The organism is Flagellimonas profundi (assembly GCF_017313275.1).
In the GTDB taxonomy this organism is placed as follows: Bacteria; Bacteroidota; Bacteroidia; order Flavobacteriales; family Flavobacteriaceae; genus Flagellimonas; species Flagellimonas profundi.
Genome location: NZ_JAFLNM010000001.1, coordinates 57,672 through 115,342, shown reverse-complemented (window position 1 = coordinate 115,342; position 57,671 = coordinate 57,672). Strand labels below are relative to the sequence as shown.

Annotated in this window: 49 protein-coding genes, 1 other RNA gene and 2 pseudogenes (2 of these 52 cut by a window edge); 29 read left to right on the top strand and 23 right to left on the bottom strand. The window is 41.7% G+C overall.

The window, feature by feature from the left end; translation table 11 throughout:
- From J0654_RS00550 to J0654_RS00505, 10 genes are all read left to right on the top strand, one after another.
- Positions 1-502 carry the final stretch of an efflux RND transporter periplasmic adaptor subunit gene (locus J0654_RS00550; protein ID WP_207025705.1) on the top strand. 569 nt of this gene lie to the left of the window's left edge, so only the last 502 of its 1,071 coding nucleotides appear in the window; the start codon falls outside the window, past its left edge; its stop codon occupies positions 500-502.
- Positions 503-505: 3 nt separating this feature from the next.
- Entirely contained in the window at positions 506-3,631 is a 3,126-nt protein-coding gene (locus J0654_RS00545) for an efflux RND transporter permease subunit (RefSeq protein WP_207025704.1), read from the top strand.
- Between the two features lie 9 nt (positions 3,632-3,640).
- Positions 3,641-4,936, top strand: a complete 1,296-nt coding sequence (locus J0654_RS00540; RefSeq protein WP_207025703.1) for a TolC family protein — start codon at positions 3,641-3,643, stop codon at positions 4,934-4,936.
- Positions 4,937-5,016: 80 nt separating this feature from the next.
- Positions 5,017-5,580 carry a DUF2652 domain-containing protein gene (locus J0654_RS00535; RefSeq protein WP_207025702.1) on the top strand — a complete coding sequence of 188 codons (564 nt, stop codon included), beginning with the start codon at positions 5,017-5,019 and terminating at the stop codon, positions 5,578-5,580.
- Positions 5,581-5,694: 114 nt separating this feature from the next.
- Complete coding sequence (locus tag J0654_RS00530) at positions 5,695-6,120, top strand: Fur family transcriptional regulator (RefSeq protein ID WP_207025701.1); 426 nt, start codon at positions 5,695-5,697, stop codon at positions 6,118-6,120.
- Between the two features lie 120 nt (positions 6,121-6,240).
- Positions 6,241-6,648, top strand: a complete 408-nt coding sequence (locus tag J0654_RS00525; protein WP_207025700.1) for a hypothetical protein — start codon at positions 6,241-6,243, stop codon at positions 6,646-6,648.
- Between the two features lie 40 nt (positions 6,649-6,688).
- Positions 6,689-11,005 (top strand): CusA/CzcA family heavy metal efflux RND transporter, encoded by a 4,317-nt coding sequence (locus tag J0654_RS00520; RefSeq protein ID WP_207025699.1) that lies wholly within the window; start codon positions 6,689-6,691, stop codon positions 11,003-11,005.
- 1 nt (position 11,006) lies between these two features.
- Positions 11,007-12,323, top strand: coding sequence for an efflux RND transporter periplasmic adaptor subunit (locus tag J0654_RS00515; RefSeq protein ID WP_207025697.1), 1,317 nt, complete (start codon positions 11,007-11,009; stop codon positions 12,321-12,323).
- Between the two features lie 145 nt (positions 12,324-12,468).
- The gene (locus J0654_RS00510) at positions 12,469-14,643 is read left to right on the top strand and encodes a heavy metal translocating P-type ATPase (protein ID WP_207025695.1); all 2,175 of its coding nucleotides are present in this window, start codon (positions 12,469-12,471) and stop codon (positions 14,641-14,643) included.
- 63 nt (positions 14,644-14,706) lie between these two features.
- A complete protein-coding gene (locus J0654_RS00505; protein WP_207025694.1) occupies positions 14,707-16,584 on the top strand; it encodes an Nramp family divalent metal transporter in 1,878 nt (625 codons plus the stop codon).
- A 60-nt stretch (positions 16,585-16,644) separates the two neighbouring features.
- On the opposite strand, the pseudogene J0654_RS00500 reads toward J0654_RS00505, so the two are convergent.
- Positions 16,645-17,022: pseudogene (locus tag J0654_RS00500) on the bottom strand (OsmC family peroxiredoxin); the annotation flags it as partial.
- Between the two features lie 363 nt (positions 17,023-17,385).
- Here J0654_RS00500 and J0654_RS00495 point away from each other — a divergent pair.
- The 7 genes and pseudogenes from J0654_RS00495 (at position 17,386) to J0654_RS00465 (ending at position 24,652) form a co-directional block, all read left to right on the top strand.
- A complete protein-coding gene (locus tag J0654_RS00495; RefSeq protein WP_207025685.1) occupies positions 17,386-17,607 on the top strand; it encodes a heavy-metal-associated domain-containing protein in 222 nt (73 codons plus the stop codon).
- Between the two features lie 38 nt (positions 17,608-17,645).
- Positions 17,646-18,089, top strand: coding sequence for a DUF3347 domain-containing protein (locus J0654_RS00490; protein ID WP_207025683.1), 444 nt, complete (start codon positions 17,646-17,648; stop codon positions 18,087-18,089).
- A 66-nt stretch (positions 18,090-18,155) separates the two neighbouring features.
- Entirely contained in the window at positions 18,156-20,456 is a 2,301-nt protein-coding gene (locus J0654_RS00485; protein WP_095073080.1) for a multicopper oxidase family protein, read from the top strand.
- 162 nt (positions 20,457-20,618) lie between these two features.
- Positions 20,619-21,815 carry an MFS transporter gene (locus J0654_RS00480; RefSeq protein WP_207025681.1) on the top strand — a complete coding sequence of 399 codons (1,197 nt, stop codon included), beginning with the start codon at positions 20,619-20,621 and terminating at the stop codon, positions 21,813-21,815.
- 183 nt (positions 21,816-21,998) lie between these two features.
- Positions 21,999-22,853, top strand: a complete 855-nt coding sequence (locus tag J0654_RS00475; RefSeq protein ID WP_237685846.1) for a heavy metal-binding domain-containing protein — start codon at positions 21,999-22,001, stop codon at positions 22,851-22,853.
- A 120-nt stretch (positions 22,854-22,973) separates the two neighbouring features.
- Positions 22,974-23,195 (top strand): heavy-metal-associated domain-containing protein, encoded by a 222-nt coding sequence (locus tag J0654_RS00470; RefSeq protein WP_207025679.1) that lies wholly within the window; start codon positions 22,974-22,976, stop codon positions 23,193-23,195.
- Between the two features lie 316 nt (positions 23,196-23,511).
- Positions 23,512-24,652 (top strand): annotated as a pseudogene (locus J0654_RS00465) (IS3 family transposase).
- Between the two features lie 413 nt (positions 24,653-25,065).
- On the opposite strand, the gene J0654_RS00460 reads toward J0654_RS00465, so the two are convergent.
- Genes J0654_RS00460 through J0654_RS00435 form a run of 6 tightly spaced genes read right to left on the bottom strand, consistent with a single transcriptional unit; the run spans position 25,066 to position 30,249 of the window.
- Positions 25,066-25,608, bottom strand: coding sequence for a 1-acyl-sn-glycerol-3-phosphate acyltransferase (locus tag J0654_RS00460; protein ID WP_207025677.1), 543 nt, complete (start codon positions 25,606-25,608; stop codon positions 25,066-25,068).
- A 36-nt stretch (positions 25,609-25,644) separates the two neighbouring features.
- Positions 25,645-26,772 carry an iron-containing alcohol dehydrogenase family protein gene (locus J0654_RS00455; RefSeq protein WP_207025676.1) on the bottom strand — a complete coding sequence of 376 codons (1,128 nt, stop codon included), beginning with the start codon at positions 26,770-26,772 and terminating at the stop codon, positions 25,645-25,647.
- Positions 26,772-27,476 (bottom strand): HAD family hydrolase, encoded by a 705-nt coding sequence (locus J0654_RS00450; protein WP_207025674.1) that lies wholly within the window; start codon positions 27,474-27,476, stop codon positions 26,772-26,774. The genes J0654_RS00455 and J0654_RS00450 overlap by 1 nt, the downstream gene beginning before the upstream one ends.
- A complete protein-coding gene (gene kdsB / locus J0654_RS00445) occupies positions 27,467-28,180 on the bottom strand; it encodes a 3-deoxy-manno-octulosonate cytidylyltransferase (RefSeq protein ID WP_207027861.1) in 714 nt (237 codons plus the stop codon). The genes J0654_RS00450 and kdsB overlap by 10 nt, the downstream gene beginning before the upstream one ends.
- Positions 28,181-28,218: 38 nt before the next feature.
- Positions 28,219-28,791, bottom strand: a complete 573-nt coding sequence (locus J0654_RS00440) for a DUF4126 domain-containing protein (RefSeq protein WP_237685845.1) — start codon at positions 28,789-28,791, stop codon at positions 28,219-28,221.
- A gap of 24 nt (positions 28,792-28,815) precedes the next feature.
- Positions 28,816-30,249, bottom strand: a complete 1,434-nt coding sequence (locus J0654_RS00435) for an ATP-dependent DNA helicase (protein ID WP_207025672.1) — start codon at positions 30,247-30,249, stop codon at positions 28,816-28,818.
- 107 nt (positions 30,250-30,356) lie between these two features.
- Here J0654_RS00435 and J0654_RS00430 point away from each other — a divergent pair, with 107 nt between their 5' ends.
- Genes J0654_RS00430 through rsmD form a run of 3 tightly spaced genes read left to right on the top strand, consistent with a single transcriptional unit; the run spans position 30,357 to position 32,449 of the window.
- The gene (locus J0654_RS00430) at positions 30,357-31,094 is read left to right on the top strand and encodes a hypothetical protein (protein ID WP_207025671.1); all 738 of its coding nucleotides are present in this window, start codon (positions 30,357-30,359) and stop codon (positions 31,092-31,094) included.
- A 56-nt stretch (positions 31,095-31,150) separates the two neighbouring features.
- Positions 31,151-31,909 carry a DUF3822 family protein gene (locus tag J0654_RS00425; protein ID WP_237685844.1) on the top strand — a complete coding sequence of 253 codons (759 nt, stop codon included), beginning with the start codon at positions 31,151-31,153 and terminating at the stop codon, positions 31,907-31,909.
- Positions 31,910-32,449 (top strand): 16S rRNA (guanine(966)-N(2))-methyltransferase RsmD, encoded by a 540-nt coding sequence (gene rsmD / locus J0654_RS00420; protein ID WP_207025669.1) that lies wholly within the window; start codon positions 31,910-31,912, stop codon positions 32,447-32,449. It abuts the gene before it with no gap.
- Here rsmD and rnpB read toward each other — a convergent pair.
- Positions 32,445-32,746: RNase P RNA component class A (rnpB, locus tag J0654_RS00415), an RNA gene on the bottom strand. The two genes, rsmD and rnpB, sit on opposite strands and share 5 nt — an antisense overlap.
- Positions 32,747-32,854: 108 nt before the next feature.
- Here rnpB and J0654_RS00410 point away from each other — a divergent pair.
- On the top strand, positions 32,855-34,612 hold the full coding sequence (locus tag J0654_RS00410; protein ID WP_207025666.1) for a DNA polymerase III subunit gamma/tau: 1,758 nt from the start codon (positions 32,855-32,857) through the stop codon (positions 34,610-34,612).
- A 54-nt stretch (positions 34,613-34,666) separates the two neighbouring features.
- A complete protein-coding gene (locus J0654_RS00405; protein WP_207025664.1) occupies positions 34,667-35,248 on the top strand; it encodes a MiaE family protein in 582 nt (193 codons plus the stop codon).
- Here J0654_RS00405 and ppk1 read toward each other — a convergent pair.
- The 9 genes from ppk1 to rpsA all read right to left on the bottom strand — a co-directional run bounded on the left by ppk1 (position 35,245) and on the right by rpsA (position 43,671).
- Positions 35,245-37,320 carry a polyphosphate kinase 1 gene (ppk1, locus tag J0654_RS00400; RefSeq protein WP_207025661.1) on the bottom strand — a complete coding sequence of 692 codons (2,076 nt, stop codon included), beginning with the start codon at positions 37,318-37,320 and terminating at the stop codon, positions 35,245-35,247. The two genes, J0654_RS00405 and ppk1, sit on opposite strands and share 4 nt — an antisense overlap.
- The gene (locus tag J0654_RS00395) at positions 37,321-37,809 is read right to left on the bottom strand and encodes a SixA phosphatase family protein (RefSeq protein WP_207025659.1); all 489 of its coding nucleotides are present in this window, start codon (positions 37,807-37,809) and stop codon (positions 37,321-37,323) included. It lies immediately after the preceding gene.
- A gap of 10 nt (positions 37,810-37,819) precedes the next feature.
- Complete coding sequence (gene pdxH / locus J0654_RS00390; protein ID WP_207025657.1) at positions 37,820-38,467, bottom strand: pyridoxamine 5'-phosphate oxidase; 648 nt, start codon at positions 38,465-38,467, stop codon at positions 37,820-37,822.
- An 80-nt stretch (positions 38,468-38,547) separates the two neighbouring features.
- Positions 38,548-38,955, bottom strand: coding sequence for a hypothetical protein (locus J0654_RS00385; protein ID WP_207025655.1), 408 nt, complete (start codon positions 38,953-38,955; stop codon positions 38,548-38,550).
- A gap of 60 nt (positions 38,956-39,015) precedes the next feature.
- The gene (locus J0654_RS00380) at positions 39,016-39,921 is read right to left on the bottom strand and encodes a ribonuclease Z (RefSeq protein WP_207025654.1); all 906 of its coding nucleotides are present in this window, start codon (positions 39,919-39,921) and stop codon (positions 39,016-39,018) included.
- Entirely contained in the window at positions 39,918-40,250 is a 333-nt protein-coding gene (locus J0654_RS00375; protein WP_207025653.1) for a ribonuclease Z, read from the bottom strand. Before J0654_RS00375 ends, J0654_RS00380 begins: the two co-directional genes overlap by 4 nt.
- A 3-nt stretch (positions 40,251-40,253) precedes the next feature.
- Positions 40,254-41,180 carry an aspartate carbamoyltransferase catalytic subunit gene (locus J0654_RS00370; protein WP_207025652.1) on the bottom strand — a complete coding sequence of 309 codons (927 nt, stop codon included), beginning with the start codon at positions 41,178-41,180 and terminating at the stop codon, positions 40,254-40,256.
- 6 nt (positions 41,181-41,186) lie between these two features.
- Positions 41,187-41,723 carry a bifunctional pyr operon transcriptional regulator/uracil phosphoribosyltransferase PyrR gene (pyrR, locus tag J0654_RS00365; RefSeq protein WP_207025651.1) on the bottom strand — a complete coding sequence of 179 codons (537 nt, stop codon included), beginning with the start codon at positions 41,721-41,723 and terminating at the stop codon, positions 41,187-41,189.
- 115 nt (positions 41,724-41,838) lie between these two features.
- Entirely contained in the window at positions 41,839-43,671 is a 1,833-nt protein-coding gene (rpsA, locus tag J0654_RS00360; RefSeq protein WP_207025650.1) for a 30S ribosomal protein S1, read from the bottom strand.
- Between the two features lie 259 nt (positions 43,672-43,930).
- On the opposite strand from rpsA, the gene J0654_RS00355 reads away from it, so the two are divergent.
- From J0654_RS00355 to J0654_RS00345, 3 genes are all read left to right on the top strand, one after another.
- On the top strand, positions 43,931-44,314 hold the full coding sequence (locus J0654_RS00355; RefSeq protein WP_207025649.1) for a LysM peptidoglycan-binding domain-containing protein: 384 nt from the start codon (positions 43,931-43,933) through the stop codon (positions 44,312-44,314).
- Between the two features lie 188 nt (positions 44,315-44,502).
- Positions 44,503-45,291, top strand: coding sequence for a DUF6090 family protein (locus tag J0654_RS00350; RefSeq protein WP_207025648.1), 789 nt, complete (start codon positions 44,503-44,505; stop codon positions 45,289-45,291).
- 99 nt (positions 45,292-45,390) lie between these two features.
- Complete coding sequence (locus J0654_RS00345; protein WP_207025647.1) at positions 45,391-45,681, top strand: hypothetical protein; 291 nt, start codon at positions 45,391-45,393, stop codon at positions 45,679-45,681.
- Between the two features lie 9 nt (positions 45,682-45,690).
- Here J0654_RS00345 and cmk read toward each other — a convergent pair whose 3' ends face one another.
- Together cmk and lon are read right to left on the bottom strand one after the other, a co-directional pair.
- Positions 45,691-46,383 carry a (d)CMP kinase gene (cmk, locus tag J0654_RS00340; protein ID WP_207025645.1) on the bottom strand — a complete coding sequence of 231 codons (693 nt, stop codon included), beginning with the start codon at positions 46,381-46,383 and terminating at the stop codon, positions 45,691-45,693.
- A gap of 49 nt (positions 46,384-46,432) precedes the next feature.
- Complete coding sequence (lon, locus tag J0654_RS00335) at positions 46,433-48,883, bottom strand: endopeptidase La (protein WP_207025644.1); 2,451 nt, start codon at positions 48,881-48,883, stop codon at positions 46,433-46,435.
- A 217-nt stretch (positions 48,884-49,100) separates the two neighbouring features.
- Between lon and J0654_RS00330 the strand changes: the two genes are divergently transcribed.
- The 4 genes from J0654_RS00330 to J0654_RS00315 are packed head-to-tail and all read left to right on the top strand — an operon-like array spanning position 49,101 to position 52,057.
- Positions 49,101-49,658: an RNA polymerase sigma factor gene (locus J0654_RS00330; RefSeq protein ID WP_207025643.1), complete on the top strand. Its 558-nt coding sequence runs from the start codon at positions 49,101-49,103 to the stop codon at positions 49,656-49,658.
- Between the two features lie 2 nt (positions 49,659-49,660).
- Entirely contained in the window at positions 49,661-50,221 is a 561-nt protein-coding gene (locus J0654_RS00325; RefSeq protein WP_207025642.1) for a hypothetical protein, read from the top strand.
- Positions 50,202-51,299: a DUF4097 family beta strand repeat-containing protein gene (locus tag J0654_RS00320; protein ID WP_207027854.1), complete on the top strand. Its 1,098-nt coding sequence runs from the start codon at positions 50,202-50,204 to the stop codon at positions 51,297-51,299. The genes J0654_RS00325 and J0654_RS00320 overlap by 20 nt, the downstream gene beginning before the upstream one ends.
- 32 nt (positions 51,300-51,331) lie before the next feature.
- Positions 51,332-52,057, top strand: coding sequence for a head GIN domain-containing protein (locus J0654_RS00315; RefSeq protein ID WP_207025637.1), 726 nt, complete (start codon positions 51,332-51,334; stop codon positions 52,055-52,057).
- Positions 52,058-52,120: 63 nt separating this feature from the next.
- Here the strand turns inward: J0654_RS00315 and J0654_RS00310 are convergent, their stop codons facing one another.
- The 4 genes from J0654_RS00310 to glgB all read right to left on the bottom strand — a co-directional run.
- Positions 52,121-53,452: an MFS transporter gene (locus J0654_RS00310; RefSeq protein WP_207025635.1), complete on the bottom strand. Its 1,332-nt coding sequence runs from the start codon at positions 53,450-53,452 to the stop codon at positions 52,121-52,123.
- 110 nt (positions 53,453-53,562) lie between these two features.
- Complete coding sequence (locus tag J0654_RS00305) at positions 53,563-54,372, bottom strand: M48 family metallopeptidase (protein ID WP_207025633.1); 810 nt, start codon at positions 54,370-54,372, stop codon at positions 53,563-53,565.
- Between the two features lie 40 nt (positions 54,373-54,412).
- Positions 54,413-56,812, bottom strand: a complete 2,400-nt coding sequence (locus J0654_RS00300) for a glycoside hydrolase family 31 protein (protein WP_207025632.1) — start codon at positions 56,810-56,812, stop codon at positions 54,413-54,415.
- Between the two features lie 96 nt (positions 56,813-56,908).
- Positions 56,909-57,671, bottom strand: partial view of a 1,4-alpha-glucan branching protein GlgB gene (gene glgB / locus J0654_RS00295; RefSeq protein WP_207025630.1) — the 3' portion only. It continues 1,133 nt past the right edge of the window; only the last 763 of its 1,896 coding nucleotides appear in the window; the start codon falls outside the window, past its right edge — the gene reads right to left on this strand; its stop codon occupies positions 56,909-56,911.

The window sequence follows — 57,671 nt, the reverse complement described above, 5'->3', positions numbered from 1 at the left end:
AGATATGGTATATGCACAGTTTGCCGTACCCGAAAGCGAAATCGGGAGCTTCAAACAAGGAATGCAGGTAGCCGTAAACATTCCTACACTGCAACGCAATTTCACTGGCAAAATCACTATAATCAATCCCGTAGCTGATGAAATTTCAAAAGCCTACACGCTGAAAGTTCGCTTGGACAATCCGGGTGGTGTGCTAATGCCGGGAATGATTACAGAAGTACTTGCAGGAGTTCCGGTAAAGGTTAGGCAGGTGCGTGTACCGCTTACTGCTATCATCAATAATGTAGATAAAATCCCACACGTGTATGTGGTGGATAAAAACAACACCGCTAAACTGACAAGGGTTACAGTGGGCAAAATCATGGGCGATGAGGTTATTATTACCGATGGTCTTAACGAGAGCCAGAAAATTATCCTTGCCGGACAAAACAACGTGAACGACGGGCAGAAAGTAAAAACGCAAACAGCATCCGTAACCGCATCAGCCCCAAAATCTGAATAATTTATGAAAAGAAAGATAAACCTCATTGAAGCGGCAATGAAATTTCCGCAAGTACCAATAGCGATTACTATTATTATGGTACTTGCCGGATTAATTTCACTAATGAAGATGCCAAGAAGTGAAGACCCCCGTGTAACAGTTAGACAGGGCCTTGTCGTGGCTTTCTATCCCGGAGCCGACGAAGAACAGATAGAAAAAGAAGTAACCGACAAACTGGAACAATACCTATTTGGTTTCGAGGAAATCAAAAAAGAAAAAACACATTCAGAGAGTAAGCCCGGGCAGGTGGTGGTAACGGTCGAATTGCAGGATTATGTAAAAGACACTAAAAAATTCTGGAATACTTTACAGCACGGTTTGGATACAAATATGCCTTTGGCTTTGCCACGGGGCGTACAGGGACCGTATGTGAACAGCGACTTCGGCGATGTGGTCGTTCAGATGATTGCCGTATCTGCTCCTGGTCGTTCTTACGCCCAGTTGGAAAACTATCTGGACGAACTGGAAGACGGTATTAAGACCATTCCGCAGGTTTCCAAAATCAAGCGATACGGAGGTCAGAAGCAGCAAATATTCATTACCCTGCGTGAAGACGTATTAAAACAGTATGGTTTCGGTATCAACAAAATCGCAAACACATTAAGTCAACAGAATGTTACCATACCGAGTGGCGATATTGAGATTGGCAAAAACCGTTTCCTCATTTTCACAGATTCACAGTATCAGAATGAAAATGAAATCGGGAACCTGATTGTCTATAGTTCTCCACAGGGCGGCAATATCCGCTTGCGTGATATAGCCAACATTGATAGAAAATACGAAGATCTCAAAAGTAAAATTACAGTTTCGGGAAACGATGTAATGATGCTGACGGTAGAAATGCAGCCCGGACAGAACATTGTCGATTTGGGTAATGCCTTAGCACAAAAGGTTGCTGAAGTAAAAGAAATCCTGCCATCAGATGTACAGGTCAACACTATTGTTGACCAACCCGAAGTGGTCAAAATGAACTTAGGGCATTTCTTTATTGAGTTCGGTATTGCAATTGCCGCCGTTATCTTGGTTGTGATGCTTTTGCTGCCGTTCAGGGTTGCCACCATTTCAGCCATTGCAGCACCCGTTACTATTGCCGTAACATTCGCTATCCTCAATTTGCTTGGTATTGAAATGCACCAGGTTAGTTTGGCGGCAATGATTATTGTACTGGGGATGGTAGTAGATGATGCCATTATCGTAGTGGATAACTACATTGAGAAAGTGGACGAAAAAATACCATCTTGGACTGCCGCTTGGCAGAGTGCCACACAGTTAATGGTTCCCATTTTTACGGCTACGCTAACCATTGTCCTATCGTTCCTGCCGTTGGCATTTACACTTACTGGGCTAACAAGGGAGTTTGTGCAATGGATACCGATTACCGTTAGCATCGCTTTGGCAGTTTCGTTCTTGGTAGCCTTATTCCTTACGCCGTATATGTGTTACCACTTCCTGAAAAAAGGATTGAAAAAGCACGATGATAAACCGAAAAAACGCAATTTCTTAGACAGGATGCAGGACGGTTTCGACCGGGCAATCGAGTTCTGTATGAAATGGCAGAAAACTACTTTGGTAGCAGGTTTGGTTATCTTCTTATTGTCTTTCGTAGTAGGCAGTCAGGTTAAAACCGAGTTTTTCCCTATCGTGGAAAGAAACCAGTTCAACCTTGAATTGTGGATGGACAACGGTACGAATATCCACGAAACCGAAGCAGCCGTTAGGAAGATAGAAAAAGAAATTGCAGGCGATAAACGCATTGTAAACACCGCAAGTTTTATAGGTACAAGCTCGCCACGTTTCTACTCCACCTACGCACCGGAGCATCCTCGGGAAAACTTTGCACAGATATTCATCAATACCACAAGCAAAGATGCTACGGCAGAAATGATAGACGAATTTGTGCAGAAGTTCAACAACTACCTGCCGAACGGTTATGTAAGGGTAAGGCAGCTAAGCAAGAAGCAACAGCCCGCACCGATTGAAATCCGAGTGATTGGCAAAGATATGACCGAGCAGAAAAAAGTAGCTAAACAGGTTGCTGCAATATTGGAAAATACCAAAGGCTCTAACTGGGTGCGCACCGATTATCAGAATGATTATGTAGGGCTGAAAGCCGTTGTTAAAGAAGATGTAGCCTTGCGTTTGGGAGTTACCAAAGCGCAGATAGCACAGGCATTGGGAGCTAAGATAAAAGGCTATCCAGTATCGCAGATGTGGGAGGGCAATAAAGCCATCGACATTGTATTGCGTACAGACGAAAGCGACAGGGAAAATTTGGATGCTTTAGGCAATATGTATATCAACTCAACATTCGGTGCTAAAGTGCCTTTAAAGCAGGTGGTAGATTTACAACCGTCTTGGCATACTGGGGCTATTGTACACCGTAACGGGCTACGAACCTTAACCGTTTCTTCCGAAGCGCAGTTGGGCAGAAAACCCGCAGAAGTATTTGCAGAGGTACAGCCGAAAATCGACAGCCTGAAGTTACCAAAAGGCGTTAAGATTGCATACGGCGGCGAATATGAAGACGGACTGGAAAGCGGTCCTAAAATGGGAAAGGCTTTTATGATAAGTTTCGTGCTCATCTTCCTTGTCCTTTTATTCCAGTTCAAGCGTGTGGGTAAAGTATTCATTGTCCTGGCTTCATTCCCGTTGAGCTTGCTTGGTGCAATGTTAGGCTTGTTCCTTACAGGTTACGAGTTCGGGTTTATGGCAATCATTGGTATTACCGCCTTACTGGGTATCGTAGTCCGCAATGGGATTATCCTCGTGGACTATGCAGATGAACTGGTAAGAGAACACGGTCACAGCATCAGAGAAGCGGCTTTATTTGCAGCTAAACGTAGAATGCGCCCCATCTTCCTTACCTCTATGGCGGCGGCTATCGGTTTGATACCGTTAATGGCGAGTGGCTCTCCTGAATGGGGACCGATTTCGAGCACCATTTCAATCGGTATTCTGGTATCAATGATTACTACTTTGTTTATCGTTCCGGTATTGTATTACAGGTTCGTAAAACCCTCAAAAAACAAACAGCTGGATGAGCAGCAAGAATTGAATGCTGATGCTCACAACCAAAAATACTTATCATAAAAAGGGATTATGTTACAGAAAAGATATAAAACAGTCATAAAGGTTTTTGTATGCGGTTTCGCTCTTTTGCAGGGGACAAACAACCTCTTTGCACAACAGCAGTTAACCCTTGCGGAAAGTAAAGAACTGGCATTAAAAAACAACAACAGGATAGGCAAAGCCAAAGAAGACGTAATTGCCACCCAATCCGACAAACTGATTACAGATGTGGCAGGCAGACCAAAACTGGATGCATCGGCAACAGCCTTTTACTTTGGAGAGCCATTGAATACGATGCTGCCCGAATATGGGTTTGCACCAATGTTCAGCGTTACACAGCCGATTTATACTGGCGGTAAGATTAAGTACGGTAAGCAGATGGCAGAAACCAATATACAGATGAGCAACGCTCAACAACGATTGGTAGAGGATGAAGTATTACTGGCTACCGAAACCGCTTACTGGCTTGTGGTTCAGGCTAAGGAAGAAATCAAAATGGAACAGCAGGTTAAAAAGCAACTGGCTTCGCATTATACATTCCTGAATAACCAGTTTGAGGCAGGATTGATTTACAAAAACGATGTGTTACGGGCAAAGGTGCTCCAGAACGAAAACGAAGCCCGTTTGCAGGCTGCGGATAATAAGCTCATCTTGGCAAAAAGAAGATTGACCCAGTTAATCGGGATGGAAGACCCCACAGGTATAGACGTAGCCGATACATTGAGTACGAGGGAATTTTTAAAGCAGGGTATTTTGGAGGCTGCCGATGCGAACCGTCCGGAAATTGAGTTGGCAACCAATGGCATTAAAATGAGCGAGCTTACAAAAAGTATGCTCAAAGCCAACCTGAAACCATCGGTAGGTTTATCACTTAACGGAATGGCAGCTTTTGGAAAAGACGGCATCAACTTTGGCGACCCGACCAAAAACCATATGCTGACCTACTTCGGTATGTTAAGCGTTAAAATTGCGGTTTTCGACTGGGGCAGCAGAAAAGAAAAAGCAAAGCAGCAGGAAGCCAACATTCGTTCGGCTGAATATGGTCTGAAAGAACTGAAAAGCCAAATCACTGTGGAGATTGAGCAAGCTACGCTTAACCTGCAATTGCAGGCGAACAACATTGATTTAATGCAGGCATCGTTAATTGAAGCAGACGAGAACCTGAAACTAAGTAATGACCGCTTTAAAGCCGGAACCATTACCGGGGAAGATGTATTGATAGCAGAAACGCTTTGGCAAAGAGCATATAGCAATATGTTGGATGCAAAAGTACGGTACAAGATTGCCGAGGCTGTGTACCACAAAGCTACCGGACAGATAAAATAGTTTTATCAGAGTTTAGATATACTCAATTTGCGGGGGCGGTAACAAGTCCCTGCATTTTAATTGAAAATACAATAAGATAAATGCAAAACGATACAGCCAATAGAAATGGTATGTTAATGATACCCGATATTTCAGGCTTTACGGATTTCGTTATCAAATCAAATATGTTTGTTGGCAAATACATAACAGAAAGCCTGCTCAAATCAGTAATGGATAGCAATATCCTCTGCCTTGAAATTTCCGAGATTGAGGGCGATGCGATACTTTTTTACAAGTACCATAATCTTCCCACGTTTGAAGAAACATTAATACAAATTGAACAGATGTACAATGATTTTAAAAATGAACTCAATCGCTTAGTAAAACAACTTGGAATCGAAATTCCTTTATCCTTGAAGATAATTGTACACTACGGCGAGTTTACTAGATACAAAATAGGGAAATTCGAGAAACTCTACGGCGCACCAGTGGTAGAAGCTCACAAAATGTTGAAAAACCATATTGCAGAATACCCGCCATATGCCTTGTTTTCAGATGCTTTTTTAAAAGCCAACTTCGACTATCCCGAAAAATCTACTTTAGAATACGATAAGTGCGAAGATTGTAAGTATCTGCCCGCAATAGGTTATATACATTACCTGTAAAACCCAATCAGTAAAAATCACAAATCTAACAAAGAAAATTATAATACTTGTGCGCAGCAGCTTCTATAATTTTACATAGATTTTAAATACGGCTCTAAAACCGACAATGACAAAATGAAAGATTTAGAAGAAAAACTATTGCGCAGGAATATAAAACCAACTTCGGTTAGGCTGTTAATCTTTAGAACAATGTCTGACTTTAAAAAGGCTTTCAGCCTGACTGATTTGGAAACCAAACTTGAAACAGTCAATAAATCGACCATATTCAGAACGTTGAGCCTCTTCCAAGAAAACCTGCTTATCCATAGCATTGACGACGGTTCAGGTTCTATCAAATATGCTATTTGCAACGATGGTTGTATGTGTGTCATTGATGAGCTGCACGTACATTTCAATTGCATCAGGTGTAAGAATACATTTTGCATGGAAAGCATTTCGATACCCTCGATACAGCTACCCGATAAGTTCCTTTTGGAAAGCGTGAACTTCGTAATGAAAGGAATGTGCGGGCAATGCGCAAGGTTCCACAAGTCAAAATAATTCCTTTAAAACCCAATCCTTTTTTTAAGCCGCCATACCAAAATATGTCGGCTTTGCATTTGCAACCATGTTCCCAAAACCGACTGATAATTTTGCCTTGTAAATTAAAATAATATGACAATGGCAATAAAAAATCATTATTCAGCAGATACAGATACAGCCTACAAAAGCAACCGCCTGTTTGATATAATTTCCTTTGAATGTGCAGTGCCCGAAAAAGAAACCGTGATTGCTTACACGGCGGCACTGCAATCCCATTCCACGCACCCGATAGCAAGCAGTGTGCTCAAATTTCTTCCGGCTATCAGGCTACCCGATTACAAGGTCGAAAAGTTTGAAGAAATACCCGGTTACGGTATCAAAGGATTTGTGAACGGGCACGAAGTCATCATTGGCAATTTAGCCCTGATGAAATCTTACGACTTCTACTACGATGAAAGCCTCGACGAACTGCGGGAGCCTGTAATCCTCATTATGATTGACGACCGATATTCTGGATGCTTTATAATGATGGAATATCCACAATAAACACCAATCACAAAACATTTCAGGCTTAATACAAATTCAAATGTTAGATAGTATAATAAAGTTCAGCATTAAGAACAAAATCGTCATTGGTATAATGACATTGGTTCTTATCATTTGGGGCGTATGGAGTGCTACCAAATTGCCGATAGATGCCGTACCGGATATTACCAATAATCAGGTACAGATTATTACTGCCTGTCCTACACTGGCGGGGCAGGAAGTTGAACAGTTGGTTACGTTCCCCATTGAGCAGAGCATCGCTAACATTCCCGATTTAGAAGAAACAAGAAGTATATCCCGGTTCGGGCTTTCCGTAGTTACGGTAGTGTTCAAAGAAAATGCGGACATCTACTTTGCAAGGCAGTTGGTCAATGAAAAACTGAAAGAAGCTGAAGAAAAAATCCCGAAAGGTATCGGTACACCCGAACTGGCTCCGGTAAGTACAGGGCTTGGAGAAGTCTATCAGTACATCATCCACCCCAAAAAAGGCAGCGAGCATAAATACAATGGCAAAGACCTGCGTACAATGCAGGATTGGATTGTTGCCCGCCAGTTGTACGGTACGCCGGGCATTGCCGAAGTAAACAGCTTTGGCGGGGAATTGAAGCAATACGAGGTTGCGGTAAACCCCGACCGATTAAGAGCAATGAGCGTAAGCATTCCCGATATTTTCAACGCACTGGAACAAAACAATCAGAATACGGGCGGTGCGTATATCGACAAGAAACCCAACGCTTATTTTATCCGTGGTGTGGGCTTGGCTACATCGTTGGAAGACATTAAAAACATTCCCGTAAAAATCACAGGGCATACCCCCGTTTTTATTAAAGACGTGGCAGATGTACGCTATGGTAGTGCAGTACGTTACGGAGCACTGACATACAATGGCGAAGTGGATGCTGTAGGCGGCGTGGTAATGATGCTCAAAGGCGAGAACAGTAACGAGGTCGTAAAAAGGATTAAAGAAAAAATACCCACCATTCAGAAATCATTACCGGAAGATGTAACCATCGAACCGTATTTAGACCGTACCGAATTAGTAGGCAGGGCCATGAGCACAGTGGAAAAGAATTTGATTGAGGGGGCTTTGATTGTGATTTTTGTCCTTGTGCTGTTCCTGGGCAACCTAAGAGCCGGGCTAATCGTAGCATCTGCCATTCCGTTAGCGATGCTGTTTGCATTGGGAATGATGAACGTGTTTGGCGTGAGTGCCAACCTGATGAGCTTGGGAGCGATTGACTTCGGTTTGATTGTGGACGGAGCAGTTATTGTGGTGGAAGCCACCCTGCACCATTTGGGATTGCGGAAATCCACCAATAAACTGACACAGAGCGAAATGGACGAAGAAGTATTTTTGTCCGCTTCCAAAATCAGGACAAGTGCCGCATTCGGCGAAATCATTATCCTTATCGTATATATACCCATCCTAACGTTGGTAGGTGTTGAGGGTAAAATGTTCACGCCCATGGCGCAAACCGTAGGCTTTGCCATTTTCGGCGCATTGATTTTATCCCTGACCTATATCCCGATGATGTGTGCGTTGTTCCTGCCGAAAAAAGGGCACGACAAGCCGAATTTCAGCGATAAGTTTATGGATAAACTGCAAGGCTTCTACCAACCTTTATTGCAGAAAGCTATTAGGGTTAAATATTGGTTGGTGGGCGTTACCACTGCCGTGTTTATAGTTAGTGTTGTTTTGTTCAGCAGAATGGGCGGCGAGTTCATCCCGCAGTTGCAGGAGGGAGATTTTGCCTTTCACTGTATTTTACCACAAGGTAGCTCACTCAACCAGAGTATAGAAACGTCGATGCAGGCGTCCCGCATCCTGAAAGAATTTGATGAGGTTAAAATGGTGGTCGGCAAGACCGGAGCCGCCGAAGTACCCACCGACCCGATGCCGCCTGAAGCTACGGATATGATGATTATCCTGAAACCGCAGGACGAATGGAAAACCCAAAAAAGCTACAGCGAGTTAGGCGATGAAATGATGGAAAAGCTGTCTGTTATTCCAGGTGTCTTCTTTGAAAAGAACCAACCGATACAGATGCGTTTCAACGAGCTGATGACAGGTATTCGTCAGGACGTTGCTGTTAAGATATTCGGGGAAAATATGGACACGTTAAGCCTGTATGCCAATAAGGTTAGCGAAGTAGTACAGCAGGTAAAAGGAGCCACACCGCCACAGGTAGAAAAGGTAGGCGGTCTGCCACAGATTAACATCGACTACGACCGTACCCGAATGGCGAATTACGGGCTGACGATACAGCAGGTAAACGATATTGTGAGTACCGCCTTTGCAGGCAAAGCCGCAGGAGTTATTTACGAGAATGAAAGGCAGTTTGAGCTTGTGGTAAGGTTGGACAGCATACACCGCAGCAGCATCGAGGACGTCCGAAACCTAATGATGCCGACAAACACAGGATATCAGATACCTTTATCGCAGGTTGCCGATGTCGATTACAAGTTAGATGCGGCGCAAATCACCCGCGAAGCGGGAAAACGTCGTATTGTGATTGGCTTTAACGTAGCAGGGCGTGATGTGCAAAGCGTTGTTACCGATATTCAGCAGCAGCTTTCGGAAAAAGTGAAATTACCCACGGGCTATTACTTTACTTACGGTGGTCAGTTTGAAAACCTGAAAGAAGCCAGTAACCGCCTGATGATTGCCGTACCTGTATCGCTGTTATTGATTTTCGCATTGCTTTATTTCACATTCCGTTCATTCAAGCAGGCAGGTTTGATATTTACCGCCATCCCGATGAGTGCCATCGGTGGGGTGTTTGCTTTGATGCTTCGGGGAATGCCTTTCAGTATCAGCGCAGGTATCGGCTTTATTGCCCTCTTTGGTGTAGCCGTATTGAACGGCATCGTATTGATAGGCACATTTAACCAACTGAAAAAAGACGGTTGGGATGATGTGATAAAACGGACAATCGAGGGTACAAAAATCCGTTTGCGCCCTGTATTAATGACAGCAACGGTAGCATCACTGGGCTTCCTGCCGATGGCAATCAGCACAAGTGCCGGGGCAGAAGTACAAAAGCCATTAGCTACGGTAGTGATTGGCGGATTGATAACCGCTACATTCCTTACCCTGTTTGTACTGCCATTGCTCTACATCATATTCAATTCAAAATTTAATTTCAAAAGCAGTAAAGGTGTGAAGACAACCGTAATCGCTCTTTTACTGGGTATCGGTGGTGTGACCACTGCCACTGCCCAGGAAAGGGTAAGCATAGATAATGTTATCAATACCGCATTGCAAAGCAATGGGCAGGTCAACGTCAATAAATCGGAGATTGATGCGGCTAAATACAATGTAAAGACCGCTAACGATATACCAATGACACAGGTATTTGTAGAAAATGAGGATTTAAGACCATCGGACAAAACGGGTATATGGAAAATTGGGCTTACACAAAGTATTGCGTGGCCGGGCTTATATGCTGCCCGCAGGGACTATTTAAAAGCACAGCTAAAATATTCCAAATTGAATACAGAGGTTATGAATGCCAATATCCGAAAAGACGTTAGAACCGCTTATTACCAGTTGTGGTTTTTACAGGATAAAAACCTGTTACTGAAAAGCCTTGACAGCATTTATACCAACCTCTTGAATACAACGCAGGTTCGGGTTAGAACGGGCGACGTTGCAAAGCTCGACCAGATTGCGGCTGATGCACAACTCAAACAGTTAAAAGCCTACGTGGAGCAGAATAATAAGGAAATCGTAATACAGCAACAGCAATTAATGGTATTGCTCAATCGTAACGAATGGATGCTCCCGGTAGATGAGCCATTGCAGAAATTGGAAACGGGCTTGTATGATGAAAACAATCTGCACCCGCTATTGCAGTTGCAGCAGCAAAATGTAAGCGTTGCGGTAGCCAATATCAAGGTACAGAAGAACAGCAATTTGCCCGAATTTGCGGCAAGGGTATTCAGCCAGAGATTGTATGGCATTTCAGACCCATTTACAGGCTTTTCGGTTTCGGTAGGCTTCCCCTTGTTTGGCGCAGCTTCGTATAAGAACAAGGTGAATGTAGCAAAAAAGGAAAAAGAAGTACAGGATAACCTATTGTCTTACCAAACGCAGGTAATGGCAACGGACAAGAAATCTGCCATTGTCGAAATGGAAAAGAATATGGCTTTGTTGAATTTTTACGAAACATCAGGACTGCAACAGGCAAAGGATATTACCGAAGCTGCATCACAAAGCTACCGTTCGGGAGAAATCAGCTTTGCGGAACTAAGCCAGTTCATAACACAAGCAATTAATATCCGCCAAAATTACCTGGAAGTTCTGAACAGTTACAATCAATCAGCAATTCAATACAATTACCTTAATAACAAATAAGATGAACAATATATCGAAAATGCTTTTGGCAGCACTCTTCGCAGTTTCACTGACCGCCTGCGGAGATAGTCAGAAAAAGGAAAACGAAGACGGTCATAACCACGAGCACAAAACGAAAGTAAAAGCCGATGCAGGACACGGGGACAAGCACGGAGCCGAAGAGGGTTCCGCCACGGTTGTGGCACTTACGCCCCAACAGATTGAAGCTGTAGGCATCAAATACGGTGTGGTTGAAATGAAAGAACTTACCGCCACCATTAAAGCGAACGGTATTTTGAGCTTACCCAACAGCAGCAAGGCAAACGCTACCTCTTTATACGGTGGCGTGATAAAATCCATTAATGTGCAGATTGGGGATTATGTGAGCAAAGGACAGGTTATTGCCACCATTGCCAACCCGCAGTTTATCCAGTTGCAGGAAGAATACCTGACCATCAACAGCAAAATAGCTTTTGCCGAACAGGAAATGCAAAGACAAAAGCAACTGAACACAGGCAATGCCGGAGCATTGAAAAACCTGCAAAACGCCACTGCTGAACTCAATGCGTTGACAACCCGAAAAGCCTCTTTGCATCAGCAGATACAGCTAATGGGCATCAATCCCAATTCAGTCAGCAACAATTCCCTGAAATCTTCTTTGCTGGTAACAAGCCCCATAAGCGGAGCCATCAGCAATATGTACGGCAAAATCGGCAGCTATGTAGATGTTTCTTCGCCTGTGGCTGAAATTGTAGATAACAGTTCCCTGCATTTGCATTTGAACGTATTTGAAAAAGATTTGCCCTTACTTAAAGCCGGGCAGACCATACATTTTACCCTGACCAATAACCCAGTAAATGAGTACGATGCGGTTATTTACGGTATTGGTTCCGCATTTGAAAACGAGAGTAAGACCATTCCGGTACACGCCCGTGTAAAAGGCAATGTTAAGGGGCTGATTGACGGGATGAACATTACTGCGATTGTGAGCCTCAACAATTTGCTTTCCCCATCAGTTCCCAATGATGCGTTGGTAGATGCGGACGGCAAGAAATACATCTTTGTCATTACCAAAAAAGAGCCGCAGGCAGCCGAAGAAGAAGACGGGCACGGTCACGGCGGTCACGACCACGGCGATGAAAAGACAGCACATAAACAGGAGACGGCAGGCACAGTAAATTTTCAAAAAATCGAAGTGATTACAGGTGTTACCGAACTGGGATATACAACCATTACTCCAGTGACGGAAATTCCTAAAGAGGCAAGAATAGTTATCAAAGGGGCATTTTTTATCAATGCGAAATTATCAGGCGGCGGCGGGCACGCTCATGCACATTAAAGCTAAAATAGAGCACCTCCCAGTAGTTGCTTAAATAAACAGTACAAAAGAATTTCGCCAAAAAGTTTATCGGAATGTTTTTGCAACCTAGTTCCCAAAACTGCTCGGTAATTTTGTTAAAGAAAATAAAAAAAAGTTTTTAAATATGTCAAAAATATGTTGTAGCACAGACAATGGTCTGACCCTAGTAAAGAAAAAAGAACATAAGCATAATGATGATAATCATCAAAAACAACTTTGCTGTTCAGAAAAAAATAACCTCAGTAGTAATACAAATTCAGTGCATTTCTCGAAGAATGCTAATCATTATAATGATGGACATGGGCATTCAGATGGAACTAGCTGCAATGAAAAAGATACAGGAAATTGTGAAGATGACGTAGACCATAGTCATCATAATCATAGTCATGGTCACCACCACGACCATGACCACGACCACAGTCACGAAATAGAGGGCAAATCAGCATTTCAATTGTTTACACCAGCGGCAATATCATTGATTTTATTGCTTATCGCAATCGGTTTTGACAACTACTTTCCACAGAATTGGTTTTCAGGTTGGGTAAGAATTGCCTGGTACATCATAGCATACATTCCTGTTGGGTTGCCAGTTATCAAAGAAGCCATAGAAAGTATCCGTTACAAAGATTTCTATTCAGAGTTTTTTCTAATGGGCATTGCTACGATTGGGGCTTTTGCTATTGGTGAATATCCTGAAGCCGTGGCTGTTATGTTATTCTATTCAGTAGGTGAAGTATTCCAGACCCTTGCCGTATCAAGGGCAAAAGGAAGTATCAAAGCTTTATTAGACCAGCGTCCCGATGAGGTTACGGTTGTTAAAGACGGTAAATCTGTTATCATTAAAGCTGAAGATGCAAACATTGGCGATATTATTCAGCTAAAACCAGGAGAAAAATTAGGTCTAGATGGAGAACTTCTTTCAGAAAGTGCTGCATTCAATACGGCAGCTCTTACTGGAGAAAGTAAACCTGACACTAAAAGCAAAGGCGAAATCGTACTGGCAGGGATGATTAATCTCAACACTGTAAGTCAAATAAAAGTAACAACTGACTATTCTAATAGTAAGTTAAGTAAGATACTAGAACTGGTACAGGATGCTACATCGCAAAAAGCGCCTACGGAATTGTTTATTCGTAAATTTTCTAAGGTCTATACCCCAATAGTTGTGTATTTATCAATTGCCATTACATTGTTGCCGATACTTTTTGTAGAAAACTATGTATTTAGCGAATGGCTTTATAGAGCATTGGTATTCCTGGTTATCTCTTGTCCCTGTGCATTGGTAATTTCTATTCCACTGGGATACTTCGGAGGTATTGGGGCAGCAAGCCGTAACGGTATATTGTTCAAGGGTTCTAATTTTTTAGATATTCTTGCCAAAGTACAAAACGTTGTAATGGATAAAACTGGGACACTGACAAAGGGAGTGTTTAAAGTACAGGAAGTTTTCATAAAACCAAACTTCAATAAAGATAAAATTCTAAATCTTGTAAACTCGTTGGAAAGTCAAAGTACACACCCTGTAGCAACGGCAATCCATAACTATTGTGGAGAGGTAGATAACAATGTTCATTTTGAAAATATCGAAGAAATTGCTGGGTATGGATTAAAAGGTACTTTAAGCGGCAAACAGCTTTTGGCAGGTAATTTCAAGTTACTTGATAAATTTAATATCAGCCACGACGCAGATACGGCAAACATTGTTTACACAGTTATTGCCATAGCTTATGATGGTCAGTTTGTAGGTTACTTAACTATTTCCGATAGCATTAAAGTGGATGCAAAAATAGCAGTTGATAAGCTGCACAAAATGGGGGTCAGAGCTACTATGCTAAGTGGAGATAAAAGTGCCGTCGTACAATACGTTGCAGGACAATTGGGGATTGATAGTGCGTATGGGGATTTGTTACCGGAAGATAAAGTAAATAAAGTAAAAGAAATCAAAGCTCATAACGGAAGTGTAGCTTTTGTTGGCGACGGTGTAAACGATGCCCCTGTAATTGCTCTAAGCGATGCTGGCATTGCAATGGGTGGTTTAGGAAGCGATGCGGCTATTGAAACAGCAGATGTTGTTATACAGGATGATATGCCATCAAAAATACCTATGGCAATCAACATTGGTAAACAGACAAAGAAAATTGTTTATCAGAATATTTTACTTGCTTTCGGAGTAAAAGCTGTCGTATTAATTCTTGGTGCAGGCGGATTAGCAACAATGTGGGAAGCCGTATTTGCAGATGTAGGTGTTGCTTTATTAGCTATTCTTAATGCTGTACGCATACAGAGAATGAAATTTTAAATGCCATTTTAACTGCCGAAGGATTTATTTTTCGGCAGTTTTTGTAATAAAAAGATTTTTTCAATGGTGAAACAACAATCCCAAGCTTCGCTTAGCGACGTGCATAATTCCGTGGACACAAACATGCCTGGTAAGTCCCGTTGGCGGCGGGTACTGGCTTTTTTCGGCCCCGCCTACCTTGTAAGTGTTGGCTATATGGACCCCGGCAACTGGGCAACAGGCTTAGCTGGTGGTAGCCAATTTGGATATTCTTTATTGTGGGTTTTAGTGACGAGCAGCATTATGGGGCTGTTACTCCAGAGCCTGTCGGCAAGGTTAGGCATTGTCCGCAACAGAGATTTGGCTCAGGCAAACCGGGAAACCTATCCGAAGAAAGTAAATTTTGTATTATATATTCTCGCGGAAGTTTCCATTGTAGCAACTGACCTTGCCGAAATATTAGGTATGGCAATCGGTTTACAACTACTTACTGGAATGCCTTTGATATGGGGCGTTGCCATTACAGCATTAGATACATTCCTGCTCATGACCCTGCAAAAATGGGGAATGCGCAAACTCGAAGCCTTTATTATCGGGTTAATATTCGTTATTGGTATGTCGTTTCTGGTGCAGATATTGGTTGCCGACCCCTACGCCGGGGAAATTGCATCGGGGCTAATACCGCATATTCAGAACGATAAGGCATTGTACATTGCTATCGGTATCATCGGGGCAACGGTAATGCCTCACAATTTGTACCTGCATTCCGCATTGGTACAGACAAGGAAATTTAACAGAGATGATGCGAGCACCAAAAAAGCCATTAAGCTGAATTTTTGGGATAGTGCCATTGCCCTGAATATCGCATTGCTTGTAAATGCTGCAATATTAATCCTTGCGGCTACGGTTTTCTACAAAACGGGACGTTCAGATGTAGCGGAGCTAAAGCAGGCTTACGAATTATTGCCGCAGCATTTGGGTAGCGATTTTACCGCCAAACTCTTTGCCGTGGCTTTGATAGCCTCCGGGCAAAGCAGCACCATTACTGGAACGCTTGCCGGACAGATTGTAATGGAGGGTTATTTGCGGTTCCGAATGAACCCATTATTGCGTAGGCTCATCACAAGGTTGCTTGCCATCGTTCCGGCAGCGTTGGTAATATTCATCAAGGGCGAGGGCAATGTAGATAGCCTGCTTATATTTAGTCAGGTCGTGTTGAGTATGCAGTTAGGCTTTGCGGTTATCCCGCTTATTCATTTTGTGAGCGATAAAAAGACAATGGGCAAGTTTGCCATTAAGCCCCAGATAAAAATTGCAGCTTGGGTTATTACAATCGTACTGGTTTGCCTCAATTCTAAATTATTGATGGAGGAAGCTTTAAATTTCTTCGGCACTCCGGGCAATATCATTTGGAAAGGGCTGATTATTTTAGGTGGAATTGGCTTTGTAATCTTGATGGTTTATACCATGTTTTACCCTTTGTTCAGCAGAAAGGCATTTTGCGAAATTACACCGCACGACAAGCCGGAACCTTTGCAGCTACAACCATTCGTACCGTACCGAAATATTGCGCTTACGGTGGATTTTAAAACCCTTGACCACAAGGTTATCAACCACGCTATTACGCAGGGGGGTAAAGACAGCAGGTACACACTCATTCATATCGTGGAGAGTGTTGCATCTGCTTCTCACTTTCACGACAGTACAGACGAGGAAACGGTAAAGGACAGGGAGTTCTTGGACGAATACGCAAAGCAGTTACAGAACAACGGATATTTAGCTGAAGCAAAACTGGGTTTTGGAAAAACCGCCGATGCCATTGCCGAAATCGTCAATCAGTCTGGTGCTGAACTAGTGATAATGGGTGCGCACGGACATAATGGATTGAAAGATTTGTTGTACGGCACCACCATAAATCAGGTAAGGCATTTAGTAAAATGCCCTGTTTTAGTAATCCCATAAAAATAAAAGGCTATTTCATTCTTGAAACAGCCTTTTGTGATAAAAGTGATTTATCTTACATTACTTAATTTGATTGTCGCTTAAGTGGGCATACAAAGAAATTTCCAAATTATAAGCTTTTCCAACTGGGCACATTTCTTTTGCCTGTTCCACGTAATTTTTGAAATCCTCCTCACTAATATCAGGAATTATTGCTGTTAATTCTAAATTGGAATTGGTAATCTCAAAACTCGTAGCCGTAATTGTACATGAAGTTTCCAATTGGATTACTTCGACACCCTTACTCGTGAGAATATAGTTAAGTGTCATAGTGTAGCACGCAGCGTGGGCTGCTGCCATGAGTTCTTCAGGATTTGTAGCTGTATTTTCTCCTTCTACTTTATTGTGCTTAAATATGTTGGTTCCAATTGTCGAATGCGGAGCGTAAAAATTTCCATTTCCGTTTTTAAAATTATATCAGTGTGATTTTGCAATAAAGATTGTTGCACAAATGGGATTAGTGCAACCGTGTATGGGTTGGGGAACCAGAGCTACAACATAGCCCGATGCAAAACCGAGAGAAAGGTTTTGATAGCCATTTTATAAACAGTTAGCGTTATTCGGTAGTAAATGTATTCCGCTTATTCTGAATGGGCACTATAATCAGTAAAAGTCACAAAACAAAACCGAAATATTACAAGTTGAAGCTGTTTTGAAGTACAATCAGTAAATATCATAAATCAAACAAGGAATTTCACAAACAGTATAGCGCATTCTGTCCCGAAATTTGTACTAACAAAAACAATATAAAAGTTCAAGACAATGGAAAGCAAAAATCTTCAATTCAAGACAAACCTTAATTGCAGTAACTGTGTATCAAAAGTGCAGGCAGATTTAGATAACGCAGGCGGTATCTGCGAATGGAACGTTGATACTACGAACGCCGAAAAAATACTTACTGTAAAAGCAGAGGGTATTACCGAAGACGAGATTGTCGCCATCATCAAGAAAAAAGGGTTTAAAGCTGAACCCATTTCACAATAATATAATCAGCCATTCACTAATCATTAAAAAGGATAAAAATGAAAAATCTAATAGTAGTAATGACCGTAATGTTGTTTGGAGTTTCTGCTTATGCACAGAATACAGGCAACCTGTTGAAAAACTACATCAGCGTAAAAAATGCTTTAGTAAGCAGCGATAGCAAAGCGGCAAGCACCGCCATTACCGCACTGAATGAAGCCGTAAAAAGTGAGGGCAATTTTGCACAGAAAGCAGAATTGCAGAAAGCCACAGACAAGTTAAGCAAAGCAGGTAATAACCTTGAAAAGCAAAGAGCCGCTTTCAACGATGTATCTACCGTACTGTGGAAATTGGTAAAAGGCTCTGACAAAGTCACCCAACCTGTTTACCACCAATATTGCCCGATGAAAAAAGCATATTGGTTGAGCAAAGAAAAGGAAATTAAAAATCCTTACTACGGTTCCTCTATGCTTACCTGTGGCAAAGTTGCCGAAACTAAATAATAACCCAGTAAGGCATTGCTCATTGGGCAATGCCTTTTAACTTTTATAACCAATGCGATTTTTAAAATGGATAATCAAAAAAATTTTTACAAAAAGCTGTTGCCGCTAACCCTGTTGGCACTCTTTATATCACAAGTCAGCATTGCCCAAAAGGTAGTTCATTACGACCTGTATGTAAAAGATACGGTGGTAAACTTTGCAGGCAAGGAGAAGAGGGCCATCGCTATAAACGGGCAAATCCCGATGCCCACACTTGAATTTACAGAGGGCGACACGGCGGAAATCGTAGTGCATAACCAGTTAAAAGAAAGTACATCCCTGCACTGGCACGGCTTGTTCCTGCCCAACAAAGAAGACGGCGTACCCTTCTTAACACAAATGCCGATTGAGCCGGGCACAACCTATACTTACCGTTTCCCGATTATCCAGACAGGAACGCATTGGTATCATTCCCATTCAGGTTTACAGGAGCAAATTGGTATGTACGGCAGCTTTATAATGCACAAAAGGGCTAATGATAAAACATTCAGAAAAGGAATTGACGATTTGCCGGAAATCCCCATTATGCTAAGCGAATGGACGAACCTCAATCCCAACAATGTACACCGTATGTTGCACGCTGCAAGTGATTGGTTTGCGATAAGGAAAGGCGCAACACAAAGCTACGCCGAAGCCATTAGAAGCGGTAAATTCAAAACCAAGCTGACCAACGAATGGAAGCGTATGTTGGCAATGGACGTGAGCGATGTGTATTACGACCGTGTAATGATGAATGGTAATCATCATACCGATTTAAAAAGCATTGACGGCAAGCCCTTAAAAGCAGGTGATAAAGTACGCTTGCGCATTTCCAATGGCGGTGCATCGTCTTACTTTTGGCTACGCTACGCAGGCGGTAAAATTACCGTAGTGGCAAGTGATGGTAACGATGTGGAGCCTGTTGAGGTGGACAGACTGATAATTGCTGTATCTGAAACTTACGATGTGGTCGTTACCATTCCCGAAGACGGTAAAGCGTTTGAGTTTATGGCAACCACTGAAGACCGCACCCAATCCACAAGTTATTTTATTGGAAACGGTAAAAAACAGTTAGTAGGGGAAATGCCACGCCTGAAATATTTTGAGGGTATGCAGATGATGAACGATATGATGAAGATGAACGGCGACCTTGACGATATGGGAATGAATATGAGCCTGAACCAAATGGATATGAACGTAGTAATGTACCCGGAGATTACAGGCGAAGAAAAAAGTAAGAAAAGTAAGGATAAAGAGCCAGCTATGGAGCATCACGGCGACCATAATATGAGCAAGGACGAAGACCCCAACCGCTATAATGCCAATGCGTTGAGCGATATTAAAACACTGAATTACTCAATGTTGAAATCGCCGCATAATACCACGCTTCCGGCAGATGCCCCGGTCAAGGAACTGAAATTTACTTTAACGGGAAATATGAACCGTTACGTTTGGAGTATGGATAATAAGGTTTTGACAGAAACGGATAAGATACCTGTTAAAAAAGGCGAAGTATTAAGGATTACGATTTACAATAACTCAATGATGCGCCACCCGATACACCTGCACGGTTTTGATTTCAGGGTACTTAATGAGCACGGCGAAAATGCACCGATGAAAAACATCATTGATATTATGCCGATGGAAACCGATACCATAGAGTTCCTTGCCAATACCGAGGGCGATTGGTTTTTTCATTGTCATATCCTGTATCATATGATGGCGGGAATGAACAGGGTGTTTGCAGTGGACGATTATAAAAATCCCGAATTGCCCAACAAGGCTAAAGCCTACAAGATGTTACAGCGTGAAAGCAATATGCCGCACCTGATGGCGCAGAGCGATTTTGCTACCAACGGTATAGACGGGGAAGCAATGCTGATGAATGCCCGTTACAGCTTAGGCACAGAGTGGCGTTTGGGTTACAACGATATGCACGGTTACGAAGTGGAAACCCATTTAGGGCGTTACATCGGTAAAATGCAATGGCTGATGCCTTTTGTCGGCTTCGACTGGCGATACCGCAGAATGGGAATGGACGAGCACGAGAAAAACCTCTTCGGACAGGTTAATAAAAAGGACAACAGGGCTGCTGTGAGCTTAGGAGTAATGTACACCTTACCGATGTTGGTTAATGTACAGGCAGAAGTTTACCACGATGGTATTTTCAGGGTTTCATTGATGCGGGAGGATATACCTATCTCCAGACGGTTAAGAGCCGGGTTTATGGTCAATACCGATTTGGAGTATATGGCAGACCTGCGGTACATCCTGACAAGGCATATCGGTATCAGGGCGCACTATGATAGTGATATGGGCTTTGGTGCAGGGCTTTCGCTCAATTACTAAAAGAACTATTCAAAGAACAAGTAAAGGTTGTAGCGATTATGCTATGACCTTTTTGCATTTACAATACCGGGCTAAATCAGTAAACCTCACAAATCAAACAAGAAATATCACAATAGACAGCCCGAAGCAAATTGCCAATTTTGTATCATAAATTTTAAGATTATGACAGCAAAAATAAAATGGAACAACGTGTATCTTCTGTTTACCTCGCAGGCGCTGTTTCAGACTGCATCCATATTGGTAATTACGCTTTCGGGTGTGGTAGGCTTACGAATGGCTCCCGATAAAAACCTGGCGACCTTGCCATTGGCAATGATTACCGTAGGTACGGCAGGTATGATGATACCCGCATCCCTCATCATTAGAAAATTAGGTCAGCGCAATGCCTTTATGATAGGTACGCTGATAGGCGTTTTGTCGGGTTTGGTTTCGTGGTACGCCATTATCCAAAATTCCTTTTGGCTGTTTTCAGTAGGTAATATGCTCATTGGTGCTTATCAGGGCTTTTCGCAATACTACCGTTTTGCGGCGGCAGATGCCGTTCCCGACAATGCGAAAAGCAAGGCAATTTCTTTCGTTATTGCGGGTGGCGTTGTTGCGGCTTTCGCCGGACCCAACTTAGCGAGGTTTACACAACATTTAGGGGCGGTTCCTTACGCTTATTCCTACTTTTCCATTATCCTGTTAAGTGTGTTCGCTTTGTGCGTTGTTTCCTTTCTAAAGCTGCAAAGAACATCTGCGGTACAAACCAAGGAAGCAGTTAAGAAAGGTCGCCCGTTAAAAGAAATCATTAAGAATAAAGATACCATCCTTGCAATACTGGCATCATCTACCGCATTTGCCGTAATGGGAATGTCAATGACCGTTACACCGATAGCGATGCATAGTGTAGGACATTCGTCAGATAGTTCAGCAACGGTTATCCAATGGCACGTATTAGGTATGTTCCTGCCTTCGTTCTTTACAGGTATGCTCATTCAGAAATTCGGTGTTTACCGTATCATTATTTCAGGCTTGGCGATTTTGTCCCTGTACATCGTTATTGCCCTGATGGGAACAGGCTTTGTACATTTCGTTTCTGCATTGTTTATTGTGGGTTTAGGTTGGAACTTCCTGTTTATCGGTGGTTCATCCTTGCTAACCAAAGTGTACAGACCTGAAGAGAAAGAAAAAACGCAGGCTTTCCACGATTTCACGGTCTTTGCAGTAATCAGTATAGCGAGCTTCTTCGCAGGCAGCTTGTTTAATTACTGGGGTTGGAACGGCGTAAACATTGCATTGATACCGATGCTTATCATCACATTGATAGTCGTTACCAGGATTGTTATGAGCCAAAAGAACAGCGTTAGCAATCAGTAAAAATCGTAAATCAAACAAAGAATATCACAATAGATACAACCTATTTAATGCGGAAATTTGTATTGTAGTAAGAGAGATAGATAAGTGAATAATTTAAAAACCATATTGCTAAGCACGTTTGTTTCACTGGCAGCCTTATCTGCCTGTAACAATTCGGAAAGTAATAATAAAAAATCAGAGGATATGAATGCACATCAGCACGCAAATCACGACAGCGCATACGCTTGTCCGATGCACCCGGAAGTAACAGGAAACAAAGGCGATAAATGCCCTAAATGTGGCATGGCTTTGACCCCTGTCAAAAAAGAGAAAAGCCAGTATAAAGTAAAAGTGGCTGCCGACCCGCAAAATGTGGAAGCAGGTAAAATGACAAATCTATCCATCGCCATTACAGAACATGGTAAAAATGTACCGTTGGAAGTAGTGCACGAAATGAAAATGCACCTTTTGGCAGTGAATGAGGAGCTGACCTGGTTTGACCATATCCACCCCGAAGAACAGGCAGACGGTTCTTATAAGGTTTCAGAAACATTCCCGGCTGCAGGCAAATACCTGTTATTTACGGACTACAAACCGAACGGAGCCGAGGGAGAGGTCAATAAGCAAACCATTGAGGTAAAAGGTACGGCATCAGCCCAAACCACCGAGTTAAAAACAAAGTTGGTTTCAACCGTAGATGGTTTTACGGTAACGCTGCTTAACGGCGAGGATTTCAAAACAAACAGAAATCAGGGCTTGCAATTTTCAGTAGAAAAGGACGATAAGAAGTTAACGGAAAATGATATGCAAAATTTTCTTGGAGCAACTGCCCATATCGTAATGATAAGCAAAGCCGATAAGGATTTTCTACATATACACCCGGTATCTAAAGAGAATTTCCCAATCTATGCCGAAACGCTTATCAAAAAGGCAGGGCTTTATAGAGTGTGGGTACAGTTCAAAATAGACAACGTGGTGCATACGGCAGATTTCACGATTACCGTATCAGAGGGAGAAAAATCGGCAGAAGACCACAGCCACCACGCACACAAACATTAATAATCTGCAACAGGAAACAGTAAATTTCACAAATTAAACACGAAATATCACAATAGCAGGCTTAGGGATTATGTTGAATTTTGTGGCAGTTCAAGAAAAATTAGATAAAGTTCAAAAAATATGGAAAATACTGAATTTCAGTTCAAGACCAATCTTAATTGTGGCGGGTGTGTATCAAAGGTAAAAGCGGATTTGGATAGTGCGGATGGTATCTGCGATTGGAATGTAGATACAGCTAATAATGACAAAATTTTAACCGTAAAATCAGAGGGTATAACACAAGATGAAATAGTTGCCATCGTTAAGAAAAAAGGCTTTAAAGCAGAACCATTAACGGTTTAATCTCTTAGCCCTATCCAGTTTCTAATAAAGGATAGGGCTTTTTCATACCCTTCCAATACATATAAAATGAGGTAATTTATTGTGGGATATCTGCAATTGCTGCCTCATTTTATACTTTTTAATTGGTTTCAAACTTTAAATTCCGGTCTCGATAATAGATTATTGCCAAACCATAATAAGCGAATTAGACGACAGAATAAATGAATTGACGTATGAACAAAGTAATTCATTGTGTAGCCTTACCCCTTTTGTAGCCCTCCCTAAAAATAGGACAGTTTAAAATTCAGATTTTCTAACTTTAAATTTTAACTGTCACATGAAAAAAAGCAAATTTACCGAGAGCCAGATCATCAAGGCACTGAAAGAGAACGAACAGGGCCGCAAGGTGGGTGATATATCCCGTGAGATGGGCATTGACACCAGCACTTTCTATTATTGGCGGAAAAGAAGTACGGGGGCATGGAAGTGGCCCATATGAAGCGCTTGAAGGAACTCGAGGAGGAGAACCGCAAGCTAAAGCAGATGTACGCCGATGCCAGCCTTGATATCCGTATGCTCAAGGACGTACTGTCAAAAAAGTTCTAGGGCCTTCCGACAAGAAGCAGCGCGCCAAATACCTCCAGGAGGCCTATTCGGTATGTGTATCGCGTTCCTGCGGGGTACTGGACCTTGCCCGTTCGATGTGGTACTACCATAGCAAAAGGGACGACACTGAGGTGATCGATGCCCTTTCTAGGCTGGCCGCAGAGCTGCCGACAAGGGGATTCGAGGTATATTACAAGCGTCTGCGTCGCGAAGGCCGCAACTGGAACAGGAAACGGGTGTTGAGGGTCTACAGGTCCATGAACCTAAAGCTCAGGAGGAAGCACAAGAAGAGGCTTCCCACAAGGACAAAGAACCCATTGGAGGCCCCTATGGAGCTCAACGAGGTGTGGAGCATGGACTTTATGGCGGATGTGCTGTCAGATGGGAGGAAGATAAGGGTGTTCAATGTCATGGATGACTGCAACCGGGAGGCACTGGCCATGGACGTGGGGCTCAACTATCCGGCGATAAGGGTCGTGGAGACCTTGTCACAATTGGAGGAAGAGATAGGCCTGCCAAAGTCCATACGCTGCGATAACGGTCCGGAGTTCATATCCAAGGCCCTATCACAATGGTGCAAGAGCAGACGGGTGGAGCTGCAGTTCATCCAGCCCGGCAAGCCCATGCAGAAAGGATATATGGAACACCTCAACAGGTTTTACAGGGAAGATGTGCTAGATGCCTATTGGTTCAACGACCTGCACCAAGTAAGGACGCTGACCCAAAAATGGATGGAGGATTACAATACAAGGCATCCCCATTCATCCATCGGGGATATGCCGCCCAGGGAATACAAGAACCGTTTCGGGGAAGAATTCTTCCCCGAAACGGACGACATTAATGATAATTTTATGAATTTATCGATGTCCTAAAAGGGGTAAGGCTACACAACGGTAAAAACCACATCAGGCTCCTGAATAAACATACCAATCCTGTGAAATTACATTTATTTATGATACTTTTGTTTTTCTCTTCCGAATACGGAAACGCATACGGAATGGGTATTACATGAAATTCATACAAAATTTAACTAACTGTCAGTCATAAAGTTACAAAACCGCAGGGTAGAGCAGTAGGTAGCTCGTCGGGCTCATAACCCGACTAATCTCTTTGAAATTTTGATTATTATTAGTGAGAATAACGCAATTACTCATTAGAATTATCTCTTAAAATCGAACTAATATCGAACTAATCAAAATAAAATTACACTCAATAAATTCAATATCAATTATTTAATTGTAAATATACGATACACAGAACGTTTTCCACAGCATGAAAGAGTAGACTATTCAAAACTATACTCAGGGATCTTTCCCTTGACCCCTTTATAAAAGTTGTGGATTTTTTGAAAATCATTTTCTTGATTTTCTGTGGGGAGAAAGGGTTCTGCTATTTTGATTTCTTTTTTACCAAAATCAAAGGCCACCATAACAATGGGAACTTTGGCTTTTTTTGCAATATGATAAAATCCGGTTCTTAAAGCCTCTACTTTTTTACGGGTTCCTTCGGGGGCAAGGGCAAATCGAAATACTTTTCTTTCATTGAAAATCTGCACGATACTATCTACCGTGTTGGAGTTTTTAGATCGGTCCACAGGAGCACCGCCCGTCCATCTAAAAAACCATCCAAAAGGCGGTTTAAAAAGACTCTTTTTTCCGATGTAATTGATTTCTTGGTCAATTACTTTCCGAATCAACAGTCCCAGAAAAAAGTCCAACCAATGTGTATGGGGCACAACGATAACAACACATTTATCCACTTCGGGAAAAGAACCTTTCAGTTTCCATCCCAAAATTTTAAAATAGATAAATTTAGCCAGCCTTTGCATGTAGTGGTAGTTATCTGCTTTTTAGTAAGCGGACCTTTAAATTTTTTGATATAGGGCCTGAAGCCGTTCAGGTGTCATAATAGTTTTCCAATCCTTTCCCAAAGCATTTTCCCAAAGTGGTCGAAGGCTCAAGGAAATATTTATCATTACATCAAAATCGTTTTGAGTAAGTTCTGCACAAATGCCCTTCGGTAATTTTATATGATGTTTTTCCATCATTTTATTGAAAAGTGCCACTCCTTCGGGATAAAACTCTTCCAAATGCTGGAATACCAAACAATTGCCAATTCCATGTTTAACTCCTAAAAGATAGGAAAGTCCATAACTCATGGCATGTGCCACACCTACTTGAGAGTAGGCGATGCTCATTCCACCATGCCAAGACGCCATCATGAGTTTATCCCTGGATTCCTCTGGAGCTATATCTTCGAGAAAGACTTGCTTACAAAGTTCCATTGCCTTTTCGCCATAACTCTGGCTAAAGGCGTTTAAATAAGTTCCTGTCAACGACTCCACGCAATGGATAAAACAATCCATTCCGGTGTAAAACCATTGTTCCTTGGGCACCGTTTTACTAAAATCTGGATCCAACAATACTTGGTCAAATGGAGTAAAGTCCGAATTGATTCCCAGTTTTTTTTCCGGCCCCAATAATACGGTGGTACGGGAAACCTCTGCTCCAGTCCCACTGATCGTGGGAATACCCACATGGTACAAGGCAGGTTTGTTCACCAAGTCCCAACCTTGATAATCCTTGGCCGATCCATTATTGTTCAATAGAATAGAAACAGCCTTTGCCAAATCCAGCAATGTTCCGCCGCCAATACCTATCACCCCAGAAGGAAGTTCGTTGTATTTTTCCCTTATCCGGGCCACCAAGGCATCTACTTGGGCTGTTTTGGGTTCTTCATCTGCCGATATAAAAATGACCTCATCGTTGAACATCAATGGAACTTTCGCCAAAAACTCCTCATTTTCGAAGAAATCGTCCACCAAAAATATAAATGGTGTTTCCGAACTCTTTCGCATGTGTAACAAAATATCCCCCAATTGCGTAAAACATCCCGCCCCAAAAATTACCCTGGGCACCATAGGGAAGTTCTTGAACGCAGTTTTATGGGTCGGTGTAGTTCCTTGGTTCTTCAAATTATCTTCTGTCTTCATTAGTTGTCCAAATACTTCAAAATATCTTTGAGGCTATTCAATTTTAGGTGATTGTTCACCATTTCGTCTTCGGCCACCATTTCATGGGCCCAAGTGGTATGAAAAGGCACATGTACTGCCTTTGCCCCAATATTCAATATGGGCAATACATCCGACTTTAGGGAATTGCCTATCATCAAAAATTCGTTGACATCTATATTCAAATGGTCCAACAAATTCTTGTAATTAATTTCTTTTTTATCGCTCAACACCTCAACATGGTGGAAATATTTTGATAATCCCGATTTTTCCAGTTTCCGCTCTTGATCTAAAAGGTCTCCCTTGGTAAGTATGATCAATCTATACTTGCCCATCAATTTGGACAGGACTTCCTCTACTCCATCGAGCAATTCCACAGGATGCGATATCATCCTTTTTCCGAGCTTTACTATTTCTCCAATGGTTTCTTGTGACACTTTGTTATTGGAGAGGTCCAAGGCCGATTCTATCATGGAAAGCATGAATCCTTTTATACCATATCCATATATATCCAAGTTGTCCATTTCCATTTTAAACAGCTCCTGGTCTATCTTATTTTTGGTCTCATAGTTTTCCAATAATTCCGCAAATTTTTCTTCCGTATCCCTAAAATAGGTCTCGTTTACCCAAAGGGTATCGTCCGCATCAAAGCCAATGGTCTTTATGTTGGAGAAATCTACTTCCATACTTTTCTTGCACGTTCCAAATCTTCAGGAGTATCTATCTCGATGCCCGTGACGTGGGTTTCCACCATTTTTATTTTTTTGCCATACTCCAAAAAACGTATGGCCTCAATTTTCTCTTTTGCCTCCAAAGGTAGCATGGGCAATTTTTGAAAATCCATCAATGCCCGTTTTCTAAAAACATAGACCCCTTTATGCTTGTAATAGGTTGCTTTCACCTCCTTGTCCCTCGGGTAGGGAATCGGGGAACGTGAAAAATAGAGCGCAAAACCCTGGTTATCCACAACTACTTTTACCGTATTAGGGTTGGATATTTCTTCCCAATCGGTTATTGGGGTCATCAAGGACCCAAGGTCGATCTCTTTTTCTGTGTCGTTTTTGAAGACTTTGATGATCTTACCCAAGCTTTCGGCATCAATAAAGGGTTCGTCACCCTGCACATTGATCACTATATCAACATCCATGTCCTCCACTGCTTCGGCAATTCTATCGCTGCCGCTCTCATGTGCCCTTTTGCTCATGATCACCTTTCCTCCTATTCCCTGGATCACATCGGAAATTATGGGGCTATCTGTCACTACGTATACCTCATCAAAAAGCCCCGTGTTCACCGCCGCTTCATACGTTCGTACAATTACAGGCTTACCGCTAAGGTCCTGCATTAGTTTGGCAGGAAACCTGGAGGCTTGATAGCGAGCGGGGATCATGGAAATTATTTTCACTTTTAGGTTTTTGGATGATTAGGTTATTTCGCTTTTGGTCTTATTTTTCGATAGATCCTGAATATGATCAATAATATGATAATAACCAGGATGGCAGCTATGGGTGGCACCAAAATCGACGCTGTACTCACGGCAACGGCCGCACCGGTTTCCACTGTGGATACCAGAGGGTTGGCCAAACCACCTGTTGTTCCTGTGGAAGTGAGCCTTCCTGCGGCATTGGCCCCTTTAATGGCTGTTGCCGTTCCACCTCCGGCTATAATGGCCAAAGACCAAGTAACTACTGGATCCAAATTCGCAGCAGTGGATACGACTACGGCCGTGCCTGCTATTCCCGCTAAAGGAATAGCAAGACTGTCCAAAGCATTGTCTACCCATGGGATGAAATAGGCAAAAATCTCAACAATGGTCGCAACACCCAAGGTAATGAGCGCTGTTAAACTTCCAATCCATTGCCAGTTCTCGTTTAGGTCCCATACTCCCAAGTACGCCGCAAAACTAAGGGCAAAAAGGGGTAGAAAAACACGAAAACCAACAGAAGCGGCCAATCCGATTCCGAGGAACAAACTTATTATGGTATCCGGTTCAATATTCATGTCGATGTCTAAAATAGGTTTTTCCTAGTCAAGAAAAAAATCATCCTTGAAACCTATCAAATAGAGTTGTCGCTCCGCCCTTGTTACCGCTGTATAAAGCCATCTGAGGTAATCTTTGTCCACACCGTTGGGCAAATAGGGCTGTTCCACAAAAACCGTATCCCATTGCCCTCCCTGGGATTTGTGACACGTTATCGCATAGGAAAACTTTACTTGTAGGGCATTAAAGAACCTATTGTTCTTTACGCCCAAGAATTTTCTGTATTTGGATTTTTCATGTGCATAGTCCTTCATCACTTCTTGATAAAGTTTGTTTCCATCTTCATAGGATAGCGAAGGGGTCTCAGCAGTTATTGTGTCCAATAACAGGACCGTCTCAAATGGTTTTTGATTGGGATAATCCACCATTTTCACCTTTACTTCGGCAAACTTGAAACCATAAAGTTCCTTAATGGCAAAAAGTTCCAGTACCTCGATAATATCTCCATTGGCAATAAAGCCAGCTTCGGAATTGGGCTTTAACCAGAAGTAATTGTTCTTTACGACCATCATATAGTCGCCCACGGAAATTTCGTTGTCCAAAAAAAGGATGCGCTCCCTTATATTTTGGTTGTAAAGGTTGGCCCTTTTGTTAGATCGAACAATAATAGCGGTTTGTTCTTTCCCATTTTGACTGTATGAAGAATCGATGGCTTCCTGAATCTCGTTGCCATCGATCAAACGGACAATATCCTTATATTTATGTACATCAAATCTAAAATCATCAAAAAACTCCGATTGCAATTGCTCCCGAAGGTTCGTTGCATTGTGAAGAATACCGGAATCGTCCGATTGGCGCATAACTTCATCCAGCTCCAAACATTCCACTTCCTTATCATAATTTAAGGATAAACGGTTTTCATCAAGGGCTGGACTAAGTTCCAATTTTACCGGGGGCAATTGTGCAGTATCTCCAATCAATACTAGTTTACAATTATGGCCAGAGTGTACATAATACATTAAATCGTCCAGAAGGGAACCATTTTCAAACAGTTTCGAATCAGCCGGCGTGTCCGGGATCATAGATGCTTCGTCTACAATGAATACCGTATTGCGGTGCTTGTTGGGAGCCAAAACAAACTGAATGCCTCCACCCGATTGTTTCTTTGGAAAATATATTTTTTTATGAATGGTAAAGGCCTTGTTCCCCGAATACACAGACATAACTTTTGCCGCCCTTCCTGTGGGAGCCATTAGTACGGAACTCATTTTTACTTTCCACAAACTGCTGACCAAAGTAGCTACAAGTGTTGTTTTCCCAGTTCCGGCAAAACCCTTTAAAAGGAATACTTCATCCTTTTTGCCCTCTAAAACAAAGTTAGCCAGCTTATTAAGGGCAATACCTTGTTTTCGGGTAGGTGTGTGGGGGAATTTTTCGTTTAAAATCTTTAAAAATCCAGGTGCGTTAAAATCCTTCATGAGTGCTAAATATAGTGGTCTTTTTTAAAGCAAAAAGTTTCCCAATAAAAAAAATATTGTAGATTTGTCAGTAACCACTAAATTAACTTTGAAAGACAGTATCAGATATGTTAAACTTAATTCTTATTGTTGTTTTAATATGCCTTGTGACCATAGGGCTTGTTTTCTTGATCGATAGATTTTTACCTCAAAAAGTAAAGCCTGTATTAGTAATCCTATTTGGAATTCTAAGTATTTACCTTGGGTTTAAAATATACGATTCCATCAACGCCCCCATTGAGTTCAATAAGGTAAGAAACGAAAGGTTCACCCAGGTCATCAACAAACTAAAGGATATCAGGGATTCACAAGAAGCCTATAAAACTGTAAACGGCAAGTACGCTGGTGATTTTGAAAGCTTGATCAAATTCATCGATACCGGAAACTATACCATCACCACACAGCGTGATTCCTCTTTTATGAGGTATGACCGAGTGTATCAGATCGAAATGCAACAGGATACAATAATTATTGACACCTTGGGCACAGTTCAGGTAAAAGATTCCCTTTTTGGCGCTGACGACCGTTACAAAACCATGATGAATGTTCCTTACGCTCAAAACAATGAAAAGTTTGAAATGAAGGCGGACATTATCGAAAAAAGTGGATACAACGCTCCTGTTTTTGAAGCAAAGGTGAAAAAAGAAGTTGTTCTTTACGATCAACCGGCAGATTTGCTTGAAAAAGAAAAATCATACCAAAGCGTAGAGGAGGTCAATGGTACTGAAATAAAAGTAGGTTCTTTGACCGAAGTTAGTACAAATGGTAACTGGCCACCTATCTACGATAGGAAAAAGAAGAACTAGCTATAGCACAGAACGAATCAAATAGCACTTATAGAAAACTGTCCATTCAAGCTGGCTTGAATGGACTTTCTTTTTGTGTAGTGGATACCATTACAAATAAGATTCTCGCATTTGAGCGTATGAGCTTCAAAACACAGCTCACCCCCTACCTGATGCTCAAGGAGTTAAAGCAGAAACTCAGCAAACAAGGCGATGTGGGAACAAACTTTTCAGAGGTAATGGTAATCCATAAGAACAACATGTTCGGTTTGGTTCCCAAACCATTGTTCAATAAGGAGGAGCTACCAAATTACCTAAAGTTCAACGCTAAGATCATGCCAAATGACCTGATAGCGTATGACGAGATTCCAAATCAAGAAATCATCAATGTTTACGTCCCATATACCAATGTAAACAATTATATATTTGAACTTTTTGGTGAATTTGAATTTAAACACAGTGGAACTGTTCTTCTCAATACACTATTAAACCAAAACAGGACGGTATCGGAACCGGTCTGCTATGTTCAGGTTTCAGAACGAGAGATGGAAATGATGATAATCTCCGACAAGAAATTAAAATTCTACAATCAGTTCGAGTACGGGAGCAAAGAAGACTTTCTATATTACTTACTATTCAGTTTGGAGCAAATGCAACTAGACCTTGAAAAGGTCAACCTAAAACTTTTTGGTGCGGTTGAAGAGGGAGATCCCATTTATGACCTCTGCTACCAATACATAAAAAACGTATCTGTTTTTGTTCCCAACAATCCATCTTTTCCAATGGAGCAATTGGAAAACGAGAGCATAGATTTTTCGATTTTAAGCTCCCTCTAAATGCGTATCATATCGGGAAAATATAAGGGCAAAAGACTAACTGCCCCAAAAAAGTTACCAGTTCGTCCAACTACGGATATGGCCAAAGAGGCACTGTTCAATATTCTGAACAATCGATTCTATTTTGATGAACTCAAAGTTCTTGACCTATTCTCGGGTACGGGCAACATTAGTTTTGAGTTCGCATCCAGAGGAACAGAAAAGATAACTGCGGTAGATGGGTTTCAGGGTTGCGTTCGCTATATTTCAAAAACTGCCGAAGCATTGGAATTTTCCATAAATACCGTAAAATCCGATGTCTTTAAGTTTTTACAGCGAACTACCGAAAAATACGACCTTATTTTCGCTGACCCGCCCTACGATTTTGATACCGAACAATTTCTCAACATTGCCGATTTGGTTTTTGAAAAAGAACTTTTACTGGAAGATGGTCTACTAATCATTGAACATTCCGACCAAACCGATCTTTCCGAACATCCAAAATTTTCGGAGCAAAGAAAATATGGTGGAAGTATTTTCAGTTTTTTTGAAGTGGAATAAAAGCAGGCCATAAGCCGGATTCTGTATACTCTTATCATTTATCTAGACACATGGTTGCCCAAGTGTTCCAACCGCCTACCCTCCAACTCGGACGTGCCGCCCTCAAACATTGGTTTACATGGCGTTTCACCGCATAGAGTTTGCCGATTTCACTACAGCCGAACTGTACTTGCTTTCTGTTGCACTGGTCCTCGCCTTACGGCGGACGGGCGTTACCCGCTATGCCGCACTGTGGTGTCCGGACTTTCCTCTTCAAGCATGGTTATCCATACTTGCAGCGATAAGGTGGCCTGCTGTTTGCAAAGATAATCCAATTGTTAATAAAAAACAGCTTAACTATCCTCTTGCAGGTAACTTTACATAATCCTATTTTTATATTTGTAGTAATTCTATTATTTCCCAGCATTGGAACCTTTTATAGTATCAGCTAGAAAATATAGACCCCAAACATTCAAGGATGTTGTGGGCCAATCCTCCATTACAAATACCTTAACCAATGCAATTGACAACAACCATTTGGCCCAAGCGCTGTTGTTCTGTGGTCCAAGAGGTGTTGGAAAGACCACTTGTGCCCGTATTCTGGCCAAAAAAATAAACCAAGATGGTACGGAAAGGGAAGATGAAGATTTTGCCTTCAACATTTTTGAGCTGGATGCTGCATCCAACAACTCCGTAGACGATATTCGCAGCTTAATAGATCAAGTTCGAATCCCACCTCAAACGGGTAAGTACAAGGTGTACATTATTGATGAGGTTCATATGCTATCCCAATCGGCATTTAATGCCTTTTTAAAAACATTGGAAGAACCTCCAAAACACGCCATATTTATTTTGGCAACCACGGAGAAGCACAAAATAATTCCGACGATACTTTCCCGGTGCCAAATATTTGATTTTAAGCGCATCACCGTAAAGGATGCTGCGGAATACCTAAAGTATATCGCTGAGCAGCAAGGTATCGAAGCGGAGGAAAGCGCACTGAACATCATTGCCCAAAAGGCAGATGGTGCCATGCGGGATGCCCTATCCATTTTTGATCGTGTGGTAAGTTTTTCGGGTAAAGAATTGACCCGAAAAGCGGTAACCGAAAACCTAAACGTTCTGGATTACGACATTTATTTCTCTGCCACGGATTTGATTCTGGAGAACAACATACCAGAACTTTTGATTCTTTTCAACAAAACCCTGTCCCTCGGTTTTGATGGCCATCACTTTATTTCAGGTTTGGCATCACACTTTAGGGATTTGATGGTATGTCAACACCCAGATACCTTAAATTTATTGGAGGTGGGTGAAGATGTAACCCAACAATACAAAGATCAAGCAAAAAAGAGTTCAAAAGAGTTCCTTTTAAAAGCCATAGATCTGGCAAACGATTGTGACCTGCAATACAAAACCAGTAAAAACCAGCGATTGTTGGTTGAACTAACGCTTATGAAATTGGCATCCATCACTTTCGATGGAGAAAAAAAAAACTCTAATTTCATAATTCCGGCCTCTTATTTTTCCGGGAAAACAACATCATCAAACGGCACATCCACATCGCCTCAAACCAATGGTGCCACTCCACCACCAAAAGTAGAAAAACCGATACCTTCCAATACTTTAAAAGAAGCCCCTGAGCCCAAGGAAGCGGTAAAAGAACAAGTCGACGAGCCAAAAGAACCCTATCAATCCAAAAAAATCAATATCAAGACTTCGGAAAAAAGAGTCTCAGGGCTCTCCCTTTCCAGCATTAAGGTTAAAAAGGCTCACGAGAACACGAAATCCCCAAGCATAGAGGAAAAGGATCTACCCAAAGATCCCTTTGAGGAAAAAGACATGCAGCAGCATTGGACCGACTTTGTGAACATATTGGAAAAGCAGGGCAGAAAGATTTTGGCCAGCAATTTGCAAACCGATGTTCCCAAGCTAAAAAATGAGAATACCATCTGGATAGAGCTCCCCAATGGCACCATGAAAAAAGAAATTGAGCGGGAACAAAGTCTAATGCTAGATTACTTGAAACAAAAATTGAACAACTATTCCATTACTCTTTACATTACAGTAAACGAGGAAGTTGCCAAAAAGTTTGCCTTTACTCCAGAAGAAAAATATGAAAAGTTGAGAGAGAAAAATCCAAATTTGGATTTGCTCAGAAAAGAGTTTGACCTCGATTTTTAAACTTACCGCACAATACTTTTATCTTTGCACCTGTAACATTCAAAAAGCATAGTCATGTTAGGCCTAAAACTACCTACGGACCCAAGATGGGTAAACATTGTTGAAAAGAATATCGAAGAAATATTGACCGATCATGCCTATTGCGAGCAAAAGGCAGCAAGTACAGCGATTTCTTTGATTATCGGTTTTCCTGAAAAATCGGAATTGGTAAAGGAAATGACCGCTCTTGCCCGTGAGGAAATGGGACACTTCAACATGGTCCATGATAAAATTACAAATCGCGGTTGGGTCTTGGGTCGCGAACGAAAGGATGAATATGTTGTTGAATTGATGAAATTCTTCCCTAAAGGTGGTAGCCGAGAAACCCATTTGGTACACAAGCTATTGTATGCCGCCCTAATTGAAGCGCGCAGCTGTGAACGCTTTAGATTACTTTCTGAAGAAATAGATGACGAAGAATTATCCGAATTCTACCGAAACCTTATGGTCAGTGAAGCGAACCATTACACCATGTTCCTAAAATTTGCCCGAAAATATGGCAACAAAGAGGAAGTGGACCAAAAATGGAACGATCTTTTGGAGTACGAAGCCCAACTAATGAAAGACTTGGGAAAAAAGGAAACCATGCACGGCTAGGCCTCCAATTTTCTTTTATAGTAATCGTACATCTCAAATTGGGAACGTAGTTCAGGTTCCCCTTTGGCTCGCTTTCTATAGGCGTTGTCCTGTTTTTCCGAAAACACCCTCGCCTTGGAGTTATCTTTCCAGGATATCTCAAAAGTATCCAGAAGTTCTTGCCTAATGTCAGGGTCGTAAATAGGGCAACCCACTTCTACCCTAAAGTCAAGGTTACGCGTCATCCAATCAGCTGAGGAAATATAGATTTTTGGATCACCATTGTTACCAAAAATGAACAATCTTGGATGTTCCAAAAACTTATCCACCACACTAATGGCCTCAATATTCTCGCTCATTCCCTCAACACCCGGTATAAGACAGCAAATACCCCTTACTATCATTTGTATTTTAACCCCTGCCCTGCTGGCTTCGTAGAGCTTGTCCACCATCTTATAAGAAGTTAGGCTATTAATCTTTATTTTGATGTAAGCCTCTTTACCTGCTTTGGCATATTCGATTTCCTTATCTATCAACTTCATAAAAGTTGCTTTGGTGTAATGCGGAGACACAACCAAGTGTTTGTACTTATTGATTTTGTAATTGGTCTCAAAGAAGGCGAACACTTTGCTCATATCCTTTAAAATACCTTGATGGGCCGTAAACAAGGTGTAATCCGTATAAATTTTCGCTGTTGATTCATTAAAGTTTCCGGTACTGATAAAGCCATACCTTTTGATGCCCTCATCCTCCTCGCGTTCCACCAAGCAAACCTTACTGTGTACTTTTAATCCGGGAACACCAAAAATCAGATTTACCCCTTCATCCTGTAAATGATTGGCATATTCAATATTGTTCTGCTCATCAAATCTCGCCTGCAATTCAATCTGTACCGTTACCTGCTTTCCATTTTTAACCGCATTGACCAAAGCCGAGGCTATTTGGCTATCACTTGCCAATCGATATATCGTAATCATGATACTTCGTACTTGGGGGTCCAGTGCAGCTTCACGTAAAAACTTCGTTACATAACTAAATGTATGGTAAGGGGCATAGATCATATAATCTTTATGGGCGATCATATCCAGCAAACTACCCTTCATACTTAATCCCTTTACCGGTAAAGGCTCTATTTTATCGTACATAAGGTCATGTCTTCCTAAACTGGGAAAGCCCATGTAATCCCTTCTATTATGGTAACGGCCACCAGGGATAACGCTATCGGTATCCATGATATCCATTTTTTCCTTTAGGAATTGAAGGGTGTCCTTATCAATGCTCTTATCATAAACAAAACGAACCGGATCACTAATTTTTCTGTGTTCAACACTTGAGGAAATCTTTTCAATAAAACTCTTGCTCAAATCATTGTCGATATCCAATTCAGCATCCCGAGTTATCTTGATCATATGGGCAGAAATGGATTCAAACTCGAACATGGTGAACACACTATCCAAGCAAAAACGAATCAAATCGTCCAACATGATAACATAGTCCTTGTCCCCCTCTTTGGGCAATACCACAAAACGGTCGATGCCTTTTGGAATCTCAATCAAAGCATATCGGTTGTGCTTCCCTTTTGACGAACCATTCTTCATTACGATTTTAACGGCCAAATAAGCCGCAGTATCCTTTAAAAGAGGAAATTCTGTAAGGTCGTTCAAGATGATGGTCATCAACTCTTGGTTTACCTTTTTAAAGAAATAGTCCCGAATAAATTCAGCTTGGCTTTCGTTGACTTCGGTTTCCCTGATAATGAAAATATTTTCTTGACGAAGTTCCTTGTCAATTTGCTTAAAAACCTCCAGACTGCGGGCCTGCTGATCTATCACAATTTTGGTGATTTCCTCCAAAAGGTCTTTCGCCCTTTCGCCGCCCAAAACACTTTTACCGGTTTTTCCAGCATCAACTATTCGTTTTACGGTAGCATATCTAACCTTAAAAAATTCATCCAGGTTATTACTGAAAATGCCCAAAAATCGTAATCTGTCGATGAGTGGAACCCTATGGTCCTTACTCTCTTGCAATACCCTGGCATTAAATTGCAGCCAGCTGATTTCCCTATTTATATATTCGTTCTTTGCTTTTACCATTTATTTTTTCAAGTGTTTTGGAAAGACCATTTGCTTGGTGGTTCCCTCTGATATCTTGGACCAATCGTCCACACCAAATGTAATGTGGACAAGACCTGCCGTGGGAACGTTCTCAATATACTGATCTCCCCAAGTATTTGCAAGTGAAGTGAAGGCATAGTTATGTCCAAAGATCGCTATGGTTTCCAAATCATTGTCCAGGGAATGTATAAATTGCTCCACACTGTTGCCGGAAAAATCATAAAGCGCATCGACCACGCCGAATTTTGATAAATCAAAATCCAAATTTCTCGTAAAGATCATACTGGTGTGCAAGGCACGGTTGGCGGGGCTGGAATATATAAAATCAATGGAGGGCGCATGCAAACCGAAGGTTTTGGCAACCAAATGAGCATCGTTTATCCCTCTTTTTTTTAGTGGTCTATCCTTGTCGGAGACATCGTATTCCCATGAGGATTTCCCATGTCTCATTAATATAAGTTGTTTCATTTTTTTGGATTTATGGCGCCAAACGTTCTATTTTCCAATCCAGATCATCCTGTAGGGAATACCGTATCCGATCGTGCAATCTATTAGGGCGTCCCTGCCAAAATTCAATGGAAATGGGGCGCACCAAATATCCCCCCCAATATTCCGGTCTGGGCACTTCCTTATCTTCGTATTGCTGTTCGAGTTCCTTTAATTTCTCCTCCAGATAGTCTCGGGAAGGGACCACTTCACTCTGATCGGAAACAACGGCACCTAATTGACTGCCGTGCGGACGAGATTCAAAATAACCGTCTGAAAGGTTTTCTGCAATTTTTTCAGCTTTTCCCTTTATGATCACCTGACGCTCCATATTCGGCCAAAAAAAGGATAGGCAAACCGATGGATTGGCTTCAATGGCTTTACCTTTTTCACTTTGGTAATTGGTATAGAAAATAAAGCCTTCATAGGTGAATTTTTTCATCAATACCACACGGCTTTTGGGAAAACCGTCCAAACCAATGGTAGAGACCGTCATGGCATTGGGCTCATCCACGCCGTTGGCCGCTTCTACTTCATGAAACCATTTTTGAAATTGTTCCAATGGATTTTCCTTTACCGATGCTTCGGTCAGCTCACTTTTCTCGTAAGATTTTCTGTAATCGCCAAGGTCTTTTTGCATGACGTGAAGTTCGGTAAAATTCAAATGTCAACAAAAGATAGATGAGCAAAAAAGAGGGTTTTTATCCAGTGGGCAAGAATCTATTCCGGTACATCAATCCTATTGTATTTCATTTGTGTAAGGACTGGGGCGTCTGCAGGGTAAGTTATATATTCCAAGTAAAGAACATCTTCCTTGATCCAATATCTACTGCTAAATGATCCCAAAAAAAGACTGTCCCTTTCTACTTCAAAAGCTCCTGAGTTTTCCGAAAACTCCGTAAGTTTTGTCTTAGGTTCTCCGTTAAAACCAAACCAATCTGTCCTGAACAAATAAGTCGAATTATCGTTGAATGTATAAGTAGATACTATTTTGCCTTCTACTTGGTCATTACTTGAACTCCAACTTCCAATAAGATCTACTGCAATGTTTTCTGCTTTCGAAGAATCCTTTGAACAAGATGATATAGATAACAATAGGACCAAAAGACCTACAACTATTTTCCCCATGCGACAACGCTTTTATTTCAAGATACGGAGACCATCCGTTGGTTGCTTTAAAATGGAAGGTCAAAACTCAATCACTTTGCCATCATCGGCCAACTCTACAACCGGAAAAACCTCTTCGGCCTCCTTTTTAAATAGTTCGATGGATTTATAGCGTGTGGAATAATGCCCCAAAATCAACAGGCTAGCATTGGCCTTTTTAGCGATTTGAGCAGCTTGTTTGGAGGTAGAGTGCTTTGTTTTTTTACATAGATGTTCCTCTGAATCCAAGAAAGTGGATTCGTGATACAGTACGGTAACATCCTTTATTGTTGGTAAGATAGCTTCATTATAAACCGTATCGCTACAAAAAGCATAGCTTTTGGGCTCAGGTGGGTCAATGGTGAGTTTTTTATTGGGTATTGTTTTTCCTGATGCATCAACTCCATCCACTCCCTTTTTTATATGGTTGAATTGGCTCTTATCAACACCATATTTTCGGGCAGCCGTAATGTCCAATGTCCGGGGAGCTTTCTTTTCTTTAAATAGATACCCGTTGGTATACACCCTATGGATCAAGGGAACCGTTCTAACGGTAACTTTTTCGTCTTCAAAAACGAGTTCGGATTCCTTGGATTCCAGCTCATGGAATATTAAGGGGTAATTGGTCCATGAATCACCTAATTTTAAAAATAAGGTAATGGCCTCTTTGATGCCCTTTGGACCATAAATGTGCAGTTCCTTGTCCCTGCCCAATAACCTAAAGGTGGATATGAGTCCGGGCAAACCAAAAAAATGGTCTCCATGTAGATGCGATATAAAAATGTGGTTGATCCTGGAAAACTTGACCTTGTATTTTCTGAGCTGTACTTGGGTTCCCTCACCACAATCGATCAAAAAAAGGTGGTTCTTTATCTCGAGTACCTGTGAAGTAGGATTGGTGAATGTTCGTGGTGTAGCTGCATAACAACCAAGTACAGTGAGTTTCATATATCCAGGTCACGTTCAATTTCTTCCATCTCGATTAGGTCCTTGGCCTCCTGCAAGGTGGGCACAACACTTATCTCTTCCGGAATTTCATCATAGCTTAGCTTATCGGTGACTAAAACAAATGATTGTCCTCCTGCTTTATGTGTGTTGGATAGGTCCAAAAACTCCAAGATGTCATTGATACCCAGTTTATCAAAAGAAAAAAGATTGACCACAATGTTATCGTGCTTGAGTTTTGGATACGCTTTATTGAGGTTTTCCAAAAAACCGGAAAGTGTGGTTTTTTCCTGGAAAACAATCGTTGTTGTTCCGTCTTTGTCGAAAATCATCTTTTACTTAATTTTTGATGCCAATAGATAGAGTACGGCCATACGTACAGCTACTCCATTTTCTACCTGGTGTAAAATAATGGACTGATCGGAATCGGCCACATCACTGGTGATTTCCACCCCTCGGTTTATAGGACCGGGGTGCATGATTACAATTTGTTTGTCCAAACTGTTCAAAAGTTCTTTGTTGACCCCAAATTGTTGGGTGTACTCCCTTGTGGACGGGAAATAGCTGATATCCATCCGTTCGTTCTGTACACGGAGCATATTGGCCACGTCGCACCACTCCAAGGCTTTTCTTAAATTGGTCTCTACCCCAACTCCCAATGATTCAATATGCTTGGGGATAAGGGTTTTTGGACCGCAGACCTTTACATTGGCGCCCTGTAATTTTAAGGCGAAAATATTGGACAGTGCCACTCGAGAATGTAAAATATCCCCCACGATCACAACATTTTTTCCGCCCACATCACCTAATTTTTCACGAATGGAAAAGGAATCCAACAGCGCTTGCGTTGGGTGTTCATGGGCACCGTCACCTGCATTTACAATGGACGCATTAACATGCTGGGACAAGAAAATCCCAGCTCCCGGATTGGGATGACGCATCACTACCATGTCCACTTTCATGGACAGGATATTGTTCACGGTATCTATCAGGGTCTCTCCCTTTTTAACAGAGGATTGCCCCGCCGAAAAGTTCACCACATCGGCAGAAAGCCGTTTTTCGGCCAGTTCAAAAGATAGTTTTGTACGGGTGCTGTTCTCAAAAAAGATATTGGCAATGGTAATATCTCGAAGGGTAGGCACTTTTTTGATAGATCGGTTGATCACTTCCTTAAAATGATCGGCCGTTTCAAAAATGAGCGATATATCCTTTTTGTTCAGATACTTTATTCCCAACAAGTGATTTACACTTAACTCGCTCATTATCTTTTATTTGCTTACTAAATAAACTTTATCTTCTCCATCGTTCTCTTCCCACATTACCTTAACCTTTTCCTCGTTTATGGCATCCACTTGTCTACCGCGGTAAGTAGGCTGTATGGGCAAATGTCTACTGAAACGCCTATCGATCAATGTCAAGAGTTCTATATTGCTAGGTCTTCCAAAGGATTGGATGGCCGTTAGGGCCGCCCTGATACTTCTTCCCGTGTAAAGTACATCATCTATGAACACCACTTTTTTGTCTTCCACCAAAAAATTCATTTGCGTGGAATTGGCCTTCAGGATTTCCCCTCTTCCAAAATCGTCCCTAAAAAATGTGATGTCCAAGAAACCAAGGTCAATATGTTTGATCTTGTATTCCTTTTTGAGAATCTTTACTAACCTTTCTGCCAAAAAAACGCCTCTGGGCTGGATACCGATCAATGCGGTATCCTTAAAATCCAAATGATTCTCCATTAGCTGACAGGCCAACCGGTGCAGTATGATGTTGATTTCCTTTGAAGTAAGCAGAACTTTTTGACTCATATGCTATGTGCGACCAACTCGGTTGAGTACAAAAGTAAGCAATTCTTTAAAATGTTCGAGACATAAAAAAGCCCCGACTGTTTCCAGCGGGGCTTCGTATCATTGAAAAGTCCGATTACTTTTTCTTATCGGCTTCCATTTTGTCCTTCAATGCTTGCAACTGTGAGTTGGCATCTCCAAGGGTTGGAGCGGCTTCGTCTTTAGATGCAGCTCTTTTCTTGGCAGCAGCCTTCACATTTCTATCTTCTTGCTCTCTAAAGATCGCAGTGTGGCTGGCCACAACTCTTTTGAAATCTTTGTTGAACTCGATGATCTTGAATTCGGCCTCTTCACCTTTAACAAGTTTCTTGCCGTCTTCTTTTTCCATGTGACGTTGTGGAACAAATCCAACGATGTCCTCGTTGAAGTTGATAGTTGCTCCTTTATCAACAACCTCGGCAATGGCAGCTTTGTGAATTGTTCCTTCAGCAAACTCTTCGGAGTACTTGTCCCAAGGATTCTCTGTGGTCTGTTTGTGACCAAGGCTCAATTTGCGACCTTCCACGTCCAATTCCAACACTTCCACTTCCAAGGTGTCACCTACGGTTACAAACTCGGATGGGTGCTTGATTTTCTTGGTCCAAGAAAGATCGGAGATATAGATCAAACCGTCGATTCCTTCTTCCAACTCTACGAATACACCAAAGTTGGTAAAGTTTCTAACGATTCCTTTGTGTCTTGATCCAACAGGGTATTTTGAAGTGATATCGGTCCATGGGTCTGGAGTCAATTGCTTGATACCCAACGACATTTTACGATCTTCTCTATCCAAGGTCAATACAACGGCTTCAACTTCATCACCTACATTTACAAAGTCCTGAGCAGACCTTAAGTGCGTAGACCATGACATTTCTGAAACGTGGATCAAACCTTCAACACCTTCGGCAACTTCGATAAAGGCACCGTAATCAGCGATTACCACTACTTTACCTTTTACTTTGTCACCTACTTTGATCTCATCACCTAGGGCATCCCATGGGTGTTTCTCCAATTGCTTAAGACCCAACTGAATTCTAGACTTGTTATCATCAAAATCCAAGATAACAACGTTCAATTTCTGGTCTAACTCCACCACCTCGTTCGGGTGATTGATTCGGCTCCATGAAAGGTCGGTAATGTGTACCAATCCATCCACACCTCCAAGGTCGATAAATACCCCGTAAGATGTAATGTTCTTGACCACACCTTCCAATACTTGACCTTTTTCCAGTTGGCCGATGATTTCTTTTTTCTGCTCTTCGATGTCCGCTTCGATCAAAGCTTTGTGCGATACCACAACGTTCTTGAACTCGTGGTTGATCTTCACTACTTTGAACTCCATGGTCTTACCTACATACTGATCGTAATCGCGGATAGGCTTCACATCGATTTGAGAACCTGGCAAGAACGCCTCGATTCCGAATACGTCAACGATCATACCACCTTTGGTACGACATTTAACGAATCCAGTAACGATTTCTTCCTTGTCGTGTGCATTGTTTACACGCTCCCACGCCTTGATGGTTCTTGCTTTTCTGTGGGACAATACCAACTGACCGGTTTTGTCTTCACGGATATCTATAAGTACCTCAACTTTATCTCCAACTTTTAAATCGGGATTGTAGCGGAACTCATTCAAGGAAATTACACCTTCGGACTTGGCATTGATGTCAATGATGGCCTCACGGTCCGTCATGTGAACAACTTCTCCTTCCACTACTTCCTCATCGGCAGTGTCCACAAAGTTTTCCTCTACAAGTGTTTCGAATTCTTTAAGCTTGCTATCGTCAACGCGCTCAATTCCTTCTTCATACTTTTCCCAGTCAAAATTTTCAAGAAATTCCTGAGGATCTTGTTTGGGTTCTGTTTCTTTTACTTCTGGTGCTGCGGCAGTTTCTTCTACCTCAACGTTTTGTTTTTCTTCAGCCATGCTTGCTGATTAAAATTTGTATTCCACGTTTTACAAGAGTTGAACAATTACCGCGGAAGTGGTTTTAAATTGATTTTCTAAATTCCCTTTTTCTCTTGCCTCCTTGCCAAAAGGGGTGCAAAAATACAATTAAATTATTGATATACAAAGCCTACAAGCAAGGTTTACACAAAAAAAGTATTGCTGTTATTTAATGGCAAAATGTTCGCGGATTGATTATCTTGAATGTTCTAATTATTAACTATAAAAAAGAACCCTTATGAATGTAAAAGCAAAGTATCAACCTGTACTCGACTTAGGTGAAAAGTTGGAGGTAAAAAACGGCGATGTAAATGTTGAAGGCGACATTTTGAAGATAAAGGGAATGACCAAGACCCAGTATGAAAAGAACCTGTTATGGGACAAGATCAAAGAAATTGGTGGAGAGCACCCTTCGGATATTAAAGCGAACATTACGGTGGAGGATGATTCCGTGTATCACAGACATACGGTAAAAAGCGGAGAATCGTTGAGCAAGATTGCGAAGCATTATTATGGCGACCCGATGAAGTACACCAAAATTTTTGAAGCGAACACCAATATTTTAAAGGACCCCAACGTAATCCACCCCGATCAGGTATTGGTAATTCCTAATTTGCAATAACAGTTTGGGACAAAATGTCGTTATAAAATAAAAAAACGCCCGATGGGCGTTTTTTGGTTTAATTAAGTTTAGAATTAAAATTGTTACATTCACTTAATAAGTTGAACTGGTTTCAACAAACCTCCAATAACAATCATTAAAACCATAATTGGCAATAGTTGTGTTTCACAGTTGCCAATCACTAACCAATGATAAAATTCTTTAGAAAAACTAGACAGATTTTACTTTCAGAGGGTAGAACCGGAAAGTATTTGAAATATGCAATTGGTGAAATTATTCTGGTTGTTATAGGAATTTTAATTGCTATACAAATCAATAGCTGGAATGAGTCAAAAAAGAATTCGAAAAAGGAATATTATTTATTGGAACAACTTCAAAAAGAGTTCAAAAAGGACAGTAGTACAATCGCCACACAGGCTTGGCTGACAAATTTGAAAGTACATGATGGCAAGATGATAAAATCATTTTTACGAGGGAAGAATGATTTACGCTCAGATTCTTTAGTGAGTTTTTTGTTTTTTAACGGGAAAACCTTGTTGTTTCAAAGCCATACCCCCACTTATGATGAAATCATATCTTCGGGAAATTTGAGTTTAATCACCAGTGAAAATTTAAAAACCAAAATCTCCAACTATAAGAGCAATATTAGTTCTGCAAATTCCTTTCTGTTCATGGAAGCCCATGAACTCAAGAAGAAGTACAATTCACATCTCTATCAATATTTTGATTCAGAGATCATGACATATTTATGGAAAAACCATAACAGAAGGGAAGATAGGATAATTACTCAAAAAGCCATGGAGGACTTTAAAATCGATATCGAAAGCTTTAAAAACGATTCAAATTCACTATATCATGTGAGTACTTTGATTGGAGTGGATGCTGAACTAAATTTTCAATATACCCAAAGAATAAATATGCAGATCTATGAAATTTTGGAAGAACTTAGTAAGGAGTTGGGGAGATTCAATCAATGATTTTTTTTAATTGAAGTACAACATTGATTATTACTCGCTACGCTTTATTACCTGACCAAAATTCATCGCTCCTGATCAACTATTTTTAAAACAAAACAAATGATTTGCGAACACCTACAACCGATTGAAAAAATAATACAAGAAAAAAGGATAAAAGAAAAGTATCGTGGGCCAGCATGGTCCAATAATTGTCGGGAGTGGGTGTATTACGAGTGCTTTATAGATGCTGTTTCGCTCTCCCAAAGACTTGATTTGGATGAATGCGTAGAAATCCATAAACATTTGGGAACCCATGACGGCAGCGAGTATGGATTTTACTGTAATGAACATCATGACGGAATAATGGGATATCCACCTGAAATGATGAAGGGTAAAATCATAGTAAAATAACCCACTCACCTATTTCGCAATCACCCTTTTGGCAAACTCATGGATTCGTTCAAACTGCTCCTCCAAGCCCATGTCACTGTTATCAAACTCAATGGCATCTTTGGCCCTGGTAAGGGGGGATATGGTTCGGGTGGAGTCGATACGGTCCCTTTCCTCCACGTTTTTCAATACTTCAGGATAGGTAACTTCCTCGCCTTTCTCCAACAATTCCTTATAACGCCTTGCCGCTCGCTTATCGGGAGACGCCGTCATAAACAGTTTTAGCTCCGCTTCTGGAAAAACAACGGTGCCAATATCACGGCCATCCATTACAATACCTTTGTCCTTGCCCATTTCTTGCTGGATTTTCACCAATTTCCCCCTAACTTCTTTAATAGCGGAAACTTTACTGACCAGACGAGACACCTGCATCGTACGGATTTCCTTCTCTACGTTCACATCGTTTAGGAACATATCGGACTTCCCTGTTTCTTGATTGGGCACAAATTTGAGATGCACCTCGGATAATTTATCAATTAAAGTGGCCTCATCCACCTCTCCCCTTTCACTTATAATGCCTTGTTGCAGCGCAAAAAGAGTTACGGCGCGGTACATGGCACCTGTGTCCACATAAATATAGTTTAAGGTAGAGGCCAACCTTTTGGCGATCGTACTTTTTCCCGTGGAGGAATATCCATCAATTGCTATCGTTATTTTTCCCATATACCAAAAATAGGCAGAAAAGGTCTTATGCTGTTATGACCAAAGTCATTTAAAGTGTCTTGGCGTTTTTCACTTTCTGTTTGGTAATGGCAATATCGATAACCTCGCTCATATCGGTAACATAGTGGAATGTAAGCCCTTTCAGGTATTCCGGTTTGATTTCCTCAATATCCTTTTTATTGTCCGTACAAAGAATAATCTCCTTGATTCGAGCTCTTTTCGCCGCCAAGATTTTTTCCTTGATTCCACCTACCGGCAAAACTTTACCACGAAGGGTGATCTCACCGGTCATGGCCAAGCTCTTTTTCACTTTGCGCTGCGTAAAAAGGGACACTAATGAGGTCAACATGGTGATACCTGCACTTGGGCCATCTTTTGGCGTAGCTCCTTCCGGAACGTGAATATGCACATTGTACTTTTCAAATACGCTGGAATCAATACCATATTCATGCGCATTGGATTTGATGTATTCCATGGCAATGGTGGCGGACTCCTTCATTACTTTACCAAGGTTACCCGTAATGTTCATAGTCCCTTTTCCTTGAGAAAGAATGGATTCAATGAACAAAATATCGCCTCCTACGCTGGTCCACGCCAAACCTGTGACAACGCCTGCCACATCATTGTTTTCGTACTTGTCGCGTTCCAATCGGGCAGGGCCTAAGATTTCCTCAATATTCTCGTTGGTCAAGGTAACGTTGTACTCTTCTTCCATCGCGATGGACTTTGCAGCGTAACGCACTACCTTGGCTATCTGTTTTTCCAAGCTTCGCACCCCGGATTCACGAGTATAGCCCTCGACGATTTTTTCCAATTGGCGCTTGCCGATTTTCAAATCTTTTTTGGACAACCCATGCTCCTCCAACTGCTTGGGCAACAAGTGACGCTTGGCAATCTCCACCTTCTCCTCGATGGTGTACCCGGTCACGTTGATAATTTCCATACGATCACGTAAAGCTGGCTGTATGGTGGACAGGTTGTTCGCTGTTGCGATGAACATGACCTTGGATAGATCATAGCCCATTTCCAAGAAATTATCGTGGAAATCGCTGTTTTGCTCGGGATCCAAAACCTCCAACATGGCCGAAGATGGATCCCCTTGGTGGCTACTGGCCAACTTATCTATCTCGTCCAAGATAAATACAGGGTTGGACGTTCCAGCTTTCTTCAAGCTCTGGATAATCCTACCCGGCATGGCTCCGATATATGTTTTTCGGTGTCCGCGGATTTCCGCTTCATCACGGAGACCACCCAAGGACATGCGCACATATTCCCTGCCCAAGGCCTCTGCCACGGATTTCCCCAAAGAGGTTTTACCCACACCGGGAGGACCGTACAAACAAAGGATCGGCGACTTCATATCGTTTCGCAATTTCAGAACTGCCAAATATTCAATAATTCTGCGCTTTACATCTTCCAGACCATAATGATCTCTGTCCAGAATCTTTTGGGCCCTTTTCAAATCAAACTTGTCCTTGGAATACTCGTTCCATGGCAAATCCAACAACAGGTCCAAATAGTTCCGTTGGATGGAGTATTCGGCTACCTGTGGGTTCATGCGCTGCATTTTGGAGAGTTCCTTCTCAAAATGCTCTTGCACTTTTTTGCTCCACTTTTTCTTTTTGGCCTTTTCGGCCATTTCGTCCACCTCTTCCTCATAAGAAAGTCCACCAAGTTCCTCTTGGATGGTCTTCATTTGTTGGTGAAGGAAATATTCACGTTGCTGTTGGTCCATATCGCTACGGACCTTGCTTTGTATATCGTTGCGCAACTCTAACTTTTGAAGTTCCATGTTCATGTACTTCAAGGTGGCCAAAGCCCTTTCCTGAAGATTTGGCATTTCCAAAAGTTGCTGCTTTTCCTTTACGGCAAGATTCAAGTTGGATGACACAAAATTGATCAAGAACGAATTGCTCTGAATATTCTTGATGGCAAAAGTAGCCTCGCTCGGAATATTCGGATTGTCCTTGATAATCTTAAAGGCCAATTCTTTGATAGAATCTATTATCGCCTCAAATTCACTGCTTTTTTCATCGGGACGCTCTTCCTTGGCCTCGCTGACCTTGGCGGTCATGTAAGGCTTCTCGGTAAGCACGGCGTCTATTTTAAACCGTTTCTTTCCCTGAATGATCACGGTAGTGTTCCCATCTGGCATTTGAAGCACCCTTAAAATACGTGCGACCGTTCCCATGGTATTAATGTCCTCCGGGCCTGGGTTTTCGACACTTTCGTCTTTTTGGGACACTACACCAATGGTCTTGGAACCATTATTGGCATCCTTGATCAAGTTGATGGATTTATCCCTTCCAGCTGTAATCGGAATAACAACGCCAGGGAACAAAACCGTATTTCTAAGCGGCAGTACCGGTAAAGTTTCCGGCAAGCTCTCCCTGTTCATCTGTTCTTCGTCTTCAGGGGTCAACAACGGAATCAATTCCGCATCTTCATCAAGCCCTTGCAAATCTATATTGTCAAATTTGGTAATTTTCATCTCTCCCATATCATCTTTTCGGTCATTTTGTCAGAATAGACGATCGACCAACATTTTTATTCAACATTCGAGTCTTCGCAAACCCCTCAAAATCAATGTTTATAGCGAATCGAAGACGTATTATCACCCATTAATTGGCAATTCCTGTGCCATTAAAAATCAAATTTTAAGAAAAAAGTGTAACAAATGGTAAATTGGGTAATCTATAAGACAAACCATTCATTTTTTGAGCCAACAAAATGAACATATTGACACACTGCTCAAATTGTGCATGCAGGGGCAACAAAGTGCGCAGCTAGAGGTTTACAACCGCTATTACAAAGCAATGTACAACACTGCTTTTAGGATTGTAAAACACACTGCCGAAGCCGAGGATGTGATGCAGGAATCGTTCCTGAGCGCATTTACCAAACTGCACACCTTTAAAGGAGACGTCACTTTTGGGGCATGGTTAAAGCGGATCGTGATCAATAACAGTATTTATCATTACAAAAAACAGCAAAAAAAACGTGCTGCAGATTTGGATGATGTAATGTACAAGGTCGAAGATAATGATGGAGTTGCTTCGGATCAAAATGGTTATACAGAACTGAAGGCTCAAAAAGTGATGGAAACCATGAAAAGTTTGAAAGACAATTACAGAGTTTCTTTGACCTTACATTTAATTGAAGGGTACGATTACGAAGAAATAAGTGAAATAATGAACATTAGCTATGCTAATTGTAGAACCATGATTTCGAGGGCCAAACAGAGCCTTAGAAAAAAGTTGACCGTAAATGTTTAGTTATGAGCAAGGATAGTTTAGATAGTTTGTTTGAGAGACTCCAAGGGGAGTTCGATGTAGCCGAGCCACAAAGCGGACACCAAGAACGGTTTTTGGAAAAATTAAACCAAAACCAGGGCACCATTGCCCTAAATAAAAAGAAGACACCTTGGTGGAAAACTTTGTCCATTGCCGCATCCATAGCCTTGGTAGCCATTTTGGGGTACCAAGCTTTCGGACCTCAACCGAACATTAAACAACAGGTGGTGAAAATTGCCCCGGAAGTTTCCGAAACGGAGTTCTACTTTGCCAATCTTATAGAGCAGCAGGTAGAAGTACTGAAGGAAGAAGAAACACCGGAGACCGCCCAATTGGTGGATGACACCTTGGCACAACTACAACGGTTGGACAAAGATTACCAATCCCTTGAGCAAGATCTGGTAGACGGTGGTGACAGCAAGATCATCTTGAGCGCGATGATCACCAATTTCCAAACACGAATCGACCTTTTGAAAGAAGTTTTGAGCCAAATAGAAAATATTAAGAATTTAAAAACACAAAATGATGAAAGCTTTACAATTTAAACACATCTTTTTCGCCTTGGCTTTGATTCCCCTTGTCGCGAGTGCCCATATGGACAACGATAAGCTGAATGGCAGGTATACCAAGGAAAAAACCATTAAAAAGGAATACAACGTTAATTCCGATGCTTTATTAAAGGTTGACAATAGCTACGGTAACCTCAACATAACTTCTTGGAACGAAAACCGCGTTGTGATCGAGGTGCACATTAAAACCAACGGCAACGATGAAGACCGTGTAAAGGAACGATTGGACGAAATCAATGTGGATTTTGAGAACAGCTCCAGCATGGTTTCGGCAAAAACAGATTTCGGAAACCGCAGCAATAGTTGGGGATGGAGCTGGGGAAAACGCAAAAAAGTCAGTGTACAGGTGAACTATACGATCAAATTGCCCGTAAAAAACAGTGTTAACCTAAGCAACGACTATGGAAGCATTATCTTGGACCGTATTGATGGCCATGCCAAAATTAGCTGCGATTATGGTAAATTGGAAATAGGCGAACTTCGCGGACGCAACAACGAACTCAGGTTCGACTATACCTCTCGCTCCACTTTTGATTATATAAACAGTGCGGAAATTGCAGCAGATTACTCTGGTTTTACCATTGAAAAAGCAGGTAACCTTGACATTAGGGCCGACTACACCAATGCCACCATAGAAGAAATGGAAAATCTTCAATATTCCAGTGACTACGGTTCCATTGATGTGAAAAATGTAAAAAATGTAGACGGTAAAGGAGACTATATCGGTGTAAAACTGGGCAATGTCCACGGCAATGTATCCCTTACCAGTGACTATGGGTCCATAAGAATAGACCGTATGGCAGCCGATGCCGGTAATTTGGAAATACGTTCGGATTACACAGGAATAAAAATTGGTTATGATACCGATTATCATTTTGATTTTGAGATCTCAACAGAATATGCCGGAGTAAGTGGCAAGGACGATTTTGAAATCAATATCAGCAAGGAAAAATCCAATGAAAAATATTACAGTGGTTACTACGGACAAGCGAATTCCGGAAACAGAGTGAGCATTACCAGTGACTACGGCGGCATATCATTTTATCAAAATTAACATCAAATCAAAAACAATTTAAACACAAGATCATGAAAAAATTTATCACGCTTACACTGGCATTGGGAATGTTGGCCTGTACCAATGCCCAGTGGGGAAAAAGAGTTAAGGGCAACGGGGATGTAGTTACCATTGAACGTTCGGTGGGCGACTATGACGAGATCGCCATGGCCGGCTGGTTTGATGTGGAACTGGTATCGGGTACCGAAGGAGAAATTACCTTAACAGGAGAATCCAACTTGTTGGAATACATTATAACTGAAGTGAAAAACGGAAAATTGGTCATTAAAAAAGAAAAAGGTGTTAATTTGAAGTCTTCCAACTGGAAAAATGGTATTCATGTAACAGTACCTGTGGAATCAGTGCATTCGGTAAGCCTTTCGGGCTCTGGTGACTTGGTCGGAAAAACAACCATTAAAGCTGACCACTTTAGCACCGCAATGTCGGGATCCGGCGATGTTACACTTATGGTAGATGCCGATGAATTGGACGCTACACTATCGGGTTCGGGCGACATCAACCTATCCGGTAGGGCAACCGACTTTACCGTTACGGTTTCTGGTTCTGGAGATATTAAAGCCTACGATTTGGAAGCCGACTTTGTAAAAGCAACAGTTTCGGGTTCCGCCGACATCAAGGTTACGGCCAACCAATCCCTTGAAGCGAGGGTATCCGGTTCTGGAGACATCCATTACCGTGGAAATCCTAAAAAAATAAACTCCAAAACCTCTGGTTCTGGAGACATAACCAAAGGATAATGTAGAGTTTATCATCAATCAAAGACTGAAAAAGCCCTGATATTCTCAGGGCTTTTTTATGTGTTAATTTGATGTTTGCACCTTATTTACACGGAGCAATAAAAATATTCCCATCAAAAAAAACAGTCCTAAAAAGATGGTACTGTTACGCATGCTACCCGTAAGTTGGGAAACAATTCCATACATAAAGGTACCGATAATGATCCCTATTTTTTCTGCCACGTCATAAAAACTGAAAAACGATGTGGTATCCGTTGTCTCCGGCAAAAACTTGGAGTATGTGGAACGTGATAAGGCTTGAATTCCCCCCATCACAATACCGACCAGTCCGGCCGCAACATAAAAATCCATTGGGGTTTGTAGAAAATAGGCATACACACAGAGACATGCCCAAATTACGTTGATCACCACCAAGGTTCTGATGTTCCCAAAAGCTTTGGAAGCCCATGCGGTGACAGTTGCACCCAAAATAGCAACAATTTGAATCAACAGAATACTTACAATCAACCCAGTAGTGCGTTCTGTATCGGAACCCCATATTATTTCTTCCTCTCCAAAATAGGTGGCAATCAGCATAATGGTCTGAACTGCCATGCTATAGGTAAAAAAAGCACCTAAATACCGTTTCAGTTTTCTATTCTCGCCAAGTTGGTGCCAGACCAGTTTTAATTCATTAAAGCCATTCAGGATGATATGGTCCCGTTTTCCTTCACGTTTGTACCCTTTGGGCAAATGCTTAAAGGTGTATTGACTAAATAGTGCCCACCATATACCTACGGAAATAAAAGAATACTTCATAGCCTTCATTTCTGCGATTTCCCCTCCATTGTCGGTAATGCCAAAAACATCTGGTTTCATTACCATGGCCAAATTGAAAACCAATAAAATCACGCTACCAATATACCCAAGCGAAAAACCTTTGGCACTAATACGGTCCTGTTGCTCTGGATATGCTATATCGGGCAAATAGGAATTGTTTATGGCAAAACTCACCCAAAACCCCACAAGCCCAAAGAAATAGCATGCGAGGCCAAAATAAATATGTTCCAAAGAGAACCAATATAATCCAATACAGGAAGCTGCACCCAAATAACAAAAGAACTTGAGGAATACTTTTTTGTTCCCTAGATAATCCGCGACACCAGAAACAAGTGGGGTCACAATGGCGATAAAAACAAAGGCCAAAGAGGTAACATAACTGATCAAGGGGGCCCTAGCTATTTCTCCGCCAAAAATCGTGACCTGCTCAATTCCAGCAGTTCGGAACAACAAACCATAAAAAAGGGGAAATATGGCAGATGAAATCACCAAACTGTACACCGAATTGGCCCAATCGTAAAATGCCCAGGCGTTCAACAGTTTCTTACTTCCTTTTAATGCCAGTGTTTGCGCCATGCTATTTATTAAGAAAAAATGTCACTTTGCAGGCCATTGAAAAACCCTTTCGTATTCATAGGATTTCTCGTTTGGCTCAAAGTGACATTCTTACGTTGTTGTTCTTTTATCTATTTAAACGATGTTACCCCAAATTTTCGTGCCTCTTGTTTTGCAGCAGGGGCCCATGCGGTCAAGTTACTGATTCTTGTATCGTTGGATGGGTGTGTGCTCAAAAACTCAGGAGGTGCCTGCCCTCCAGACTTAGCTTTCATTCGTTGCCAAAGTTTAGCCGCTTCATCAGGGTTATACCCAGCAATCGCCATAATCTGAAGTCCAATTCTATCGGCTTCGGTTTCATGGTTTCGGCTAAAGGGCAACATTACCCCAACCGTTGAACCAACACCATAAGCTTGGTTAAACAAGTTTCTTGTCTTGTCATCCTTAATGGCCACATTTCCTGCTACGGCCCCAATCTGTTGCAAGGTACTTGCACTCATGCGCTGGGCTCCATGGTCCGCCAAAGCATGTGCTACCTCGTGCCCCATAACAACAGCTATGCCGGCCTCGTTTTGTGCTATCGGCAAAATACCTGTGTAAAAAACAATCTTACCCCCAGGCATACACCATGCATTTACCGCCTCATCCTCAACCAAATTATATTCCCATTGATAATCCTTTAAGTATCCTGGGTAGCCATTGGCATCCAACCAACGTTCCGCAGCTGAAGCTATCCGCTGCCCTACCCTCGTGATCGTTTGTGCATCAGAAGTCCCGGTAACCACCTTGTTTTCTTTCAAAAACTGATCGTATTGGGAAAACGCCATCGGAAACATCTGACTGTTATCATAAAAGTTCAACGTACTTTTGCCTGTAAACGGATTGGTTTTGCAGGCCATTACTGCCATAAACACCAACAAAGTAAGACTAAGCTTTTTCATATGGTAAATCGTGTTTTTGTCCTACGAAAATTACAAAATTTTATTTTCCGAAAATATGGAGCTCCGTGAAATCCTTGCTTACTTCAATGGAGTTATTGCCATTTAGTTTGATATCCTTTAAATCAACTTCTTCGTTGTCAAGTTCCACGGTTTCTATGGTAAACGGAAGCCCATGGAATGTCATTTTAAAATTATCGTAAGGGGTAATAAAGTTACCATCCTTGAACTGTTGGATGATAAGTTCGTTTTCTTTTCCCGTTAATTTGAAACGGCGAAGACTATACCTTCCTTTTTTATAATCATAGCCCTCTTGCTGGTCTTCGTAGACTTTCGAATTTTCTGTGCCCTCTTTGAAGTAAACATCAATGGCCAGCTTTTCTATCTCTTTTTCTCCAATATATTGCTGTACGGGATATTTAGGAATCATGGCTCCTTCTTTAACAAACAATGGCACCCGATGGATTTCGGCAGACACCCATCGTTCTACTCCTCCCTCGGTCAGTTCATCTGTCCAATAGTTGTACCAGTTCCCTTTGGGAAAATACATTCTTCTACCCTGGGCATTGGGCTCTTGCACGGGGCACACCAACATTTGTTTTCCAAATATGAATTCATCTGTTCGGAAATGTGTCTGGGGATCTTCTTGGTCATAAAAAACCAATGATTGGAGCATTGGAAAGCCTTCCTTAATGTAATTATAGAACATGGTATATAGGTAAGGCATGAGTTGGTACCTTAGTTCAATAAAATCTCTAACAATATCCGTGATCTCATCTCCGAAAGACCAGGGTTCTTGGTCACCGTGGTCACCGCTGGAATGCACTCGACAAAATGGATGAAAAACAGCCAATTGCATCCAACGGGCAAACAATTCACCATTCGGTTGTTCCGCAAATCCACCAATATCGGAACCTACAAAGGAATATCCACTCATGCACATACGTTGCATCTGTACATTGGCAATCCACAAATGCTCCCATGTGGCCACGTTATCTCCCGTCCATGTGGCACAATAGCGCTGGGTTCCCGCATATGCTGCCCGTGTGAGGACAAAGGGTCTACGCGGAAACATAAACTTTTTAACGCCCTCGTAGGTGGCCCGTACCATTTGCATCCCATAAACATTGTGTGCTTTTCTATGACTGCAAGGATGACCGTCATAATCGTGCCTAACATCTAAATTTGCCGTTTTTGTGGGAACTTCCATAATGGCGGGTTCGTTCATATCGTTCCAAACACCGCTTACGCCCATATCGGCAATCATTTCTTTATATAGTTCGGCCCACCACTCCCTAACTTCAGGATTGGTAAAATCCGGGAACTTACATTCACCGGGCCATACTTTTCCTTTAAAATGGGGTCCATCGGCCCTTCGGCAAAAGAATCCATTGTCCATGGCCTGTTGATACACCCAATAATCACGATCTATCTTAATACCGGGATCGATCATGGTAATGGTCTTAAAGCCATCTTCCTCGAGTTCCTTGATCATTTTTTTAGGATTGGGGAACTTTTTGTTATCCCATGTAAAGCATCTAAACCCTTCCATGTAATCAATATCCAAATAAATGGCATCACAAGGAATGTTCAATTTTCTAAAGGTATTGGCTATATCCTTTACTTTTTTCTCGGGGTAGTAGCTCCATTTGGATTGATGAAAGCCCAGAGCCCAAAGGGGCGGAAGTTCCGGAACACCGGTCAAATCGGTATAAGACTCCACTACTTCCTTCATTTCGGGGCCGTAAAAGAAATAATAGTTCATTTCGCCCCCATCTGCCCAAAAGCTTGTGACATTTCTTTTTTCCGCAGCAAAATCGAAATAAGTGCTGAACGAATTATCGAAAAATATTCCGTAAGCTATGCTTTCTTTCAGTCCAATATAAAATGGAATGGATTTATACAGCGGCTCTTGGTCTTTCCCGTATGCATAGGAGTCGGTCACCCAATTGTTGACCCTTTTCCCTTTCAGGTTTGTATGCGAGGCCTTATCCCCCATTCCGTAATAACTCTCTCCTGAATGGGAAATCTTGCTCATTTTAACCACATTGCCCCCGTAATCAAAATTCTCCTCCCAATGAAATCCCAGTTCATCCTCTGCCAGAATCACATCGTCCATATCAACAATCTGCACCTTCAGGTTGGTCTTATTGATATAAATCTTGATTTTCGATGTCGTAATCACATATTCCGGTATCTCATCTTCCACAGTAAGCTCATTGTACCCGAGATTAACATCTTCGCTTACGGCATAAGAGAAATCCGGTTCAAAAACATATTCGGTGGCATACCTGAAACGGACAACACTATCCCTTAAAATGGTTACTTGTAAAATAACACCGTTCTGGCTGGTAAAATATAATTTGTCGTTTTCTTGCTTAAAATCGACTATATGGTTTGGGAACTGATTCCCCGTTTTTGCAATTTCAGTATTGGTTATCATCTATAATTGATTGAGGCTCACAAAAGAAACACAAAAGCCCGAATAAATAAAAATATGTTTTTAAAAGCAATCAACTACAACGTTTTAGCTGTGCGTTTATTTATACACGACAACACCCAAAGGCGGAAGGTTCATTAAAACTGACTGCTTATACCCATTCCATGATGTTTTGGATGGTTTCATCGTTTTTTTGCCCATCCCGCTACCTGAGTATTTTTTATCGTCGCTATTAAATACCAATTTTAAGGTACTCGTTTTTGGAACTCCCAGCCTATAGTTTTCGCGTGGTACAGGAGTGAAATTGCAAACAATGATCAAATCATCCTTGGGGTCGTTGCCTTTTCTGATATACGATATCACCGTATTTTCTTGGTCGTTGTATTCAATCCACTGGAACCCATCAGGGTTAAACTGTTTTTCATATAGTGCAGGATTGGTCTTGTACATCTTGTTCAGGTCCTTGATTGCCTCCTGTATTCCAGAATGAAAATCATATTGTGTTAGATGCCAATCCAAACTTTCCTGAAAATTCCATTCGGAAGACTGGCCAAACTCTCCTCCCATAAATAAAAGGTTACCTCCGGGATGCGTGAACATATAGCCGAATAGCAACCGTAGATTGGCAAATCGTTGCCATTCATCACCCGGCATTCGGTAAAGCAAAGATTGTTTACCATATACTACCTCATCATGCGAAAAAGGCAGCATAAAGTTTTCGGTAAAGGCATAGGTGAGACTAAAACTGATCGTATTCAAATCGTACGAACGGTGTATGGGGTCTTTTTTAAAGAACTCCAAGGTATCGTGCATCCATCCCATCATCCATTTCATACCAAAACCCAGTCCTCCATAATGCACA

Excerpts from the sequence above, each read along its gene's own strand:
- J0654_RS00545 (WP_207025704.1), top strand. The coding sequence starts at position 506 with ATGAAAAGAAAGATAAACCTCATTGAAGCGGCAATGAAATTTCCGCAA.
- J0654_RS00540 (WP_207025703.1), top strand. The coding sequence starts at position 3,641 with ATGTTACAGAAAAGATATAAAACAGTCATAAAGGTTTTTGTATGCGGT.
- J0654_RS00535 (WP_207025702.1), top strand. The coding sequence starts at position 5,017 with ATGCAAAACGATACAGCCAATAGAAATGGTATGTTAATGATACCCGAT.
- J0654_RS00530 (WP_207025701.1), top strand. The coding sequence starts at position 5,695 with ATGAAAGATTTAGAAGAAAAACTATTGCGCAGGAATATAAAACCAACT.
- J0654_RS00525 (WP_207025700.1), top strand. The coding sequence starts at position 6,241 with ATGGCAATAAAAAATCATTATTCAGCAGATACAGATACAGCCTACAAA.
- J0654_RS00520 (WP_207025699.1), top strand. The coding sequence starts at position 6,689 with ATGTTAGATAGTATAATAAAGTTCAGCATTAAGAACAAAATCGTCATT.
- J0654_RS00515 (WP_207025697.1), top strand. The coding sequence starts at position 11,007 with ATGAACAATATATCGAAAATGCTTTTGGCAGCACTCTTCGCAGTTTCA.
- J0654_RS00510 (WP_207025695.1), top strand. The coding sequence starts at position 12,469 with ATGTCAAAAATATGTTGTAGCACAGACAATGGTCTGACCCTAGTAAAG.
- J0654_RS00505 (WP_207025694.1), top strand. The coding sequence starts at position 14,707 with ATGGTGAAACAACAATCCCAAGCTTCGCTTAGCGACGTGCATAATTCC.
- J0654_RS00495 (WP_207025685.1), top strand. The coding sequence starts at position 17,386 with ATGGAAAGCAAAAATCTTCAATTCAAGACAAACCTTAATTGCAGTAAC.
- J0654_RS00490 (WP_207025683.1), top strand. The coding sequence starts at position 17,646 with ATGAAAAATCTAATAGTAGTAATGACCGTAATGTTGTTTGGAGTTTCT.
- J0654_RS00485 (WP_095073080.1), top strand. The coding sequence starts at position 18,156 with ATGGATAATCAAAAAAATTTTTACAAAAAGCTGTTGCCGCTAACCCTG.
- J0654_RS00480 (WP_207025681.1), top strand. The coding sequence starts at position 20,619 with ATGACAGCAAAAATAAAATGGAACAACGTGTATCTTCTGTTTACCTCG.
- J0654_RS00475 (WP_237685846.1), top strand. The coding sequence starts at position 21,999 with ATGAATGCACATCAGCACGCAAATCACGACAGCGCATACGCTTGTCCG.
- J0654_RS00470 (WP_207025679.1), top strand. The coding sequence starts at position 22,974 with ATGGAAAATACTGAATTTCAGTTCAAGACCAATCTTAATTGTGGCGGG.
- J0654_RS00460 (WP_207025677.1), bottom strand. The coding sequence starts at position 25,608 with ATGCAAAGGCTGGCTAAATTTATCTATTTTAAAATTTTGGGATGGAAA.
- J0654_RS00455 (WP_207025676.1), bottom strand. The coding sequence starts at position 26,772 with ATGAAGACAGAAGATAATTTGAAGAACCAAGGAACTACACCGACCCAT.
- J0654_RS00450 (WP_207025674.1), bottom strand. The coding sequence starts at position 27,476 with ATGGAAGTAGATTTCTCCAACATAAAGACCATTGGCTTTGATGCGGAC.
- kdsB (WP_207027861.1), bottom strand. The coding sequence starts at position 28,180 with ATGATCCCCGCTCGCTATCAAGCCTCCAGGTTTCCTGCCAAACTAATG.
- J0654_RS00440 (WP_237685845.1), bottom strand. The coding sequence starts at position 28,791 with ATGAATATTGAACCGGATACCATAATAAGTTTGTTCCTCGGAATCGGA.
- J0654_RS00435 (WP_207025672.1), bottom strand. The coding sequence starts at position 30,249 with ATGAAGGATTTTAACGCACCTGGATTTTTAAAGATTTTAAACGAAAAA.
- J0654_RS00430 (WP_207025671.1), top strand. The coding sequence starts at position 30,357 with ATGTTAAACTTAATTCTTATTGTTGTTTTAATATGCCTTGTGACCATA.
- rsmD (WP_207025669.1), top strand. The coding sequence starts at position 31,910 with ATGCGTATCATATCGGGAAAATATAAGGGCAAAAGACTAACTGCCCCA.
- J0654_RS00405 (WP_207025664.1), top strand. The coding sequence starts at position 34,667 with ATGTTAGGCCTAAAACTACCTACGGACCCAAGATGGGTAAACATTGTT.
- ppk1 (WP_207025661.1), bottom strand. The coding sequence starts at position 37,320 with ATGGTAAAAGCAAAGAACGAATATATAAATAGGGAAATCAGCTGGCTG.
- J0654_RS00395 (WP_207025659.1), bottom strand. The coding sequence starts at position 37,809 with ATGAAACAACTTATATTAATGAGACATGGGAAATCCTCATGGGAATAC.
- pdxH (WP_207025657.1), bottom strand. The coding sequence starts at position 38,467 with ATGCAAAAAGACCTTGGCGATTACAGAAAATCTTACGAGAAAAGTGAG.
- J0654_RS00385 (WP_207025655.1), bottom strand. The coding sequence starts at position 38,955 with ATGGGGAAAATAGTTGTAGGTCTTTTGGTCCTATTGTTATCTATATCA.
- J0654_RS00380 (WP_207025654.1), bottom strand. The coding sequence starts at position 39,921 with ATGAAACTCACTGTACTTGGTTGTTATGCAGCTACACCACGAACATTC.
- J0654_RS00375 (WP_207025653.1), bottom strand. The coding sequence starts at position 40,250 with ATGATTTTCGACAAAGACGGAACAACAACGATTGTTTTCCAGGAAAAA.
- J0654_RS00370 (WP_207025652.1), bottom strand. The coding sequence starts at position 41,180 with ATGAGCGAGTTAAGTGTAAATCACTTGTTGGGAATAAAGTATCTGAAC.
- pyrR (WP_207025651.1), bottom strand. The coding sequence starts at position 41,723 with ATGAGTCAAAAAGTTCTGCTTACTTCAAAGGAAATCAACATCATACTG.
- rpsA (WP_207025650.1), bottom strand. The coding sequence starts at position 43,671 with ATGGCTGAAGAAAAACAAAACGTTGAGGTAGAAGAAACTGCCGCAGCA.
- J0654_RS00355 (WP_207025649.1), top strand. The coding sequence starts at position 43,931 with ATGAATGTAAAAGCAAAGTATCAACCTGTACTCGACTTAGGTGAAAAG.
- J0654_RS00350 (WP_207025648.1), top strand. The coding sequence starts at position 44,503 with ATGATAAAATTCTTTAGAAAAACTAGACAGATTTTACTTTCAGAGGGT.
- J0654_RS00345 (WP_207025647.1), top strand. The coding sequence starts at position 45,391 with ATGATTTGCGAACACCTACAACCGATTGAAAAAATAATACAAGAAAAA.
- cmk (WP_207025645.1), bottom strand. The coding sequence starts at position 46,383 with ATGGGAAAAATAACGATAGCAATTGATGGATATTCCTCCACGGGAAAA.
- lon (WP_207025644.1), bottom strand. The coding sequence starts at position 48,883 with ATGGGAGAGATGAAAATTACCAAATTTGACAATATAGATTTGCAAGGG.
- J0654_RS00325 (WP_207025642.1), top strand. The coding sequence starts at position 49,661 with ATGAGCAAGGATAGTTTAGATAGTTTGTTTGAGAGACTCCAAGGGGAG.
- J0654_RS00320 (WP_207027854.1), top strand. The coding sequence starts at position 50,202 with ATGAAAGCTTTACAATTTAAACACATCTTTTTCGCCTTGGCTTTGATT.
- J0654_RS00315 (WP_207025637.1), top strand. The coding sequence starts at position 51,332 with ATGAAAAAATTTATCACGCTTACACTGGCATTGGGAATGTTGGCCTGT.
- J0654_RS00310 (WP_207025635.1), bottom strand. The coding sequence starts at position 53,452 with ATGGCGCAAACACTGGCATTAAAAGGAAGTAAGAAACTGTTGAACGCC.
- J0654_RS00305 (WP_207025633.1), bottom strand. The coding sequence starts at position 54,372 with ATGAAAAAGCTTAGTCTTACTTTGTTGGTGTTTATGGCAGTAATGGCC.
- J0654_RS00300 (WP_207025632.1), bottom strand. The coding sequence starts at position 56,812 with ATGATAACCAATACTGAAATTGCAAAAACGGGGAATCAGTTCCCAAAC.